Below are 54,798 nucleotides of genomic sequence, written 5' to 3' on the forward strand. Positions count from 1 at the left end.
CGACTTCGCCGCCCGAAAACGGCGTGACGAGGGCAGGCATGGAACCTTTGATCATGGCGCGCTCCTTTCCGGACACGGGGTTTGGCGCGCGATGCCGGGAATATTATTGGACGGCCTCCGTCCGCGCGCATAGGTTGGCGCTGTCTATCCTTCGACAGGGCGGGAAATGCAAGGGATGTTGCGCGTTTTCATGGTTTGCCTGGCGCTGATATGCGTCCTGCCGCAGGCGCGCGCGCAGGAGGCGTCAGCGCGCCCGCCGCGCCCGCTGGCAAGTGCGCTTGACGCGGCGGCGGCGGGGCGCTGGGATCGCGCGGCGCAGATCGCGGCGCGCGACGGCGCCGCGGCGGAGGCGATCATCGAATGGTATCGCCTGCGCGCCGGCGAGGGCGCCCCCGACGAGGTGCAGGCCTTTCTTGCGGCGCATCCCGATTGGCCGGGGCTCGATTACCTGCGCAAACGTTCCGAACCGGCCTTCGAGGACGCAAGCGACGCCGAGGTGATCGCGCTCCATGCCGGCGGGCAGCCGCAGACCGCGAAGGGGGTGCTGCGCTACGCCAGGGCGCTGACGAAGATCGGCCAGCGCGGCGAGGCCGAGGCGACCGTGGTGCTGGCCTGGCGCACGATGGACCTCTCGACGCAAGAGCACCTGGCGTTTCTCGAAGCCTATGGCCCGCTGCTTGGGGAGCATCACGTCGCGCGGCTGCGTATGACGCTCTGGCGGGGCTTGCGCGACAGCGCGCTGATGCTGCCGCTGGTCTCGCAGGAGGAGCGCGCCGTGGCCGAGCTGTGGCGCGCGATCGAGCGTGGCGAGAACGACATCGAGGAAGCGCTGGCCGCGCTTCCGCTTGCGCGGCGGACGGATGCGGGGATCGCTCATGCGCGGTTCAACAGGTTCCTGGAACAGAACCAGCCCGAGAAGGCGATGGCGCTCATGCGCACCCAGAGCCGCATCGAGGGAGGCTTGGGCGAGCCGCCGCGCTGGGCAAGCTGGCGGCGCAGCCTGGCGCGGCGGATGATGCGCGCGGGCGATTACGCGGCCGCCTACGACCTCGCCGCGCATCACCAGCTTGCCGAGGGGGCGGCCTTCGCCGATCTCGAATGGCTCTCGGGCTATATCGCGCTGCGCTTCCTCGATGAACCGGCGCTGGCGCTGGACCATTTTCAGCGGCTGCGCGCCGGCGTCGAATCGCCGATCTCCATGGGCCGGGCCGGCTACTGGATCGGTCGCGCGCAGGAGGCGCTGGGCGACGGCGAGGCGGCGCAGATCGCCTATGCGCAGGGCGCGCATCACCAGACCAGCTTTTATGGGCTGCTCGCCGCCGAAAAGGCGGGACTCGGGTTCGACGTGGGACTGGATCAGCCGGACCCGCCGCCCTGGCGGGATGCGGAATTCGCAAAATCGACGCTGGCGCAGGCGGGAATCCTCGCGCTTGCCTCGGGGCGGCTCAATCTGGCCGAACGGCTGTTCCTCGCGCTCGCGGACACGCTCGATGAAACGGGGCTGCGGCAGATGTCGAGGATGCTCGACGACCTTGCATCGCCGCATTTGCGGGTGATGCTGGGCAAGGCGGCCGCGCGGCGCGGGATCATACTGCCGCATGCATATTACGCGCTGCATCCACTGACGCAGATGAGCCTGCCGGTGCCCGCCGAAATGGCGCTCGCCATCGCGCGCCGCGAGAGCGAGTTCGATTTCAGCGTCACCAGCGGCGCGGGCGCGCAGGGGCTGATGCAGCTGATGTCGGGCACGGCGCGGGACGTGGCGCGCGACCTCGGGATCAAGCATGAGGCGGGCCGCGTGCAGGGCGACTGGGCCTATAACGCGCGGCTGGGCGCGACCTACCTTGCGCAACTCTCCGACCGGTTCGACGGCAACGTGGTGATGATCTCGGCCGGCTACAACGCCGGGCCGGGACGGCCTATCCGCTGGATGGCGGATTTCGGCGATCCGCGGGCGGGCGACATGGACGTGATCGACTGGATCGAGCACATCCCCTTCCGCGAAACCCGCAATTACGTCCAGCGCGTCGCCGAAAGCCTGCCGATCTACCGCGCGCTGCTGGGCGCGGATCCCCTGCCGATCCCGTTCAGCAAGGAGCTCATCGGCGCAACGATTCCGTCGACGCTCGACTCTGGCTGAGCGGCGCGCTCTTTCAACGTTCTTCGGATACTCTCGCCGAAGGGGTCCCGCCTCAGGCGGCCCTGCGCTCCCGCCAGAGGGTGAAGAGCCCAGCCGACACCACGATGACGACGCCCGCCGCGACGTTGGGGCGGATCGCCTCCTCGAAGATCAGCACGCCGAGCGCGCTGATGAAAACCAGTTGCAGGTAAGCAAAGGGCTGTACGGCGCTGGCTTCGGCGACCTCGTAGCACTTGATGAGCGTGAAATGCCCGCTCACCCCGGTCAGGCAGAGCATCCCCATCCAGAGCCAGTCGCGCGGCGCCATCGGCTCCCAGTGCCAGACGCCGACCAGCGTGATGCCGACCGCCCCCACCACGCCCGTCCAGAAGAAGCTGGTCGCGGCGCTGTCGGCGCGCGCGGCATAGCGGGTGAGCAGCCCGTAAAGCGCGAACAGCAGCGCGGCGATCAGCGGGATGACGGCAAGCGGCTGCAACGCGCCGACGCCGGGTTGCAGGATGATGAGCACCCCAATGAATCCGATTCCGATGGCCGACCAGCGCCGCCAGCCCACCCGCTCGCCCAGAACCGGACCCGACAGCGCGGCGACCAGCAGCGGAGAGCAGGCGAGAACCGCGTGGCTCTCGATCAGCCCGAGCTGCGTGAAACCATAGACGATGGTGCAGATCTGCATTACCAGCAGCAGCCCCCGCGCGCCCTGCACCAGCGGCTGGCGTGTGCGGGCGGTGGCGCGCAGGCCGCCCGGGCGGCGGCTGGCGAGGGTGATCACGAAGGCGGCGAAGAACCAGTAGCGGATCATGATGATCAGATAGACGTTGTATTCGCTCGCGAGATAACGCGATACCGCGTCCTGGATCGCGAAGATGACGGTGGCGAGCATCATGAGCGCGATGCCGAGGCGCTGGTTCTGCTCGGTCATGGCGCGCGCCGCGCCGTGGTCATGTGCCGCTTGCGCCCGTAACCCGGCGCGCGCGTCACCGCGAACCCCGCGTCGGCCAGCCCGCGGCGCACGAAACCGGCGGCGGTGTAGGTCGCCGCCGTGCCGCCCGGGGCGGTGTGCTCGAACACCGCGCGCATGAGTTCCGGCTGCCAGAGTTCCGGGTTGCGCGCGGGCGAGAATCCGTCGAGGAACCATGCGTCGGCCCGCCCGTCCCAGCGCGGCAGCGTGGCGCGCGCGTCGCCCTCGATCACCTCGAGCGTCGCGCCATGGCCCAGGCCGATCCGCCGCTCGCCCGCGCGCCAGCCCGCCAGTAGCGGCGGCGCGACATCGGCGAGTTCGGGATGCGCCGCCAGCGCCCGGGCCATGTCTTCCGCGCTCATCGGGTAGGCCTCGAACGAGGTGAGCCGCAGCCGCCCCGGCGCGCCTGCATCGCGCCACGCCAGCAGCGCGCAGAGCATGTTGAGCCCGGTGCCGAAGCCCAGTTCGGCCACGTGGAATCCGTCTCGGAGCCGCTCGGTAAAACCGTTGCCCGCGAGAAACACGTGCCGCGTCTCGGCCAGCCCGTTCTCGAGGCTGAAATAGGGATCATCGAACCGCCGGCTCACCGGGACGTCGCCCGCGCGCCAGTCGAGTTCGGCCTGCTGGCCCTGCATCGCTCATTCCTCTAAACCCGCGCCGGAAGCGTCCGGCAGGCGCGGGCGACCATGCAGAGGGAGACGGGGATTGGCAATGGCCGATGTGACGGTGCGCGGGGCGGGGATCTTTGGCCTTTCGGTTGCGTGGTCCTGCGCGCGGCGCGGGGCGCGGGTGCGGGTGATCGACCCCTGCGGCCCGGGGGCTGGCGCCTCGGGCGGGATCGTCGGCGCGCTGGCGCCGCATGTGCCCGAACAGTGGAACACGAAGAAGGCGTTTCAGCTCGACAGCCTGCTGATGGCCGAAACCTATTGGACCGAGATCCGCGCGATTGCCGGGCGCGATCCGGGCTACGCCCGGCTCGGGCGGTTGCAGCCGATCACCGACGATGCCGCCCTTGCGCTCGCCCGTGACCGGGCCGAGGGGGCGCGCGCGCTCTGGGGGGAGCGCGCGACCTGGGAGGTGGTCAAGGCCGCCGACAAGGGATGGACGCCCCAGAGCCCGACCGGCCTGCTGATCCGCGACACGCTCAGCGCGCGCATCCACCCGCGCCGCGCCTGCGCCGCGCTCGCTGCGGCGATCATGTCGCGCGGCGGCGAGGTGGTGACGGACGCTCCGGATGAGGGCCGTGTCGTCTGGGCGACCGGGGCGGCGGGGCTCGCGGCGCTGAGCGCGGCGCATACCCGCAGCGTCGGCGCGGGCGTCAAGGGGCAGGCGGCGCTCCTGGCCTTCGACGCCGACGTCTGCCCGCAGATCTTCGCCGGCGGGGTGCATGTCGTGCCCCACGCCGACGGCACCGTCGCCGTTGGCTCCACCTCGGAGCGCGACTTTGCCGACGCCACCGCGACCGATGCGCAGCTCGACGCCGTGATCGCCGCCGCGCGCGCCGCGGTGCCGGCGCTGGCCGACGCGCCGGTCGTGCAGCGCTGGGCCGGGCTGCGCCCGCGCAGCCGCAGCCGCGCGCCGATGCTGGGCGCGCATCCTCTGCACGACGGCCAGTTCATCGCCAATGGCGGGTTCAAGATCGGCTTTGGCATGGCGCCCAAGGCGGGCGAGGTCATGGCCGACCTGGTGCTCGACGGCGTCGACGCCATCCCCAAAGCCTTCCGCCCCGAGGCGTCCTTCTGACTTCCCCCGGGGGCGGGGATGGGGCAGAAGGGGGCATGACGCCGCATGACATGGTTCTCACCCCCACCGGCCTGCGTTTTCGCGGGCGGCGCTACCCCTGCACGATCGGGCGCGGGGGGATAAGCGCGACCAAGCGCGAGGGCGACATGGCGACGCCCACCGGCGCGCATCGCATCGTGCAGATGTTCTACCGCCCCGACCGCATGGCGCGCCCCGCCGACTGGGCCACGCAGCTGCGCCCCGGCGACCTGTGGTCGGACGCAAGCGAAGATGCGGCCTACAACACCCATGTCCGCGCGCCTTATGGCGCCAGCCACGAAGTGCTGCGCCGGGCCGATCCGCTTTACGATCTCATCCTCGTGACGGACTGGAACTGGCCGAATGCCGTGCCGGGGCGGGGGTCCTGCATCTTCATGCACCAGTGGCGCCGCCCCGGCCATCCGACCGAGGGCTGCGTCGCGCTCAGGCGCGATCACCTGCTCGGAATCGCGCGCCATGTCGCGCCCGGCGCCCGGTTGATCGTGACGCCTTCGCAATAGCGCGGAGAAAATTCGACGAATTTTCTTTACGCGGAATTGCCGTTGGAAAACGTGTGGCAATCGAAATGATTTGCGCGGTTAATATTATCCGACTAAAGAACGCGTTTATAACTGCATGAAGAACAAAAAAGGAAATTGAATGAGCCAGATCGACCTCAAAAAGATGACCACGCGCGAATTGACCACGTTGCGCGCAAAGGTGGATCGCGCGATCGCGTCTCGCGAAAAGCGCGAGCGCAAGGAGGCGCTGAAGACGCTCAAGGAAAAGGCCCGCGAAATGGGCTATTCCTTCAATGAACTGATCGATGGCAGCGAAAGCGGTGAGGGAAAACAGCAGCGGAGTTCCTCTAAACCGCGCAAACGGGCCGCGCCGAAATACCGCCACCCGGAAAACCCCGACCTGACCTGGAGCGGGCGGGGCCGTCAGCCCAACTGGCTCAAGGAAGCTGTCGCGAATGGCGTCCCGATGGAAAACTTCCTGATCGACAAATCCTGACCCGTCGCTTTCAGCCCGCGTCGCGCGCGCCGAAGATGGCGCTGCCGACGCGGACATGGGTCGCGCCCTGCGCGATGGCGCTCTCGAAGTCGCCGCTCATGCCCATCGACAGGCCGGGCAGGCCGTTGCGTTCCGCGATTTTCGCCAGCAACGCGAAGTGCAGGCTGGGTTCCTCCTCAACGGGGGGAATGCACATCAACCCGCGCAGCGGCAAATCCAGCGCCCGGCATTCCTCCACCAGCGCATCCGTCTTGGCGGGCGGGACGCCGGCCTTCTGATCCTCTTCGCCGGTGTTGACCTGAACGAAGATGTCGGGGCAATGCCCTTCCTCCTGCGCGATGCGCGCGATGGTGCGCGCCAGCTTGGGTCGGTCGACCGAATGGAACGCCTGGAAGAGACCCATCGCCTGGCGCACCTTGTTGCTTTGCAGCGGGCCGATCAGGTGCAGGTCCACCCCGTCGAAACGTTCGCGGAAATCCGGCCATTTGCCCGCCGCCTCCTGCACGCGGTTCTCGCCGAACGAGCGGTGCCCGTCCTCAAGCACCGCCTCGACGCGCGCATCGGGCTGGAGCTTGGACACGGCGATCAGCGTGACGGAATCCGGGTCGCGCCCGGCGGACTTGGCGGCGGCGCGGATGCGGGCTTTGATCTCCTCGAGGCTCATGGGGCTTTCTCCTGCCGGGGCTGTCAGCGTCAGAGGTAAACCAGCCACGCGCGGATGCAAACCGTCAAGCGGCATGAGGGCTAAACCGCTTGCTCCGCTGGCCCGGCTTGGATAGTAGGGAAGAGCAATCAATGTCGGACGGTGGTATGATCCTCTTTTCTGCAAAACGCGCAATCGCGATGCTGGCCTGCCTTGTGATGGTGGCGGCCTGCGGGGACGAGCCGCCGAAATTCGACCCCGACGCGATCAAGGTCGAAAGCGGCCCGAACAAGACCACCCCGGTCACCTCCGGCACCAGCCTGCTGGACGCCTTCCGCGGCAAGGAAGCGGGGGTCAAGGTCAACCGCTTCCTGTGGACCGCGGCGCTCGACGTGCTCGACTTCCTGCCGGTGCAGGCGGCGGACCCGTTCACCGGTGTGATCACCACCGGCTACGGCGTGCCGCCGGGCGGTGGGCGCGCCTACCGCGCGACGATCCTGATCAGCGATCCGGCGCTTGATGCGCGTTCGCTCAACGTGGCGCTGCAATCGCAGGGCGGGCGGCCGGTGGCCGCCGGCACGCAGCGCGCGGTCGAGGACGCGATCCTGTCGCGCGCGCGCCAGCTGCGCATCCAGGCGGGCCGGTACTAATCCCCCGTTGACGGCGCCTCGAGGTGATCGAAGGCCCATGTGTTGTAGTGCTGCTTGTTGCGGTAGTACCGTTCATCGCTGTCGTCGGTGGGCGTGTGATCCCAGCGCGGCTTGATCCCCTGTTCCGTCGCCTTGTTGATCAGCTGCCGCCGCTGCTGCGAGCGTAGCACGTCCCGGCTGAGCGCGGCGTTGTCCCAGCGTTGGCGCACTTCGTCGCCAAGCTCCTTCAGCGTTCCTGCATGGGCCGGGTCGCGTGCGAGGTTGGTCCGCTCCTCGGGGTCCGCCTCGAGGTCGAACAGCATCGGGGGGTCGCCTTCGGACATCACCAGCTTGAACCGGCCGCGCCGGATCATGAAGATCGGCGCGTTGATCCCCTCGCAAAGCAGCTCTCCCAGCATCGGGCGCTCACCGAAGCCCGCGCGCGGCAGCGCGAGGATGTCGGTCCCGTCAAGATCGTCGACCGGCGCCGGCGCATCCCCGGTCGCGCCGAGCGCCACCAGCGTTGGCAGCAGGTCGACCAGCGACACCAGCGCCGCGCTGCGACCCGGCTCTATCCGCCCCGCACCGTTCATGATGAACGGCAGCCGGGTCGAGCCGTCGAAGAACGTCTTCTTGAGCCACAGCCCACGCTCGCCCAGCATTTCGCCGTGATCGGTGGTGAAGACGATGACGGTGTTCCCGGCCTGCCCGCTCTGCGCCAGCGCGGCCATCAGGTCGCCGATCTTGTCGTCTATGAAGCTGACCGAGCCGCAATAGGCGCGGCGCGCGCGCTGGATCATCTCGTCGGTGATCTCGGCGTCGCGCAGCCCGTGCTGGAACAGGATGCGCAGCGAATGCGGGTCGTTGTCTGCGTCGTCGGGGCGCGCGGTGCGCGGCATCGGCACGCCATCCGGGTAGAGATCCCAGTGTTTCGGCTGGCAGAGATAGGGATCGTGCGGATGGGTGAACGACACCTGGAGAAAGAACGGGCGCGTATCCTGCGCGCGCGGCGCGTCATAAATGAATTGCACCGCGCGCGCGGCGACGTCCTCGTCATAGTCGATCTGCACGTTGCGCGCAGATGGCCCCGACACCGTCAGCATCCGCATGTCGGTCGCCCCGTGGAACCCGTCGGCAAGCCAGTCGGGCGTCCATGTGAAGTCGGACGGGTAGACGTCCGAGGTCAGCCGCCGCTCGAAGCCGTGAAGCTGGTCGGGGCCGATGAAATGCATCTTGCCCGACAGGCAGGTCTGATAGCCAAGCGCGCGCATGTAGTGTGCGTATGTCGGGATCGAGGCGGGAAATTCCGAAGCGTTGTCATAGGCCCCGATGCGCGACGCCAGCATCCCCGCCGCCATCGACGCGCGGCTGGGCGAACAGAGCGGATAGTTGCAATAAGCGTTCTCGAACACCAGCCCGCCTTCCGCCAGTCGGTCGAGATTGGGCGTCACGGCGATATCATTGCCATAGGCGTTCAGCACATCGGCGGTCAGCTGATCGCACTGGATGAAAAGGATGTTGGGTCGGGTCAAGGGCGCGCTCCTGTCGGGCAATCGCGGGCAGAATGCCCTGATTCGCGGCATAAGCGCGCAGGAAAACGCGGCGCGTCTTGACCCGCGCGGGATTATCGCGCCACCTGAGCGGACGATCGGGCGGGGACCAGCATGACAGACGACATCACCATACGACCGCTGGCGCTGGAGGATCGCGCCGAATGGGCGCGGATGTGGACCGCTTACCTCGCTTTTTACGACACCACGCTGCCCCAAGCAGTCTTTGACACCGCCTTCGCGCGGATGCTGAGCAGGGCGCCGGGCGAATACCAGGGGCTGATCGCGGAACTTGACGGCAGGCCCGTGGGCCTCGCGCATTTCCTGTTTCACCGGATCCTGTGGTCCGCGGAGGACACCTGCTATCTCATGGACCTTTTCGCCGTGCCGGAGGCGCGCGGCAGGGGCGTCGGGCGCGCGCTGATCGAAGCGGTGAACGCGGCGGCGAAATCGGCGGACATTCCCATTGTCTACTGGACCACGGAAGAGAACAATCAAACGGCGCGCAGGCTCTATGACACGCTCGCGACGCGCATTCCCTTCGTGATCTACGAAAAATACGACTGAGGGCTGCGCGTCAGACCACCAGCGGCAGGTCCATCACGTCCTCCACCCAGTCGAGCTGCCGGGGCAGGCAGATGCGGCGCAGGTCGAATTTCTGCTGCATGAGCGCTCGGGCGCCCCGCCCCAGCCGCGCACGCGCCTCCGCGTCGTCAAGCAGCGCGCAGACCTCGTCCACCAGGCCCTCGCGATCGAAAAAATCGACCATGCGCCCGGTTTCGTCGTGGGTGATGACCTCGCGCACCGGGGCGGTATCGCTGGCGACGATGGCCGCCTCGCAGGCCATCGCCTCGAGCAGCGACCAGCTAAGGACAAACGGATAGGTGAGATAGACATGCACGCGGCTCAGTTGCAGGACGCGGGTGAACTGGTCATGCGGGATGCGGCCGAGGAAATGCACGCGGGCCCAGCCTTCGGGCGCTATCTGATCGGCCACCTCGTCGCGGAAGATCTGCTTCCACGTCTTGCCCTTGGGCGGGGCGGCGCCATAGCTCACCTCGTCGCCGCCGATGATGATGACCCGCGCCTTGGGGCGTTCGCGCAACAGGCGGGTCAGGGCGCGCATGAAGACGTGATAGCCGCGATAGGGCTCCAGGTTGCGATTGACGAATGTGACGATCTCGTCCTCGCGGCTCAACTCGGGATGACCCTTGAGTTGCAGCCGCGCGTCCGGGTCGGGGCGCGAGAGATCGGTTTCGATCCCGTCATGGCTGAGCGTGATGCGCTCGCGGAAAGGGGCGGGAAAGGTGTCGGCCTGGAACCTCGTCGGGCTGATCCCGGCCTCGGCCAGCGGGAAATGCAGGTGGTTGTTGAGGTTCTTCAGCCTTATGCGCAGCGGTTGCAGCTCCGCGTCCTTCGCCGGGAATTCGGGATCGAAGTCGAGATGCGGATAGCCTGCCTCGTGGTAAAGCTCGCAATAGAGCGCCAGCCGCGCGCCGGGCCAGAGATCGCGCAGGAACATCGATTCGCCCCAGCCGGGATGCGCGAGGATGAGGTCGGGGGCGTATCCGTCGTCGCGCAGCCGCCGCGCGGCGCGAAAGCACGCCTCGGCGCGCGTGACCTTGGTGTCGAGGTCGATGAGCCAGGGATGCAATTGCTGCGCGCGCCGCGCGGGCAGGCTGTAGGGCAGCACGCGCACGCCCTTCCAGTCGAGCGCCTCCTTCACCCGCAGCGTGAGTGCGGTGCAGTCATGCCCCTTCGCCGCCAGTGCGGGGGCCAGGTGCTTGTATTGGCCGGGGAAATTCTGATGGATGAAGAGGATTTTCATGGGTCTGCCCGCGGTTTTTCGCATTCTTATAGGTGGCGCGCAGCGGTCTGCATAGCCGTAGGGTGGGGTTTCAGCCCACCACGCCGGGCGCCGCCGCAGGGTGGTGGGGTGAAACCCCACCCTACGCGGGGATGGCGAAACGCGCGTTAAAACCCGCGGCCCTCTGGACCCCGCCCCTTGCGCGCCCTATCACCGCTTCTGACGAAATCTGACCGAAAGGTGCGCCGCCCATGTCGCGCTACTCCCCCGCCGAAATCGAAGCCCGCTGGCAGGACGCCTGGGAACAGGCTTCGGTGTTCCGCGCCGTCCGTTCCGAGGACAAGCCGAAATACTACGTGCTCGAAATGTTCCCGTATCCCTCTGGGCGCATCCATATGGGGCACGTGCGCAACTACACGATGGGCGACGTGATCGCGCGCCACCGCATCGCGACGGGCCACAATGTGCTGCATCCGATGGGCTGGGACGCCTTCGGGATGCCCGCCGAGAACGCCGCGATGGCCAGCGGCGGCCACCCCAAGGACTGGACATACGGCAACATCAACGACATGCGCGCGCAGATGAAGCCGCTTGGCCTCAGCATCGACTGGTCGCGCGAATTCGCCACCTGTGACCCGGAATACTACGGGCAGCAGCAGGCGCTATTCCTCGACATGCTCGAGGCGGGGCTTGTCTATCGCAAGAACGCCGTGGTGAACTGGGACCCGGTCGACATGACCGTTCTGGCCAACGAACAGGTGATCGACGGCAAGGGCTGGCGTTCGGGCGCGGAGGTGGAGCGGCGCGAACTCACGCAGTGGTTCTTCCGCATCTCGGACATGGCGGGCGAATTGCTCGACGCGCTCGGCGACCTCGATGACTGGCCCGCCAAGGTGCGGCTGATGCAGGAGAACTGGATCGGCAAATCGCGCGGCCTTCAATTTTCCTTCTCGCTCATCGGCGGGCCAGAGGGCTTCGACCGGGTCGAGGTCTACACCACGCGCCCCGACACGCTCATGGGGGCAAGCTTCATCGGCATCTCGCCCGATCATCCGCTGGCCCGGCGGCTCGAGGAGGAAGACGACGCGCTCGCCACCTTCAACGCCGAATGCCGGCGCGGCGCGACCACCGCCGAGGCGCTGGAGACGGCCGAGAAGCGCGGGTATGACACGGGGTTGCGCGTGCGCCATCCCTTCGACACCGCATTGGAGCTCCCGGTCTATGTCGCCAACTTCATCCTGATGGATTACGGCACCGGAGCGATCTTCGGCGTGCCGGCGCATGACCAGCGCGATTTCGATTTCGCCACGAAATACGACCTTCCCATCATCACCACCTTCATGCCCTCCGAGGACGCGGAGGACGCCCTCGCGCAGGCCTTCGTGCCGCCCAAGACCGAGCGGGTCTTCTACAACCGCGGCTTCGCCGGTGAGGCATGGCAGACCGGGGACGCGGCCATCGACGCCGCCATCGCCTTCTGCGAAGCGCAAGGCGTGGGGCAGGGCGTCACCCGCTACCGCCTGCGCGACTGGGGGCTCAGCCGTCAACGCTACTGGGGCTGCCCGATCCCGGTGGTGCATTGCGACACATGCGGCGTGGTGCCCGAGGCCAAGGACAACCTGCCCGTCCGCCTGCCCGATGATGTGAGCTTCGATCAGCCCGGCAACCCGCTCGACCGGCACCCGACATGGCGGCGCACGACCTGCCCGGCCTGCGGCGGCGAGGCCCGGCGCGAGACGGATACGATGGACACATTCGTCGATTCGTCGTGGTATTTCGCGCGCTTCACCTCTCCGCGCGCGCAGACGCCCATCGACATGGCCGAGGCGGAATACTGGATGAACGTGGACCAGTATATCGGTGGGATCGAGCACGCGATCCTGCATCTGCTCTATTCCCGCTTCTTCGCCCGCGCGATGCACATCACCGGTCATCTGCCGGCAAGCGCGGTAGAGCCCTTCGACGCGCTCTTCACCCAGGGCATGGTCACGCACGAGATCTACCAGACCCGCGACGCGCGCGGCCGCCCGGTCTATCACCTGCCCGAGGATGTCAGCGACGGCAGGCTCGCCGATGGCAGCGAGGTCGAAGTGATCCCCTCGGCCAAGATGTCGAAATCCAAGAAGAACGTCGTCGACCCCACCACGATCATCTCGCAATACGGCGCCGATACCGCGCGCTGGTTCGTCCTCTCCGACAGCCCGCCCGAACGCGACGTCGAATGGACCGCCGCCGGCGCGGAGGCCGCGCATCGCCACCTCGCCCGCGTGCATCGCATCGTCTCGGACATCGCCGCCGACACTGCCGAAGACGCCTCGCCAGAGGCGGATGAGGCGCTGCTGCGCGAAATGCACAAGGCGATCCATGACGTGAGCGTGGGCGTCGAATCCTTCGGCTTCAACGCCGTCATCGCGCGGCTCTACGCCTTCACCGCGACGCTGTCGAAAAGCGGCGCGGGAACCGGGGCGAAACGGCAGGCGGCGCGGGCGCTGGCGCAGCTCATGGCGCCGATGACGCCGCATCTGGCCGAAGAACTCTGGCACATGCTGGGCGGCGACGGTCTCGTCGCGACCGCGCCCTGGCCCAAGGCCGACCCGTCGATGCTGGTCGATGACACGGTAACTTTGCCGGTGCAGATCAACGGCAAGCGGCGCGGCGAGATCACCGTCGCGCAGGACGCAGCCAAGGACGCGGTCGAGGAAACCGCGCTCGCGCTCGACGCGGTGCAAAGGGCGCTTGACGGGGCCGCGCCGAAGAAAGTCATCGTCGTGCCGGGGCGGATCGTGAATGTGGTCGTGTAAGCCGCGCAATAGGTGATAAGGTAGCCCGTGATGACCCTGACCCGCCGCTTTTTCTGCCTTGGATCGCTCGCCGCACTGGCGGGCTGCGGCTTTGCGCCGGTTTATGGCCCCGGGGGCGGCGGCGGCGCGTTGCAGAACGCGGTGCTGGCGGATGCGCCCGATACGCGCGACGGTTTCCTGCTCGTGCGCGAGATCGAGGACCGGCTGGGCCGCGCGAACCCGGCGAACTATGGCCTGTCCTACGCGATCGACGTGCGCCAGGAGGCGATAGCAATCGACCGCAGCGACGTGACGCAACGCTACAACATATTGGGCGAAGTGACCTATGCGCTGCGCGACCTCGCAAGCGGCGCGGTCGTGGCCTCCGGCAGGGTCAGGAACTTCACCGGCTACTCCGCCTCGGGCAGCACCGTCGCCACCCAGGCCGCCGAACGCGATGCGCGCGCGCGGCTGATGAAGATCCTGGCCGGCCAGATGATCACCCGCCTGGTCGTGGCCGCGCCGACGCCGTCCCAATGAAGCTCGCCCCCCGCGACGCGCCCGCCTATTTCGCGAAGCCCGACCCCGCGGCGGCGGGGCTTCTGATCTACGGCAACGACGCGATGCGCGTGGCCCTGCGCCGGCAAGAGGCGATCGCCGCCCTGATCGGCCCCGAAGGCGAAGAGGAGATGCGCGCCACGCGGATGAGCGCGGCAGAACTGCGCAAGGATCCCGCACGGCTCCTGGATGCGGTGAAGGCGCAGGGCTTTTTTCCCGGTCCCCGCGTGGCCTTTGTCGAGGACGCGACCGAGGCGCTGGCCGCGCCGATCCTCGCCGCGCTGGACGAGTGGCGCGAGGGCGACGCGCAGATCGTCGTGACCGCCGGCGCGCTCAAGCCCGCGTCGAAGCTGCGCAAGGCGTTCGAGGCGCACCCGAGCGCGCGCGCCGCCGCGATCTACGACGACCCGCCCTCGCGGGACGAGATCCAGACCATGCTCGCCAAGGCCGGGTTGCGCGATGTCGCCCCCGACGCGATGGCCGACCTTCTGACGCTCGCCCGCGCGCTCGATCCAGGCGATTTCCGCCAGACGCTCGAGAAACTCGCGCTCTACAAGCTCGACGACGGCGCGCCGCTCACGCCCGGCGACATCGCCCTCTGCGCTCCGGTCTCGACCGAGGCGGAGCTCGACGAGGTGCTGAACATCGTGGCCGAGGCGCGCTCGGACGAGATCGGACCGATCATGAAGCGCCTGCGCGCGCAGGGGATGCAGCCGGTCACGCTCTGCATCACCGCGACGCGGCATTTCCGCACGCTCTACACGGCCGCCGCCGATCCGGGCGGGCCGTCGCAGGGCATCGCGCGGATGCGCCCGCCGGTCTTCGGTTTGCGGCGCGACCGGATGATCCGACAGGCGCAGGACTGGGGCGCGGCGCGGCTCGAACAGGCGCTGGGCGTGCTGACCGACACCGATCTGCACCTGCGCTCGGCGGGGCAGAGCGCGCCGCAGATGGCGCTGGTCGAACGCGCGCTTATCCGGCTCGCCATGATCCGGGCGCGGGGCTGATCCGCTAGCCGCGCTCCGCCGCCGCGCGCCCGGCCCAGCGGCCCGTCGCAAGGCAAGCGGTGATTAGATAGCCGCCCGTCGGCGCCTCCCAGTCCAGCATTTCACCGGCGGCGAAGACGCCGGGCCGGTCCCGCAACATCAGTCCCGCGTCAAGCGCGTCCCAGCGCAGCCCCCCCGCGACCGAGATCGCCTCGTCCAGCGGCAGCGGCCCCGCGTGCCGCACCGGCAGCGCCTTCACGATCGGCGCGACGTCCGCAGGCAGGGGGCGGGCGAACTCCATCAGCAGCGCCTGTTTCGCCGCCGGCAGTTTCAGCGCCTTGCGCAGGTGATTGCCCATGCTGGCCTTGCCGCGCGGTCGGTCCAGCCGCGCGCGCACCTCGTCCAGCGGCACATCCGGCATGAGATCGACGCTCAGCGTCGCGCCCTCGCGAAGCGCGCGCGACACCTCGTAAACGCCGCCGCCCTCGATCCCGCGGGCCGAGATCACGAATTCCCCGCGCGATGTGGCCGCGCCCGCTTGCAGGCGCACACCCTTGACCGCGCGGCCCAGATGCGGCGCCATGTGCCCGGACCAGTCCACGCGGAACCCCATGTTTGCGGGTTGGAATGGCGCGGTCAGCTCCGGCAGATGCGCGGCCCAACCGCCGTCCGAGCCGAGCCGCGCCCAGCTCGCCCCGCCGCAGGCGAGCACGGTGACGGCAGGCGTCACGCGCTGCCGCCCCTCGGGCGTGTCAAAGCAAACCGCGTCGCCCTCCCACCCGGTCCAGCGCCAGCGGCGGCGCAAACTCACCCCCAGCGAGTCGAGCCGCGCCAGCCACGTCCGCAACAACGGCGAGGCCTTCATCGCGCGCGGAAAGACCCGCCCCGTCGAGCCGGCAAAGACCGGCTGACCCAACCCTTCGGCCCATTCCCGCACCGCGTCGGGGCCGAACGCGTGCAGCATGGGCGCGAGCGGCTCCGCCGCCGCGCCGTAGGCGGCGAGGAAGGACTCGATCGGTTCATCTTTCGTGAGGTTGAGGCCCGATTTGCCCGCCATCAGCAGCTTGCGCGCGGGTGAGGGCATGGCCTCGGCCACGGTGACGCGCATCCCCGCCTGCGCCAGCGTCTCGGCGGCCATCAGCCCCGCCGGTCCGGCCCCGATGACCAATGCGCCGCCTGTCTTCATGCTTCACCCTGTCGCCAATCCCGCCATCCTTATCCCTGTTGCCGAAGGCAAGGACCAGCGATTCCGGGACGGTGGCGGCGGAAGAAGGGCGACCGGGTGCGCCGAAAGCGCGTCTAGTGGCCGGCCCCCGGCGCGGTGATATGCAGCCCGGGCGCGGGATGTTCCAGGTCATGGGCGTCCTGGCCCTCGGCGGGAACGCCGGTCCACCGCAACTTTCCGGTCGCGCATTCCTGGACGACAGGAAAGTAAAGCGTCGTCCCCGCCGCGTGCATGTCGCTCAGCGTGCCGCGGAAGACAAAGCGATCGAAATAGGCATCAAGAAGCTCTCCGGTCCAGATCAGTTCCTTCACCCCTTCGGTCATCGGCGTGCCGTAATAGTCATGGCTGCTTTCATAGGGTCCGGTGATTATCTCGACCGACCAGCCCGGCTTTGGCGTCGGCTTGACCGCGATCACGCCCTCGGGGATCTGCACGCGCAGCTTCACCGTGGCTTCGCCGTCGCAGCCGTGACCGATGCCCAGCACGCCGACGAATGTCGAGTCCTGCGCGGCATGAGGTGTTTCGAAACTGACATGCGCAAGGGCTGCCGGGGCGGCGATTGCGAGGGCGGCGAGGCCGGTCATGAAGGCTTTCATCATTGTTCTCCATATATGTGTTTTAGTCGCATGCCCGAAGGTGAGGGAGCCGTTTGCGTGGTCATCCGTCATGCTGTTTACGCAGGCCGAGGAACTCGCGCCGCAGGGCCTCATCCTCGCGGAAGGCGCCGCGCATGACGGTGCTGGTCATCACGGGCTGTTCGTCCCGAACGCCGCGCCAATGCATGCAGAAGTGATCCGCCTCCATCACCACCGCCAACCCGTCGGGCCGGATGCGGCGCTCAAGCTCGTCCGCCAGCATGACGACGGCCTCTTCCTGGATCTGCGGACGGCTCATGATCCATTCGCAGAGACGCGCGTATTTCGACAGGCCGATCAGTTCGGTTTCCGCGCTGGGCAGAACGCCGATCCATACCCTGCCCATGATCGGGCACAGGTGATGTGAACAGGCGCTGCGCACGGTGATCGGGCCGACGATCATCATCTCGTCAAGCCGCGCCACGTTGGGAAATGACGTGACCGGGGGCGCCGCGCGGTAGCGCCCGCCAAAGACCTCGTCGATGAACATCTTCGCCACCCGGTGGGCGGTGTCGTGTGTGTTGTGATCGTTTTCGGCGTCGATCACGAGCGCGTGCAACACCTCTTGCATGCGCGCCCCGACCTCGGCGCGCAGCGCGTCGAGCTCTCCGTCCTCGATGGCGTCCGCGATGTTGTCATTGGCGTAGAAATTCCGTCCGGCATCGGTCAGCCGGCGCCGGATCCGATCCGAGACCTTCATGCCGATGACATCGTCCTCGACATTCGTCGCTTGCGACGAAACGGCGTTCAGCATGATCTCCACCCCGCTACGGTCGTGAGAGATTCCCCGGTCCTGGCGGCCAGCGGCCAGCGTGAAAGCGTCATGTCCTGTCCTTTCCCCTGAAACCCGGCGCCTCTTGCGCCGGTCCTGGCGATTGGATGCGATGCTGCGCAAAAGGTTCCCGCGCGTCGCCGGTCGGCTCACGTCAGTGATTAGGGACGCCAACGGGGCGAAGGCGCGCGGCCACCCATTAGCGCGGGAAAAGAGGGAGGAGCGTACGACAGCCCCGCAAAGGCGTGGCTATCCCGTTCCGCGCAATGCCTTGCGCGAACAGCGGTAAGCGAGCGTTGCTTCGACGCTGACGGCTCAGCCGCCGCGCACCGTGTCGATCATCAACTGAACGTTGGCCGGGTCCGCGTCGGGCGTGATGCCGTGCCCGAGGTTGAAGATATGGGGCCCCCCCGAGAACGACTCGACAATCGCGCGGGCTTCGCGCACCAGCGCCTTGCCGCCCGTGACCATATGGGATGAGGCGAGGTTGCCCTGCACGCAACCCTCCACCTGCACGTGCCGCGCCGCCCAGTCCGGCGCGACCGAGTTGTCGAGCGCGACGCAATCCGCGCCGGTGCGCTTGGCGAACCCGACATAGTTCTCGCCCGCCTCGCGCGGGAACGCGATGACTGGCGTGTCGGGATGCCGCGTCTTGAGCGCCGCGATGATCTGCCGCGTGGGCTCTACCGCGTAGCGTTCGAAATCCGCGCCCTTGAGAGAACCGGCCCAGCTGTCAAAAAGCTTGACCACCTCCGCGCCCGCCTCGATCTGCGCCGAAAGGTATTCGATCGTGGCCTCGGTCAGCCGCGCGATAAGCGCATCGAAGACCTCGGGCGCGCCGTCCTTCAGCGCATGCGCCGGCCCCTGGTCGGGCGTGCCACGCCCGGCGGTCATGTAGGTCGCCACCGTCCAGGGCGCGCCCGCAAAACCGATGAGCGTCACCTCGGGCGGGAGCGCGGTCGTCAGGTTGCGCAGCGTCTGGTAGATCGGCGCCAGCGTGTCGTGAACGTCGCCCGCGTCCCTGAGCTGCGCCATGTCCTGCGCATTGCGGATGGTCGACAGGCGCGGCCCCTCGCCGGTCACGAACCACAGGTCGGCCCCGAGCGCCTGCGGCACCAGCAGGATGTCGGCGAACAGGATCGCCGCGTCGAAGCCGAACCGTCGGATCGGTTGCAGCGTCACCTCGGTCGCAAGCTCGGGATTGTAGCACAGCGACAGGAAATCGCCCGCCTTGGCGCGGGTCGCGCGATACTCGGGCAGGTAGCGGCCCGCCTGGCGCATCATCCAGATCGGCGGCACGGGCAATGTCTCGCCCGCGAGGGCGCGCAGGATCGTCTTTTTCTCGGCCATGTCCGGGTCTCCTTCGCGGGCTACGTCCCCTTCCGGAGCCGGGATGTCAAGCCGGATGCTTGCCAGTCGCGCGCGCGCGCTCTAGACCCGGGCGCATGACGTTGAAACTGCCCACCCCCACGGCGCCGATGAAGCTTGGCACGCGCGGCTCGCCGCTGGCGCTCGCCCAGGCCTACGAGACGCGCGCGCGGCTGGCCGCCGCGTTCGACCTGCCGGGCGAGGCGTTCGAGATCGTGGTCATCAAGACCACCGGCGACCGCGTCATCGACCGCCCGCTGAAGGAGTTGGGCGGCAAGGGCCTCTTCACCCGCGAGATCGAACAGGCGCTGCTCGCCGGGCGGATCGATCTGGCCGTGCATTCGATGAAGGACATGCCGGTGTTGCAGCCGGAGGGCCTGCTGCTCGACACCTATCTGCCGCGCGAGGACCCGCGCGACGCCTTCGTCTCGGAGGTGGCCGCCGGGCTGGCGGAACTGCCGGACGGCGCGAAGGTCGGCACGTCCTCGCTACGGCGCAAGGCGCAGGTGCTGGTTGCCTATCCCGCGCTAGAGGTGGTGGAGTTCCGCGGCAACGTGCAGACCCGCCTGAAGAAGCTGAACGATGGCGTCGCCGCCTGTACCTTCCTCGCCGTGGCGGGGTTGAACCGGCTGGGCCGGGCGGATGTCATCGCCTCGGCCATCGCGCCCGAGGTGATGCTGCCCGCCGTCGCCCAGGGCGCGATCGGGATCGAACGGCGCGCGGATGACGACCGCGCCGCCGAGATGCTCGCGGCGATCCACGATCATGAGACCGGCCTGCGCATCGCCGCCGAGCGCGCCTTCCTGGCCGAGCTCGACGGCTCTTGCGAGACGCCGATCGCCGGGCTTGCCGATCTCGACGGCGGCACGCTGCGCCTGCGCGGCGAGGTGCTGCGCCCCGACGGGTCCGAGAGCCTCGCGGATGACCGCACCGCCCCGGTCGAGGATGGCGCGGAGCTGGGCCGCGCGATGGCGCGCGACCTGCTGACGCGGGCGGGGCCGGGCTTCTTCGACTGGCGGACCTGAGCGCCTGCCGCGCCGTCGAATGAGTATTTCCGGAACATTGAAAGCCGGAGTCGCGGGTTTCTCCCGGGTATGAATACCCAGGGGCCGGCGTCAGGGATCGGGCAGGACCTTGCCGGGGTTGAGAATACCGTTGGGATCAAGCGCCGTCTTGATCGCGCGCATCGCGGCCATCGCGGCGGGGTTCTTGTGGCGCGCCATGCTGTCGCGCTTGCGCAGGCCGATGCCGTGCTCCGCCGAAAAACTGCCGCCAAGGGCGATGGCGGCGTCCTCGACTTCGGTATGGATGGTTTCCATGAGGTCGGGATCGGGCCGGGTGGGGCAGCAGGTGAAATGCAGGTTGCCGTCGCCCAGATGCGCCACGGACACGTCGCGCGCGCCGGGGTCATGGCGGGCGATGATGGCGGCGATGCGGTCCAGCAGGGCCTGCATCCGGTCGAGCGGCACGGCGACGTCGTTGTCGATCACCGGATCGTTCAGCCGGGTTATCTCGGCAGAGGCTTCGCGCAGCGCCCACATCGCGTTGCGTTGAGCCTCGTTCTGGGCGACTACCGCATCGAGAAGCGCGCCCTCCTCGAAGAGCGCGCCAAGCGCCTCTTCGAGCTGCGCGGCGATCGGCGGTTGCCCGTCCTCGCCGGGGGTGGCGGCGCGCGGCTGCGTGGCGCCGACCTCGACCAGGACGTTCACGTCATACGCCGACTCAAAGGGCGTGCGCAGGCCCGGGATCTGGGCGACGCATGCCTCAACGAAGGCGCGCGGCATGTATTCGAACGCCTGCACCGCGCCGCCGGTTTCGCGCTGAAGCCGGTTCAGCAGGCCGAGCGCGTCGGAGACCGAGCGCACGGCGAGCATCGCCGTGGCGTTGGCGAGCGGCGCGGGGTGGAGCTTCAGCACCGCGGCGGTGATGACGCCAAGCGTGCCCTCGGCTCCGATCAGCAGGTGGCGCAGGTCGTAGCCCGAGTTGTCCTTGTGCAGCTGGCGCATCAGGTCCACCACCTCGCCGGTGGGCAGCACCGCCTCGATCCCGAGGCAGAGATCGCGCGTGTTTCCGTAGCGCAGCACGTTCGAGCCGCCCGCGTTCGTGGACAGCGCCCCGCCGATCAGCGCCGAGCCGCGCGCGCCGAAGAACAGCGGAAAGATCAGGTCATGTTCCGCCACCGCCTCGTGGATGTCGGCGATGATCGCGCCCGCCTCGACCACGGCGGTGCGCGCGGCGGGGTTGATCGCGCGGATCGCGTTCATCCGGCCCATCGACAGCAGGATCGCGCCATCGGCCTGCGTGCCGCCGGCAAGGCCGGTGTTTCCCGAAATCGGCACGACCGGCGTTCCGGTCTCGTTGGCGAGCCGCAGGATGGCGGCGACCTGGTCCGTGTCGGCGGGGCGGACCACGGCGAGCGGCGCGCCCTGCGGGCGGTCCGCCCAGTCGCAGACGTAGGAGCCCATGTCCGCGCCGGTGAGCACGTTCGCGGGGCCGGCGATGGCGGTGAGCGCGTCCAGCATTCCCATGTCTCAGAACGCCTTGAAGGTGAGCGTGGTTTCGGTGCGCTCGATCCCGTCGATGTCCAGCAGGTTCTCGTTGATGAACTTGCCCACGTCGGCCTCGGGCGGGACGTAGAGCTTCATCAGCAGGTCGAACGGCCCCGAGGTCGAATGCAGCTCGGAATGGATTTCGCGCAGGGCGATCTGCTCGGCGACCTTGTAGGACGTGCCGGGGCGGCACCGGATGCTGATGAAAACGCAGCGCATGGCGTGTCTCCTCGGGTGGTGGGCCTCGCGCGCATTAAGCAGCAAACCGGGCGCGATGGGAATGGGAATTTTCCCGGCGCGGGGGCGCTCAGGCCGTCATGTGCCGCGCCCGCGCGCCGCGCTCGATCGCCGCGGCGTGCAGCCGGTCGATGTTGAGCTCGTAGCGGATTTCCTCGAGCAGGCGCAGTTCGCTTTCGTCGAGCTTGCCGTCGGCTGCGGCGACGTCGCAGGCCAGCGCATAGGCCGTCTCGAAGAGATGGGCGGGCAGGTTGTCGCGGATCAGGCCGAACAGCGCGTCGAGCCCGTCTTCCTCGGCGAAGAGGTCGAACACCGTCTGCGCGGCGCGGTTCATGCGGTCCACGTCATAGGTCGCAAAGACCGGCAGGTTGTTCACAGCCGTTTCGATCTTGACCAGCTCGGCGGTGCGAATCTGTTCGTCCGAGGCCGAAACCGCGATCATCACCGCGACAAGGCAATCCTGCGCGCTGAGAGGATGCTGTATCTGGTCGGTCATTCCACGTACCCCGGTGATGTGATGTCGCCGCGGACATTATTGACTGCATCGCGCCCCGGCAATAGGTAGCGACCGACCCGGAGCGCGTTCCCGCCCGGCCGGGACAATCAGGAGAGCGATCAAATGTCCGATCTGCGCGACGCCGCAATGCAATCGAAAGCCTGGCCTTTTGAAGAAGCGCGCCGCGTTCTCAAACGTTATGAGAAGGCTCCGCCGCAGAAGGGGTATGTGCTCTTCGAGACGGGCTATGGCCCCTCGGGCCTGCCCCATATCGGCACCTTCGGCGAGGTGGCGCGCACCACGATGATCCGCCGCGCATTCGAGGTCATCAGCGACATCCCGACCAAGCTGATCTGCTTTTCCGACGACCTTGACGGGATGCGCAAGGTTCCGGGCAACGTGCCCGAGCCCGAGGCGCTGAAGGAGCATCTGCAAAAGCCGCTCACCTCGGTTCCCGACCCGTTCGGAAAGTTCCAGAGCTTTGGCGGGCACAACAACGCGATGCTGCGCCGCTTTCTCGACACGTTCGGGTTCGAGTACGAGTTCATCTCGGCGACCGAGTTCTACCGCTCGGGCCAGTTCGACGAGGTGCTGCTGCGCGCCGCCGAACGCTATGAGGACATCATGCAGGTGATGCTGAAATCCCTGCGCGAAGAGCGGCGGCAGACCTATTCGATCTTCCTGCCGATCCATCCCGAAACGGGGCGCGTGATGTATGTCCCGATCAAGCATGTGGACGCGGCCGAGGGCACGATCACCTTCGACGACGAGGACGGGCGCGAGATGACGCTGCCGGTCACCGGCGGCAACGTGAAGCTGCAGTGGAAGCCCGATTTCGGTGCGCGCTGGGCCGCGCTTGGCGTCGATTTCGAGATGTACGGGAAGGATCACAGCACCAACACGCCGATCTATGACCGAATTTGCGAGATCCTCGGGGGCAAGAAACCCGAGCATTTCACCTACGAGCTTTTCCTCGATGAACATCGCCAGAAGATCTCCAAATCCTCGGGCAACGGGATCAGCATCGACGAGTGGCTTACCTACGCCAGCACGGAATCGCTGTCCTACTTCATGTATCAGAAGCCCAAGACCGCCAAGCGCATGCATTTCGACGTGATCCCCAAGGCGGTGGACGAATACCATCAGCAGTTGCGCGCCTATCCCGGCCAGGCGCCGGCGCAGCAGGTCAACAACCCGGTGTTTCACATCCACGGCGGCGATGTGCCCGAAAGCCGCATGGTGGTGCCGTTCTCGATGCTGCTCAACCTCGCCTCGGTGGCGGGGGCGGGCGACAAGGATCAGCTCTGGGGCTTCATCCGCCGTTACGCGCCCGAGGCCAGCGCCGAGACGCATCCCGATCTCGACCAGGCGGTCGGTTTCGCGCTGCGCTATTTCGAGGATTTCGTGAAGCCCACCCGCGTGCGCCGCGACCCCACGGAGGCCGAGCGCGAGGCGCTCATCGCGCTGCGCGACGCGCTGGCGGCGCATGACGGCCCGCGCGACGACGAGACGCTTCAGCAGATCGTCTATGACGTGGGCCGCGACCGGTTCGACCCGCTCCGCGACTGGTTCCGCGCGCTTTACGAGGTGCTGCTCGGCGCGTCTCAGGGGCCGCGTTTCGGCGGGTTCATCGCCCTTTACGGGGTCGAGGAGACAGTGCAGTTGATCGATGACGCGCTGGCTGGCAAACTGGCCTGAACCGCGGCGCATTGCGCTGCATCAAGGCGGCGAAGACCGCCCCATGCCAGCCTTGAGGCAAAGGAGTCAGCGAATGAGATATCTGTCAGTCATGGCCGGGCTCGGCGCGGTTGCCGCGCTCGCGGCCTGCGTCCAGTCCGCGTCCATGCCCGAGGCGGACGAGGGGCGGATGCTCTATGCGCAGAACTGCGCCCAATGCCACGGTCCGCAGGGCAGGGGCGACGGCCCCTGGGCGCGCGGCATGTCGCCGCAGCCTTCGGACCTCACGCAACTGGCCGAGGGTGGTCAGTTCCCGAGGGCGCGGGTGCTGTCGACAATCGACGGCTATCACCGCGCGCAGCTGCCGGGGCAGAAGATGCCGGAATTCGGCGCGCTCCTGAACGGGCCAACTGTGCCGGTGGATGTCGGCGACGGTGCGATGACGCCGACGCCGCGCCCCCTTGCGGCCCTTCTGGCCTATCTAGAATCGATACAGGGCGCCTGACGCGGATCTCCCTAACCGGGGCGGCGCCAGGCGTCAGTTGATGATCTCGGATTCCTCGACGAACATGTTGGCCCAGGCGCGGTCGATCAGTTCGGGGGACATCTGGTAGGGAATCCCTTCGAACTGGCAGATCGAGATCATCTGGTCGATCAGGAACACCGGCTGATAGTTGGCGTAGACGTTGTCGATCTCGGGGTATTTCTTCTTCAGAAGGTGCACGAGCGACGCTTCGTCCAGCGGGAGGCCCTTCTTGCGCGCGACCATCGCGAAGATCTTCAGGAAATCCTTCTGGCAGGGGCCATCGATCTTGATCTTGTAGAAGATCCGGCGCAGCGCGGCCTGGTCGAAGATCTTGTTCGGGTGGAAGTTGGTCGAGAAGATCGCCAGCGTATCGAACGGCACCTCGAATTTCTCGCCCGATTGCAGCGCGAGAATGTCCTTGCTTTCCTCCAGCGGCACGATCCAGCGGTTGACGAGGTTCTGCGGCGGCTCCACCTGCCGGCCAAGGTCGTCGACGATGAAGATCCCGCCCGTCGCCTTGAGCTGCAAAGACGCCTGGTAGGTCCGCGCCGTGGGGTTGTAGACGAGATCCAGCATGTCGAGCGTCAATTCCCCGCCCGTGATCACGGTGGGCCGCTCGCAGCGCACGTAGCGCGTGTCGAACGACCGGCGCAGGCGCAGCGAATTGGGATCGCTCTTCTCGGATTCGGCGGCGGAGTGCACGATCGGGTCATAGACGGTGATCACCTGGCCCGCGTATTCAATCGCGTAGGGCACGTATATCTTGTCGCCCATCGCGTCGCGGATGCCGTTTGAGATGCTCGACTTGCCGTTGCCCGGCGGGCCGTACATCAGGATCGAGCGCCCCGCGCTCACCGCCGGCCCGAGGTGGTCGAGCAGGCTGTCCGGCAGCACGAGGTGGCCCATCGCGTCGGTCAGTTCCTGCCGGGTGATCTGGATGTTGCGGATCGACTGGCGCTTGACCTGTTCCGCATAGACGTTGAGCGGCACGGGCATCGCCCCGTAATATTCCGACTGGCTCAGCGCATCGAGCGCGCGCGCCTTGCCCAGATCGGTCAACTGGTAGCCCATCTCGTTGCCCGCCGTCGCGCTCATCGTGCCGGTGGCCTCGATCAGGCGCTGTTCGCGGGCCATGTCCACCAGTTCCTGCGTGACGGTGCGCGGCAGGCAAAGCGCCAGCGCGATGTCGGTCACGAGGTCGAGCGACTTGCGGAACATCGTCTTGATCAGGATGTCGCGCATCATCACGATCGGCAGGCGCATGTCCTCCATCGTGGTGGGCGGCGGGGGCGCCTGGACGCCGTGGGTGACTTGCATGTTCATGGATGCCGGGCCTTCGCTGCTACGTTCCTGCGCGCGAGACTGCCACGGAAAGGTGCGGAAATTATGGCGCGATGCGGGCGTCGCCGGGCCGCTTCAGGACCCGTAGAGCGCGCCCAGCGCAAGGTAGATCCCGAGCGTGCCGCCAAGGCAGAGACCCATGGGGAATTTCTTGCCGCGCGACCAGCTTTCCCATTCCGGGGCCAGCCGGCGCAGCGCGGTGTATTTCGCGATCCGGTGCGCCGTGAAGCCGGCCAGCAGATTGGCGGCGAGGATCACGCACAAAAGCCGCAGATCGCCGAGCGCGACATAGGGCGCGGCGGCGGCGGCGAACTTGGCGTCGCCCGCGCCGATCAGCCCGGCGGCGTTCATCACGATCCCGATCACCAGCACGATGACGAGATGCAAGAGCCGCCACGGATAGTCCGCAATGGGCAGCGCGACGAGCCCGACGACGACGAAGATCCCCGCCAGCGTCAGCACGGCGACGTTGGGAATCTTCATCACCCGCAGGTCGCTCCATGCGACCCAGAGGCACACCGGAAGGACGAAGGGCAGGAACCACATCGCGGAGATCGCGGATATATGCATCATGGACGCCGCCCTTCTTGCGACAGCTTCAGTTCGACACGCTGTCTTCCAGCGCGCTCAGGCTGCGCGCGGCGGCCTCGAAATGCTGGGGATGCGTGTCGATCGCGTCGCGCAAGAGCCCCTTGCCGGTGCTCGTGTCGCCCTGCTTGATCGCCGTAAGGCCAAGCGTGTAGAGCAGTTGCGCCCGCTCGGTCTGATCGACCGGCATCACCGGCAGCGAATAGTTGCGCTGCGCGCCGCGCGCGAGGACAAGGTTGTTCTTGGCGGTGAACAGCGACTGATCAAGGCGGATCGCGTCTGCGAACAGGCGTTCGGCGCCCGCGTAATCTCCGCGGGTCAGCTTGGAATAGCCCCAGTTGTTCATCACCCCGGCGGGGCGGGTGGTCAGCCCCACTGCGGTTTCATAGAAACTGTCGGACTTCTTCCATTCCTCGTTGCTGTCCGCGACCATCGCCTCGAGGCGGTAACGCTTGAACGATTCATGCGTCGGCGGCACGCTGTCGAGCACCTCCTCCGCGCGGTCCCATTCGTTGTTGCGGATGAGCGCGTCGGCGAAATCGACCCGGTCGTCGGCGGTGGCGTCCTTCATCTCGGAGACGCGCTTCCAGGCGGCGACCGCCTCGGTGTGGCGCTTGGCCCGGACCAGCGATTTGGCGAGCCCGCGTTGCAGGTCGATCCGGTCGGGATGTTCGCCGGTGCTGCGCTGGAAGTAGGTCACCGCCTCGTTCGGGTCGGATGAATTCAGCATCACGTCGTTGAGATTGCTCTCGTCCACGACGTTCACGTTCTGAAACTTGCGGTCGACACTCTCGGAGTCGCCCTGTTCGCATGCGGACAACGACGCGAACGCCGCTGCGCAAAGCGCAATAAGGATGGGGTGGCGCATTTTTGCGTCCTTTTACTGCCTCGGCCTCGTCATGATATCGTGCGGATCAGGTAGTCGCTGCTTCCGCGCCGTATCAATTTATAATCTTGTTCTTGTTGCTCACCATAACCGGATTCATCGAGTTTTGCGAGCGCCAACCGCAAATTATCGCGGATTGAGTCACTTTGGCCATTATCGAGCGCGTAGGCGCGGCGGAACATCTCGCTCGCCTCGCCGGTTTCGCCCCTTTCCATCAGCACCACGCCAAGGTTGTTCCACGCCTCCGGCGCGGCCTCGTCGGTCGCAATCGCGTCGCGCAGCAGCTTTTCGGCCTGTCCCAGCCGGCGCAGGCCAAGGTTGGCGCTGCCCAGCCCGGTGAGGATTTCCGCTGTCATTCCCTGCTCGAGCGCCGCGCGCGAAAATGCCTTGATCGCCATCTCGTATTCGCCCGCCCGGATCAGGCGATGGCCGACGATAGCGCCGTCGACCGCTTCGCCGCGCTGCGACAGGCCCGGCGCGTAGGGGCCGTCGGGCGCGGGTTCAGCGCACCCCGCCAGCACCGCCATCAAGAGTATTCCCGCGACCGCTCTCGTCATCAGGCCCCGTTTTTCCGCGACGGATCATTAGCCGCCCATCGCCGTCAGTTCCATGATACCCAAAACGGACGGTCCGACAAGGATGATCAGCAGCGGCGGCACGGTCAGCATCATCGTCGCCAGCGTCATCTTGGTTGGCAACTTGTTGGCCTTTTCCTCGGCGCGCATCACCCGCTTGTCGCGCATCTCGCTGGCGTAGACGCGCAGCGCGTCGGCGATCGAGGTGCCGAAGGTCTGGCTCTGCACCAGCACGGTCACGAAGCTGGAAATATCCTGCACGCCGCAGCGGTCGGCCATCTCGTTGAGCACCGACGCCTTGTCGCGGCCCGCCTTGATCTGCTGGCTGACGATCAGGTATTCGTCCGCAAGCGCCGGAAAGGACGGGCGGATCTCGTTGCTGACGCGGATGATCGACTGGTCGAGCGACTGCCCCGCCTCTATGCAGACCAGCATCATGTCGAGACTGTCGGGAAACCCGTCGGTGATTTCTTCCTGCCGGGTCTGCTGGCGCTTGGTCACCCAGTATTTCGGCAGCATGTATCCCACGCCGCCGGGGCCGAGGATATACATCAGGATCTGCGTCGCGCTGGTTTCGCCGCCCGATTTGAAAAGCACGTAGTAGACCACCCCGATCGCCAGGAACCCGATCCCGAGCGCGAACTGCGCGAAGTGGAAATAGCGCACCGCGTCGCGGTCGCGGTAACCCGCCTGCATGAGCTTGCGGCGCATCTCCGAGAACTGCTTTTCATCCTGCGGCTCGAGGAAGTTGGCGTATTTGTCCAGCTTGTCGTTGCGCGAGCCCGAGCGCAGTCGTTGCTGGGCCTGCGTGTTTTTGGGCGCCCGCTGGGCGCGCTTCAGCTTGTCCAGCGGGTCTTCGCGCTGGTTCATCATGAGCGCGACGGTGATCAACACGAGAAGCACGCCCAGCGTGCCCACGGCGATCACCGGCCCGAAGGGACCAAGCGCGCCGGTCAGCATTTCATTGACGAATGACATGGGATGTCCCCTAGACCTTGATGTTGACGAGCGCGCGCATGACGATGAGGTTCAGCACCAGAAAGGCCCCGACGACGAGACAGGCCGGAATGAACCACGGGTGGTCGAGCACCTTGTCGTAGTAATTCGGATCGATGAGCTGGATGCCGATCAGCGCGAGGATCGGAAAGCCGGACAGGAACTTGCCCGACCATTTCGCCTCGGCGGTGATCGCCTTCACCCGGCGGAACAGGCGGAAGCGCGCGCGGATCACCTTGGCCAGGCCGGCGAGGATCTCGGCGAGGTTGCCGCCCGATTGCTGCTGGATCGTGACCGCCACGGCGAGAAAGCGCAGATCCTGCATGTCCAGCCGCTCGGCCATGTCCTTGAGCGCCTCGCCCACGTCGCGGCCATAGGCCGCCTCGTCGGCGATGATGCCGAACTCGGTCGCCAGCGGGTCCGACACCTCGGAAGCGACGATCGAGATCGCGGAGGAGAACGGATGCCCCACCTTGAGCGAGCGCACCATCAGTTCGATCGCATCGGGCAGTTGCTCTTCGAGCAGCGCCATCCGCTTGGCCGCCTTCATCGAAATCCACATGAAGATCGCGCCGATCCCCATCGCGATGGACACCGCGACGCGCACGGGCATGGAGGTCGCCGTGCCGACGCTGAGCCCGACGAAGGCCAGGCAGCCGAGCAGAGCCATCAGCATGATCAACTGCTTGGGCGAAAAGGCGATGGCCGCCTTCTGCGCCTTGGTCGACAGGATCGAATAAAGCGGGATGCGCCGCGCCTTGAGATGCTGCTGCATCTCCTTGCGCAGCTTTTCCATCACCTCTTCGCGGTTCTGGCTCTTGTCCAGCATCTCCAGCCGGCGGTTCACGCGGCTGTTCAGGCTGATGCTCTTGCCGAAGACGGTGAGGTAGATCCCCTCGACGAGCGCGAGCACGCCAAAGAAGATGAGACCATAGATGATCGGTTCCGCGCTGAGGCTCATGGGATCACTCCGGTCTCACGGGTTCATAGATGCTCGCCGGCAGGTCGTAGCCCCACAGGCGGAAGCGTTCGGAATAGTTGGAGCGCACGCCGGTCGCGGTGAAATGGCCGATGATCTTGTTCTCGGGCGTGAGGCCGACGCGCTGGAAGCGAAAGATCTCCTGCATCGAGATCACCTCGCCCTCCATGCCCGTCACCTCGGTGATCGAGGTCATGCGGCGCGACCCGTCCTGAAGGCGGCTGGCCTGCACGATGAGGTTCACGGCGCTCGCGATCTGGCTGCGCACCGCCTTGAGCGGCATCTCGATGCCGGCCATCGCCACCATGTTTTCCAGCCGGCTGATCGCGTCGCGCGCGTTGTTGGCGTGGATCGTGGTCATGGAGCCGTCATGCCCGGTGTTCATCGCCTGGAGCATGTCGATCACCTCTTCGCCGCGGGTCTCGCCCACGATGATGCGGTCGGGCCGCATCCGAAGCGCGTTTTTCAGACAGTCGCGCGGGGAAACCTCGCCCTTGCCCTCGACGTTGGGAGGGCGGGACTCCATCCGGCCGACATGGATCTGCTGAAGTTGCAGTTCGGCCGTGTCCTCGATCGTGAGGATACGTTCCGCGTTGTCGATGAAGGATGACAGCGCGTTGAGCGTCGTCGTCTTGCCCGACCCCGTCCCGCCCGAGACGATCACGTTCAGCCGGCAGGCGACCGCGGCCTGGAGGTAGGCGGCCATTTCCTCGGAAAAGGCGCCGAAATTCACTAGGTCGTCGATGCCGAGCTTGTCCTTCTTGAATTTCCGGATCGACACCAGGCTGCCGTCCACCGCGACCGGCGGCACCATCGCGTTGAAGCGCGAGCCGTCCAGCAGGCGGGCGTCGACATAGGGGTTGGATTCGTCCACGCGCCGACCCACCGCGCTCACGATCTTGTCGATGATGCGCAAGAGGTGGCGTTCGTCCTTGAAGGTGATGTCGCTGAGCTCGAGCTTGCCCGCGCGCTCGATGAAAATCTGGTGCGGGCCGTTCACCAGGATGTCGTTGACGGTGTCGTCCTTCAGCAGGGTTTCAAGCGGCCCCAGGCCGCGCACCTCGTCATAGAGCTCCTGCGTGAGCGTGCTGCGCTCTTCGCGGTTGAGCACGATGCTGCGCTCCTCGAGCACCTCGGCGGTGATCGCGCTGATCTCGGCGCGCAGGTCGGCTTCGGACGCTGAATCGAGCGCGCCGAGGTTGAGGTTGTCCAGCAGCGCGCGGTGCAGATCGAGCTTGATCTCGCCGAGCCGCTCCTTGCGCCTGCGCTCCTTGTCCTGCGGTGCGGCGGTCGCCGGCGCGACGGGGGCGGGGCGGCGCAGGCTGGCCTTCGGGGCGGGGGCGTCCGCGCCCGCGGCGGACGCTTCGGCGGGGGCGGCTTTGTCCTTGGCGGACGCCTTCGCCGGGGTCGCCCCTGTCGGCTTCTTGTAACGCGAGAACATTCGACTTACCCTCTCTCAGATTTTCAGGCCGCCTCGGCGTCCGATTTGCCCAGCTCGTGCAGCTGCGCAGCCAACTTGGCGATTTCCTTGCGCAGCGGATTCTTGGGCGCCGAGGAGGCCAGCGGCAGGCCGTGATCGGCGCCCTGGCTGACGGCGCGCCCGCCATCCGGCAATTGCAGTTCAATGTTGATCTCGAGGCTCTCGGCCATCCGCTTGATCCGGCTCTTGCCGTTCAGGTCGGTGAATTTCGGTGCGCGGTTGATGCAGAAGCGCAGCCGCTCCAGCGGCAATTCCTCGGCCATCAGCGCGCGTTTCAGCCGAAGCGTGTTCTGCGCGGAACGCATGTCCATCTCGAGCGTGACGAAATAGATCTGCGCCGAGGTCAGCACCGTTTCCGTCCACTGCACCAGCGTCGTGGGCATGTCGACGATCACGTAGTCGAAATGCTTGCGCGCCTGTTCCAGAACCCGGTTCACGTCCTCGGGCGAAATCATGTCGAGCGGCAGAACCTCGGGCGGGGCGGTCAGCACCCAGAGCCGGTCCTCGTAGCTGACCAGCGCCTGCTTGAAGATGTCCTCGTCCATCGCCTCGGTGTCCGACCACATCTCGAAGACCGGCTCGCGGCGGGGCAGGTCGAGGAAGGTCGACACCGACCCGAATTGCAGGCCGAAGTCGAGGATGCAGACCCGCGGCGCGTCCTCCTTGGATACGGTCGCCAGTTCCCAGGCCAGGTTGACCGCAAGGGTCGTGGCCCCGGTCCCGCCGGCAAGCCCGTGCACCCCGAGAAGCACGCCGTCCTCGCCGTTGGCCGTGGGCGCCGTTACGCCCTGCGGCGCCGGCGCAGGGGCGCGCAGCCGCTCGATCGCGGCCTGAAGCTCGTTCTCCGGCAGCGGGTAGGGCACGAATTCATCTGCGCCGTCACGCAACAGCTGGTGCAGCGCGGCGGGCCCGACGTCATCGGCGATCAGGATCACCTTGATATCGCGCCCGTGAGCGAGGCCGATGATCTCGCCGATCATTGTCAGGCGGTCCTCGTCCTCATCGTCGAGCGCGATCGCCACGAATTCAAGCGACTCCGCCTCTGGCTGATTGAGATAGGCCATGGCCTCGGCAAAGCCGAGATCGCCCCAGGCTTCGCCCATGGCGGTTTCCATGTCCTCGATCAGCAGATCGAAGTTGCTGACGTCACGGCTGATCGTGCAGGCGACGATCGGGCTCGCATCTGGTTGCTTCATGGCGCTGCTCATTTCAGTTCGGTCCTATTTCATGTGCCACCTTTTACGGCGCCTCTTTATGTGGGGGGCTTGATGGGTGTCCTCGCCCGCCCCGGAGCGCCCGTCCCGGCGATTCGGATGACGCGCCGGGGCTTCTGCCCATGGGGGAATGTCGCGGAAAATATGGGCAACATTAGGGCCAAAAGATCGTAATTGTGCGTTGCGGCGAGACAAAGAAAAACCCGCCGAACGGGTCGGCGGGCTGAAGGTGTCCCGGCAAGCCGGGCAGGGAGATTCGCGTGTTTCTACTCGCTTGAACTCGCGGCGCTCGAAATCGTCCTGAGCTCCGAGGCCGGCGCGGCGCTGGCGATGTATTCGCGATAGACCACTTCGGCGTATTTGCCGTCCATGATGATGGGGTGCGATCCGACGAAACCCGACACCTCGGTCACGGTGCGCCGGTTGCGCCGCTCGCGGCCCTGCGTGACGATCAGCGGCTGGGTCTCGCCGAAGGACACCACCGCCTCGAGCCGCGAAGTGCTGATGCCCTGGCTGGCGAGGTAGGCGACCACGGCGCGCGCCCGCGCAAGGCCCAGGCGCTTGTTGTAGGCGTTCGACCCGACGGCGTCGGTGTGGCCATAAACCCTGAAGCGCACCTCGGGGAAGTGGCGGATCCAGGCCGCCTGTTCACGCAGGGTGTCGCGCGCGACCGCATCAAGCTGCGCGGAATTGAACGCGAAGTTCACCGTGCTGCGCACTTCGTTCGCGAACCGGTTGGACAGGTCATGGACATAGGCCCGTTCGCCGCTCATCACCTGGGTGTTGTTCATGTTGGCGTTGCCAAAGCTGCCGGTATCCACCAGCGACCCGGTTTCGGAGTAGGAGCGGTAGACCTCGCCGGGCGTCCCGGAGCATCCGGCGGCCGCGAGAACTGACAAGGCTGCAAGTAGTTTCTTCATCTGTCCTGTCTCTCTTCTCAATCCATCACGTAGCCGTAGGACCCGTTGAAGTCCTGTTTCGCGACTTCGCCCGCGGGGGTCGTGGTCCCGACCTCGCGGGCGACGCGCCCGTTGAGGAACAGGTCCGCCTCGCTTGGCAGCCGCACCCGGTCGGTCGGCAGCGCGAGCGCTTCGCCCCTGGTGGGCGTGACGAGATGCGCGGTCACGATGATGACCAGTTCGGTCTGCTCGCGCTCATAGTCAGCGCTGCGGAACAGCGCCCCGAGCACCGGCACGTCGCCCAGCCACGGCACCTGGCCGTTGGTGTCCTGGAAATCGTCCTGCAACAGACCCGCGATGGCAAAGCTGTCGCCGTCGCGCAGCGCGATCGTGGTCGACGCGTCGCGGCGCCGGAAGGCGGCGATGGTGAACGCCGCCGTGTCGATGCCGTTGGCGAGATCGAGCGAGGAAACCGCCGCGGCGATTTCGAGGTTGATCACCTCGTCGTCGAGCACGCGCGGCACGAAGTTGAGCTCCACGCCGAAGGGCTTGTATTCCACCGAGATGGTGTCGTTGTCCTGCGCCACCGGAACCGGGTATTCGCCGCCGGCCAGGAACTTGGCCTCCTGCCCGGAGAGGGCGGTCAGGTTCGGTTCGGCCAGGGTGCGCACAACACCTTTGCTTTCAAGGGCTTGCAGAAGGACGCCGATCTGTGCGGAGCCGACGTCAAGGCCAAAGAACGCGGCCCCGTTGTTCTGCGACCCGCTGCGGTTGGTGCCGGGCTGCACGCCGGTGACGTTGACGTTTGACGGCCCGGCGTTGTTGGTCGAAACCCCGACCCCGGCGCCCGCGCCCAGCCCGTCCACCAGAAGCGAGGTCGACAGGCTCTTGGTGACGGTGCGCTGCATCTCGGCGAAGCGGACCTTCAGCATCACCTGCTGCTTGCCCGAGACCGACATCAGGTTCGACACCCGCTCGGGCGCGTAGCGTTCCGCGAGGTCGAGCGCGCGCTGCATCCGCGGCGTGCTGCTGACCGTGCCCGAAAGAACGATGCCGTCATTGGCGGTGCGCACTTCGATCCGTTCGTTGGGAAGGATCTGACGCAGCCGTTCCTTGAACTCCGAGACATCCGCGCTAACGCTTACCTCGACGTTCGCGATGAGCCGCCCGTTTTCGTCCAGAAGCGTCAGCGTGGTGCGCCCGGGCGACTTGCCCAGCACGTATATGGTGCGGTCCGACAATGTGGAGAAATCCGCGATCGAGGGGTTGGCGATGCTCAGCTCCGCGAAAGGAACATCGCTTTCGACAACGACCGCGCGGTTCATCGAAACGGTGAGATCGCGCCCCATACCCTTGCGCACGACATGAAGATTTTCGGCGGCGGCCGGAGTCGGAGTCGTGCCGCCTATCGTGGCGAACCCCAACAGGGCCGCCAGCATAATACTCTTGTATTTCATGTGACCCTGCCTTTCGATCACGCCTCGGTTTTTTGGGTCTTTACGCCCTGAATTGGCCTTACTGTGCGGCACTTTTCGCAATTTATCAAGAATCAATGCCCTTAAGCGGATTTTTGCGAATATGTGGCGAAAATAGTTGCAGGAAAGAAACGCGGCGCAGGTGATTCGGCGGTGGCGTCCCGGGCGGCCAGAGGACGCGACCGCCGGTTGGTCGGGGGCCGCCCCGCGCCTGTCGGAAAGGGGAGAACGATCGTTCAACAAGCGATGCCCGTTCGCTTTTTTCCGGGACCGGCCTTCTTATCGAGGGCATAGGCGGGTAAGACTAGGGGCCAGGGGTGTCGGTCAATCGGGGAATCAACGATGCCCGCCCGCCGTCAGGCGATGTTCAGAATTAGGAAGTTGACATGCATTACTCAATGAAAGCCCTGTTCTCGGCCTGCGCCGTCGTCTTGTCGATGCAGCCCGTCCAGGCTGAGGATATTTCGATCGGCGGCGTCCCTCAGGACCCGAGCTACATCGCAGCCACAGATCAGCACCGCGCCATCCTTGATTGCCACCACGCACTGCGTGTGGGCGGCTGGCCGTTGATGCAGGCGACCTACGTGGCCTACCCTTGGGGCGGGGACACCGTGATGCGGGTTCTTCCGGACCGAACCGTCAGCCCGCGGGCGGCGGCCTGGATCAATTCCTGCGCCGACAGCAAGCTCGGGCGCGCGTCCGTCGCGCATGTCGCGCCGCGGAGGGTGCTGAACGCGCGCTGCCCCCGCGGTGCGGAGGTCATCCGCGGCGGCGCCGGCTACTGCATCGGATACTGATCCCGCCTACCGGACGCGACAGGGGGCGCCGACAATCCGGCGCCCCGCGATCCTTCCCGGTCCATTGACGCGTTCAGTTGGTGCAGGGGATCGGCGTCACGATCACCTCGGCCCCGCGGCGCGTGCGGATCGAGCAGACCTCTTCTTGCGGCGCTTCCACCGGGGCGGGCGCGGAGGCCAGGCCCAGCAGTTCCCTCTGGTCGATCTCGATGGATTGCGTGACCGTATCGTCCTGCGCTCCGACCAGGCTCAGGCTCAGCCGCCCGGTCGATTGCGCCTGCGCGAGCGCGGCGACCTGTTCGGGACGCGCGGCGACGGTGACCGTGCTGGCGATCTGCGCCTGCATGGCGTCGCTGCTGGCTGACTGGTCGATGGCGATCAGTTTCACGCCGGCCTCAATCAGCTTGGTCACGTCGCCGCTGCTGTCACCTTCGGTGCGCATGCCGGCGCGGCCGATATTGCCGGTCCAGTAGACGTCTACCCGGTCGCCCACGCGCAGGAAGCCGGACACGCCCGAGGTGCGGTCGACCTTGATGGCGAAGGCGCGCATGCCGCGCTCCAGCTTGTTGGTGATTCCTGCGTCCTTGCCGGCGTCGGTCACCTTGGCCTCGAGGATGGCCTCGTATTTCTCCATCGTGCGCAGCACCGTGCGCGGCTCGACATCGCCCTTGGGGAAAAGCTCTTTCTCGGTCTTGAAGACGCCCTCGGGCAGCGACGCCTTGGGGAACTTGATCAGCTTGACGTCGTCAGGCATCAGCCGCTGCCCGTATTCCAGCTGCTGCGTGGCGACGTAGACGTCGACCGTCTCGATGTTGGGCGCGCGCTGCTTGCGTTCATGCTCGAGCTGAGCCTGGTAGCTCTGGATGTAGGTCTTGGCCATGTAAACGGCGAATCCCGCCAGGCCGAGCCCTACGACAAGTACCAGTCCGAAAACGATGCGCATGGCCTATCCTTTCGATTTTGCGGTATTGTTTCGCGCCCGGGGACGCGGAACGGAATTGTCCGGGGGCCACCATCGCGCAGGAATGTGGCGAAAAATGGAAGACGGCGCGGTCGTTTGCGGGCGAACCGCGATATTATTCGCTGCCGTTGACGTCCGTGTTGGTCATTCCGCTCTCGATCTTGCCGGTCAGCACGCCGGTCGAGTCCTGGACCGTGGCGATGGTCCCGGCGGCAAGGCCGACCAGCGCGGCGGTCAGAACGACCCAGTCGACGGAAATGGCCCCGTCCTCGTCTTCGCGAAAGCGTTTGATGAATGTGGATTTGGGCATGTTGCACCTTGTATGCGATTTGTGAAGTCTCGCCCCTTGGTCGGGACGGGACGTTGGGCTGCCCCCGAGGCCGGCTCACGACCCCGTCGTCGGGGTCGAATTGGCTTTGTCTATGGCAAAGAGCCGCAAATCGATGACTTGCGGCTCTTTGTATTTCAGATATCGAAAGGCGTGAATTATTCGGCGCCGTTGACGTCTTGGCCGGTAACGCCGGTCTCGATCTTGGTGGCGAGAGCGTCGACGCCGTCGGACACGGTCGCCACGCCGGCAACGCCCAGGCCGACAACGGCTGCCGTCAGCACGACCCAGTCGACAGTCACTGCGCCGTCTTCGTCTTTCTTGAAGTTCTTGAAGAATTTAATCATGGTTTGGTCCCTCCAGAGGATCACTAGGTTTACTCAGGTTCACTACCGGTTTGCCTCTGGCCGCCTCTCTCTGTTGGCCTTCAGCGCCGCGGTATGGGCAGATATAGCCAGTTAATTCAGGCAGGAATTGGGCGCGATCCGAACGTTTTTGGCGCATCTTTAACTTTTTCTTAGAGATTATGGTATCGCTCTGATTCTAATGGTTAAAAAGCGTTAAGATTTTATTCTGGACGCGCTTTCTGCGTGAAATGCATCACGCTTGCCGGTTCAGTTGTTGCGGGTTCGTCGTCCAACGCTGGTAAAAGCGGGTGATCTTTGCCAATCTGTCGCCAATCGAAAAGAGGCTGAGCAGTCCGCGATGATCCGAGGGAACAAAATCCGCCTGCTGGCGGCGGCGCTTGCGGTGTGCGGCGCGGGCGCGCGGGCCGACGATCCGCCGCCGTTTCCGGATTTCACCTTCAAGATGGGCAAACCGCCCAAGCCGGGCGCGACCAAGCGGATCACCGTCCAGATCGAACCCGCCGCGCAGCCGGCCCCGAAACCGGACACGCCGGATGCGGTAACGCCCGCACCGCGCGTTTCGCGGTACGACTGGTTCTGGGAGGCGATCCCGACCGGCTATTCGGACGCGGGCGCGCTGCGCTTCGACTCGGCGCTGCTGAAACTGGCCAAGCCGCCCGACGGGGTGGCGGTGGCCTATCCCCGGCTTCAGCACCTGCAAGAGATCGCCAGCGCGCAGGGCCAGAACATCCTGACGGCCACGATCGGCACCGACGTGTCGCCCGCGCTCGTCCTCGCGGTGATCGCCGTGGAGTCCGGTGGTCGTGACGCCGCCGAGAGCGAGAAGGGCGCCCAGGGGCTGATGCAGCTCATCCCCGCCACCGCCGAACGTTTCGGCGTCGCCGACAGCCTCGCCGCGGATCAGAACATCAAGGGCGGCGTGGCCTATCTCGACTGGCTGCTCAAGGAGTTCAAGGGCGACCCGATCCTCGCGCTCGCCGCATACAACGCCGGAGAAAACGCGGTGAAGGCCAATGAAGGCGTGCCGCCATTCGCCGAAACCCGCGATTACGTGCCCAAGGTGCTGGCCGCCTATGACGTGGCCCGCGGCCTGTGCAAGACGCGCCCCGAGTTCATCTCGGACGGCTGCGCGCTCAATCTCGCGATGAAATAGGACGGACCCGCGCGGCCCGAGCCGCCGCTCTGCCATAAAACGCCGCGGCGCGCCCCGCTTTCACGGAACGCGCCAAGAAAATTCAAATTTTCTTGTCAAAAGTCTTGCAAGACTTTTGACGGCTCACACGATGGTGGCCTCGGTCGCGGCGCGAATATCGTCCTCGCTCACGCCTTCCGCGGTTTCGACGATCTTCAGCCCGCCCTCGACCACGTCGAGCACGCCGAGATTGGTTATGATCCGGTCCACCACGCCCGCGCCGGTCAGCGGCAGCGTGCATTCCCTGAGCAGCTTGCTCTCGCCGTGCTTGTTGGTGTGGTCCATCACCACGATCACCCGCGGCACGCCGGCCACGAGATCCATCGCGCCGCCCATGCCCTTGACGAGCTTGCCGGGGATCATCCAGTTGGCGAGGTCGCCGTTCTCGGCCACTTCCATCGCGCCGAGGATCGCCGCCGCGATCTTGCCGCCGCGGATCATGCCGAAGCTGGTGGCGGAATCGAAATAGGCGGTGCGGTTCAGTTCGGTGATGGTCTGCTTGCCCGCGTTGATGAGATCCGGGTCCTCCTCGCCCTCGTACGGGAAGGGGCCCATGCCCAGCATCCCGTTCTCGGATTGCAGGGTGATCTCCTTGTCGCCGGTATAGTTCGCCACCAGCGTCGGGATGCCGATCCCGAGGTTGACATACCAGCCGTCCTGAAGCTCTGCGGCCGCGCGTTCGGCCATCTGGTTACGGTCCCAGGGCATTATGCGTCCTCCCGCTTGCGAGTCGTGCGTTGTTCGATGCGTTTCTCGTGCTCCCCCTGCACGATCCGGTGCACGTAGATGCCGGGCAGGTGGATGAGATCGGGATCGAGGCTGCCGCGCGGCACGATTTCCTCCACCTCGGCCACGCAGACCTTGCCGCACATCGCCGCCGGCGGGTTGAAGTTGCGCGCGGTCTTGCGGAAGATGAGGTTGCCGGTGTCGTCGGCCTTCCACGCCTTCACGATCGAGAGGTCGGCGACCAGCCCGCGTTCCATGATGTAGGTCTCGCCGTCGAACTCCTTGTGCTCCTTGCCCTCGGCGATAACCGTGCCCACCCCGGTTTTGGTGTAGAAGCCCGGGATGCCGCAGCCGCCGGCGCGCATCCGCTCGGCGAGCGTGCCCTGCGGGTTGAACTCGAGCTCGAGCTCGCCCGAAAGATACTGGCGCATGAATTCGGCGTTCTCGCCCACATAGGACGAGATCATCTTCTTCACCTGGCGGGTCTGGAGCAGGATGCCGATGCCGAAATCGTCGACGCCGGCGTTGTTGCTGGCAAAGGTCAGGTCCTTGGTCCCGGCCTCCTTGATCGCTTGCAGCAGCAGTTCGGGAATGCCGCAGAGGCCGAAACCACCGGCCGCGATGAACATTCCGTCGAACAGCAGCCCGTCGAGCGCCTCTTGCGCCGATCCATAGACCTTCTTCATGAAAACCCCCACTGAAGTCGCGTTCAACTGGGGTATGCCGCCCCGCGCCGCCCAAAGTCAACGGGGCGGCGCAGGGAAGATCGCGTTACAGCGGATTCCGCCGGTGGCGTGATGTCACAGGACGCGAACCTGCGTGCCGATCGGCGTGATCGCGAACAGCTCTTCGATCATCGGGTTATAGAGCCCGAAACAGCCCGAGGACGACCGCCGCCCGATCTTGCGCGTGTCATGCGTGCCGTGGATCAGGTAGGCGGGCCATGTCAGGTACATCGCGTGCGTGCCAAGCGGGTTGTCCGGCCCCGGAGGCATGTAGTCGGGCAGGTCCGGGTTGGCCTTCTTCATGTTCTCGGTGGGCGTCCAGTCGGGGCCGACCCTCTTGCGCACGATCTTGGAATAGCCGCGCCGGGTCAGTTCGTCTGTCATCGGCACGGAGGTGGGATAGACCCGGTAATCGGTCCCGTCCGCGTTCCAGTGATGCAGCGAGCGCGAAACGGTGTCCTCGATGATCACGCCCTTGCCGAGTGAATCGAAATGGTCGCGCCAGTCGTGGGTGACGAAGCTCGACACGTTGCGCCGGACCGGCGCCAGCGGCTCGCGGGCAAGCGCCGGCGCGGCCAGGCCGGTGGCGATGCCGGCGGCCGCCCCGCCAAGGATTAGGGATCGACGGGAAATGGGGGAACGTTCCATATCTGCCTCTCTTCATTCGTGTTGGCGGCAACATGCCCCTTTGGCGCTCACGAAGGAAGGGCGCTGCGCTCACGAATGCGTTAGCGCCGCCGGGCGGGACGCAGGCATGCGCCTGTCGCATGACAGGGGTGGCGTCATTTTTTGGCGGCAGCCTTCTTTTTCGGCGCTGCCTTTTTCTTGGCCGGCGCCTTCTTGCGCCCCTTGCCCTTCTTCGCGGCCTTCTCGTCGATCAGCGCCACGGCCATGTCCATCGTCACGGCGTCGGGTTCGGTGTCCTTGGGAAGCGTCGCGTTGACCTTGTCCCACTTGACATAGGGGCCGTACCGCCCGTCCAGCACGTTCACCGGCCCGCCGTCGCGCGGATGCTCGCCGAGTTCCTTCAGCGGCTTGGCCGCCGCGCGTCCGCGCCCGCCGGGATTCGCGCGCTTCTCGGCCAGCAGCTCCACCGCGCGGTTCATGCCGATATGGAACACGTCATCGGGATCCTTGAGGTTGGCGTAGACGCCCTTGGCCTCGCCCTCGGCCTTGTGGTGCACGTAGGGGCCGAAGCGACCGAAATTGGTGGTGATAACGCCGCCGTCGGGATGTTCGCCCACCTCGCGCGGCAGGCTCAGCAGCGTCAGCGCCTTCTCGAGATCCATCGCGTCCGGCGTCCAGCCCTTGGGCAGCGACGCGCGTGGCGGCTTCTTCACCTCCTCCGTCACCTGCCCGCGCTGCACGTAGGGGCCGAAACGCCCCGTGCGCAGGCTGATCTCGTCGCCCGCATCCTCGCCCAGCACGCGGTCCTGCGCTTCGCCGGCGTCGCCGCCGATGGGACGGGTGTAGCGGCATTCGGGGTAGCGCCCGCAGCCGACGAAGCCGCCGGATTTCGACGTCTTGAGATGCAGCCGCCCCTCGCCGCAGAGCGGGCAGACGCGCGGATCGCCTCCATCCTCGCGCGGCGGGTAGAGGGTGGGCGCGAGCGCGTCGTCGAGCACGTCGAGCACCTCTTTTATGCGCAGCTCGGACGTTTCGGCGATGGCGGCCGAGAAATCGCGCCAGAACCCCGACAGCAGTTCCTTCCAGTCCTGCTGCCCGGCGCTGACATGGTCCAGCTCTTCCTCCAGATTGGCGGTGAACTCGTAGCCGACATACTGGCGAAAGAAGTTGAGCAGGAAGATCGTGACGATCCGGCCCTTGTCCTCGGGGATCAGGCGGTTGCCTTCCTTGCGGACATATTCGCGGTCCTGGATCGTGGTGACGATGCTGGCGTAGGTCGAGGGGCGCCCGATGCCGAGCTCCTCCATCTTCTTGACCAGCGTCGCCTCGGTATAGCGCGGCGGCGGCTGGGTGAAGGATTGCAGCGCCAGCACCGCCTCGTTCCCGGCCATGATGGCGGCGTCGTGGCGGGCCATGCCGCCGCTTGCGTCCTCGGTCACGGCGTCGGACTTGTCGGCCTTGGCGAACTGGTTGCGCAGGGACCCCTTGGCGAAGGCGGCGGGGTCGCCCTGCGATATTTGCGGCAGGCGACCGTCGTCGTCCTCGGCCGGCTCGTCGCGGCCCTCCTCGTAGACCCGCAGGAAGCCGTCGAACAGCACGACCTGTCCGGTGGCGCGCAGGCCGACCTGGCCGTCCTCGCTGCCGATCTCCACTGTCGTGCGCTCAAGCTTCGCCGCCTCCATCTGGCAGGCGAGCGTGCGTTTCCAGATCAGGTCATAAAGCCGCGCCTGGTCCTTGTCCGCGATTTTGAGCGCGGCGGCGTCGCGGGTCATGTCGGTGGGCCGGATGCATTCATGCGCTTCCTGCGCGTTCTTGGCCTTGTTCTTGTAGATGCGCGGAGACGGGGGCACGTATTCCTCGCCGTAGCGGTCCTTGATCGCGTCGCGCGCGGCCTGCACCGCCTCGGGGGCCATGTCGATGCCGTCGGTGCGCATGTAGGTGATGCGTCCCGCCTCGTAGAGCCGCTGCGCCGCGCTCATCGTCTGGCGCGCGCCCATGCCGAACTTGCGGCTGGCCTCTTGCTGAAGCGTGGAGGTCATGAAGGGAGGGGCGGGGTTGCGCGCGCCCGGCTTGGCCTCGACCGAGGTGACGGAAAGCGCGCGGGAGGTGACCGCCTGCACGGCAAGCTCCGCCTGCGTGGCGTTCCCGAGGTCGAACTTCTCGAGCTTCTTGCCCGCCAGCGTCGTCAGCCGCGCCTCGTATTCCTGCCCGCGCGGGGTGGAGAGAAGCGCCTTGACGGTCCAGTATTCGCGCGGATCGAACGCTTCGATCTCCATCTCGCGCTCGACGATGAGGCGCAGGCAGACCGATTGCACCCGTCCGGCCGATTTCGCGCCCGGCAGCTTGCGCCACAGCACCGGCGACAGGTTGAACCCGACGAGGTAGTCGAGCGCGCGGCGCGCGAGATAGGCCTCGACCAGCGGCGCGTCGACCTGCCGGGGATTGGCCATCGCCTCGGTCACGGCCGATTTGGTGATCGCGTTGAACACCACGCGGCTGACGGCCGTGTCCTTCCCGATCGCCTTGCGCTTGCGCAGCGCCTCCTCGAGATGCCAGGAAATCGCCTCGCCCTCGCGGTCGGGGTCGGTGGCGAGGATCAGCGCGTTGTCGTCCTTCAGAGCGTCGGCGATCGCCTTCACGTGTTTCTTGCTGTCGCTGCCGACCTCCCATTTCATGTCGAACCCGTTCTCGGGATCGACCGAGCCGTCCTTTGGCGGCAGGTCGCGGACATGCCCGTAGGACGCCAGAACCGTGTAGTCGGACCCCAGATACTTGTTGATTGTCTTGGCCTTGGCCGGGGATTCGACGACGACGACGGGCATGGATTTCCTTTCGACTCGGGGCAGGCGCCTCATGGCGGCGGACCATGTGGGGTCAAAAAGGGAATTGTCAATGCGGGCCATCGGCGCGACCCGCGTGCCGGCGCCGCGGCGTCAGAGGTCGCCGCGAGCCGCCGGTCGGGGCGTGGAGGGCTGCGTCGCGCCGGGGTCCGGTCGGTCAGCCGACCTTGGAGAGCAGGCCGCCCGGCTGGCGGCGAATCCGGCCCTCGATCTCGAGATCGACAAGGACCGGCGCGACGCGCTGGACCGGAGCGCCGACGTCGCGGATCAACTGGTCCTCGGCCAGCGGCGAGGGGCCGAGCCGGTCGAGGATGGTGCTGTGCAGATCGGCCGTCTCGCGCAGCGAGCGGCGGTCAGGCGGCGGCGCGTCCGGCGGCGTCGGCGGATTGGGCGCCGCCGGCGGCGCGGCGAGCGGCAGTTCCGGCGCGGCTTGCGCTGTCGCCATCGGCAGCGCCTCGATCACGTCCTCGGCGCTGCGCACCAGCCGCGCGCCGTCGCGGATGAGCATGTTGCACCCCGCCGCGCGCGCATCGAACGGGTGGCCCGGCACCGCCAGCACCTCGCGCCCCTGGTCAAGCGCATTGCGCGCGGTGATGAGCGAGCCTGACTTCGCCGCCGCCTCGACGACGACGACCGCCTGCGCGAGGCCGCTGATGATCCGGTTGCGGGCCGGGAAATGCCGCGCCTGGGGCGTCTGGCCCATCGGCTGCTCGGACAGGCGCAGCCCGGTTTGCACCATGTCTTCGGCGATGCGGGTGTTTTCGGCCGGGTAGAGCACATCGACCCCGCCCGCCAGCACGGCCACCGTGCCGGTCTTCAGCGTCGCGGCGTGCGCCGCCGCGTCGATGCCCCGCGCAAGGCCCGAGACCACGACATAGCCCTTCGCGCCCAGCTCCGCGGCCAGCGCGCGCGCCATCCGCGTGCCGAGCGAAGAGGCGTTGCGCGCGCCAACAAGCGCGATCATCGGGCGTGAAAGGACCGAGACATCGCCCACCGCCCAGAGCATCGGCGGCGCGTCCGCCAGGCCGCGCAGGGCGGCGGGGTAGTCGGGGTCGGTCATGAAGATCAGCCGCGCCCTTGCCGCGCGTCCGGCGGCCATTTCGGCGCGCGCGACGCCTTCGGGGCAGGCGCGGTAATCCTCCACCCCGGCGGCGCGCGCCACCTCGGGGAGGGCCGCCAGCGCGGCCTGCGCCGTGCCATGTTCGCCCAGCAGGCGATGAAAGGTCGCGATCCCGACGCGGCGGGAACGCAAGAGGCGAAGCCACGACACCCGATCATCTTCCGTGGTGGGTGGGAGTGGGGGGTGAGTGGAAGAGTAGGGTTGTTCGGACATCATGTCTCCGCCGTCTTGCAGAATCATGTGTAGCGCACGTCTGGTTAACATGGCGTAAACCACGGCGGAGCCTTACGCCCTTCAAATCAGATCCATGCAAACGCCCGTTGCAGGTAGGCCGCGCCGCCCGCGTCCCGCCAGCCGCCATGCGCGATGACCACGCGCTCGGGACGCCAGGCCAGCACCTTGTCGCGGGCGGCGCGCAGCCGGCTTCGGTGGACGACCGACAGCCGCACCTCCAGCGGCGCATGCCCCTTGCCCTCGATGATCTTCCAGCGGCGCGCGATCCAGCGTTTCCACCATGACCAGTGTTCTTGCAGAAATGCGTCCGGGAAGTTTTCCGACATGTCGGCGATTATTGCGGTGCGCGAGTCGCGGTGAAAGAAGACGATCTCACCGCAACCTGCCTCTCTCTCTCAGGCCGCCGATCCCCCGACCGTCAGCCCGCCGATCATCACCGTCGGCTGGCCGACGCCCACCGGCACCCACTGGCCCGCCTTGCCGCAATTGCCCATGCCGGGATCGAGCGCCATGTCGTCGCCGAGCGCGCGGATATGCCTGAGCGCCGTCGCCCCGTCGCCGATCAGCGTGGCGCCCTTGACCGGCTCGCTCACGCGGCCGTCCTTCACGCGGTAGGCCTCGGTGCAGGAAAAGACGAACTTGCCGTTGGTGATGTCGACCTGCCCGCCGCCGAAACCCACCGCGTAGATCCCGTCCTTCAGGTCGGCGACGATATCTTCGCGCGTGGCGTCCCCGCCCAGCATGTAGGTGTTGGTCATCCGAGGCATCGGCGCGTGCGCATAGCTTTGCCTCCGGCCGTTGCCGGTGGGCGCGACGCCCATCAGCCGCGCGTTCTGGCGGTCCTGCATGAACCCGACGAGCACGCCATCCTCGATCAGCACGTTGCGCGCGCTCGGCGTGCCTTCGTCGTCAAAGCTGATGGAGCCGCGCCGGTCGGGCAGCGTGCCGTCATCGAGCACCGTCACGCCGGGCGCCGCGATGCGCTCGCCCATCAGCCCGGCGAAGGCCGAGCTTCCCTTGCGGTTGAAATCCCCCTCGAGCCCGTGCCCCACCGCCTCGTGCAGCAGGATGCCGGGCCAGCCGGGGCCGAGCACCACGTCCATCACGCCCGCCGGCGCCGGCACGGCGCGCAGGTTGACGAGCGCGATGCGCAGGGCCTCGCGCGCCTTTTCCCGCCAGTCCTCGGGCGCGATCAGCCCGTCGAGGCCGACGCGCCCGCCGCCGCCCGCGGTTCCCTGCTCGCGGCGGCCGTCCTGCTCCACGATCACCGACACGTTCACGCGCGTCATCGGGCGCACGTCGCGCAGATGGACGCCCTCGGGGCGCAGGATCTCGACCTCCTGGAGCGAGGCCATGATCACCGCCGAAACCTGCACCACCCGTGGATCGAGGTCGCGCGCGAAGGCGTCGATCTCGCGCAGGGTCTCGATCTTGACAGGGAAACCGGCGCCGGCGATGGGATCCTGGTCGGTATAAAGCCGGCGGTTGGTCGGCGCCGGCCCCGCCGCGAGCGCGCCGCCGCCCGCGCCGACGGCCAGTCGCGCCGTGTCCACCGCGCGGGTCAGCGCGGCCTCGGATATCTCCGAGCTGTGGGCATATCCCGCCACCTCGCCGCGCACCGCGCGCAGGCCGAATCCCTCCGAGGCGTCATAGCTCGCCGTGCGCACGCGCCCGTCGTCAAAGACCAGCGCCTCGGAGCGGCTGCGCTCGAGGAAAAGCTCTCCGTCGTCGGCGCCGTCGGTCGCGGCCCGCAGCTGCGCAAGCGCGGCGTCGCGGTCCAGCGCGGTCTCGAACGGGCGAAAGGGCGTGTCTGTCATGCTGTTGTCCTGCTTTCCTAGCGGGCTGGATGGTTCGCCGTACCGTTGAAACACGACGCCATGCCGGAATACACGCCTTCTTGCGACCCTCGCGGGCGTTTTCGGCTCCAAGTTGCGCTTCAACTCGGTCCCGAAACGCTCTAAACGATGGATAGCGGGAAATGTGCCTGGATACCGCGATCGTATTTCTTGTCTGTCCTGACAGAATATGGTTTTAACTGGCGACGAAACAACGGGGGTCGGCCCATCCGCCGGACAGCCCCGCAAGAAAACAGCGTTAACTGTCTCAACCGACCAAGGTGCCCAATGCGATACATTCCGAACCTGCTGGCTGCGATGGCCGCACTGACAGCCGCGCCCGCCATGGCGCAGGACAAACTCGAGATCATCGGAAAACCGCATCAGGGCGGTGTCGGGTTCCAGGAGGCCGCGACGGAACTGGCGCGCGACCTGCATTGGCTCGACGGGCTGGTGCTCGTCATCATCACGGGCATCTCGCTGCTGGTCGTCGTGCTGCTTCTCTATGCGATCGCGCGTTTCAACCGCCGCGCCAACCCGACCCCGGCGCGGTTCACGCACAATTCGCCGATCGAGGTGGCGTGGACGCTGATTCCGGTGCTCATCCTCGTCTTCATCGGCGCGTTCTCGCTTCCGGTCCTGTTCAAGCAGCAGGAAATTCCCGAGGGCGACATCAACATCAAGGTGACCGGCTACCAGTGGTACTGGGGCTATGAATACACCGACCACGATTTCGGCTTCGACAGCTTCCTGATCGGCGAAGGCAAGGTTCTCACCGACGAAGTGATCGCCGAGCTCGAGGAGGCGGGGTATTCCAAGGACGAATTCCTGCTGGCGACGGATACCGCGGTCGTCGTTCCGGTGAACAAGGTCGTCGTGATGCGCGTGACCGGCGCCGACGTGATCCACAGCTGGACGATTCCCGCCTTTGGCGTGAAACAGGACGCGGTGCCCGGCCGGCTTGCCGAACTCTGGTTCAAGGCCGAGAAAGAGGGCGTCTATTTCGGCCAGTGTTCGGAGCTCTGCGGCAAGGACCACGCCTTCATGCCGATCACCGTCAAGGTGGTGAGCCAGGAAGCATACGACGAATGGCTGGAAGGCGCGATCGAGGAATATGCCGGCACGCCGCTGGACTTTGACGTCGCCGCCGCCAAATAAGGATCGGGAAGACCCGTCCCGCTACGTTTGCGTAAGGTGGGGTTCCACCCCACCGATCGGAGACTGAAATGACCGACACGAGCCTTCACGCCGCCAAGCCACGCGAGGACGACGCGGGATTCGGCGATTTCTTCGCGCTGCTGAAGCCGCGGGTGATGTCGCTGGTCGTGTTCACCGCGCTGGTCGGGCTTGTCGCCGCGCCGGGATCGCTGCACCCGATCGAGGCGTTCTGGGCGATCCTCTTCATCGCCGTCGGCGGGGGGGCGTCGGGCGCGCTCAACATGTGGTGGGACGCGGATATCGACCGGGTCATGAAACGCACCCGCAAGCGCCCGATCCCCGCCGGGCGCATCACCGCGGGCGAGGCCTACCGCTTCGGCATGGCGCTCGCGGGGATCTCGGTCGTGATGCTGGGGCTGGCGACGAACCTAGTCGCGGCGGGGCTGTTGGCGTTCACCATCTTCTTCTATGTCGTGATCTATTCGATCTGGCTCAAGCGCAGCACGCCGCAGAACATCGTGATCGGCGGCGCCGCCGGGGCGTTTCCGCCGATGATCGGCTGGGCTGCCGTGACCGGTGGCGTGTCGGTCGAATCGGTGCTGATGTTCGCGCTCATCTTCATGTGGACGCCGCCGCATTTCTGGGCGCTGGCGCTGTTCATGAAGTCCGACTACCACGAGGCGAAGGTGCCGATGCTCACGGTGACGCACGGGCGGCGCGCGACGCGGACGCATATCCTGGTCTATACCGCGCTGCTGGCGCCGCTGGCCGTCGGCATCGCCTTTACCGGTATCGGCGGGCCGGCCTACCTGGCCGTGGCGCTGGTGCTGAACGCGCTGTTCCTCAAGGGCGCCTGGGACATTTGGCGCCGCGACGAGGCGCGGGCCGAGGCCGATGGCTACGCCGTCGAGAAAAAGGTGTTCCGCCTGTCGCTGATCTATCTCTTCGCGCATTTCTGCGCGATCTGGCTGCAAACCGTCCTCAACGCGCAGGGCGTCTGGAGCTGGTGATGGGAAGCTTTCGTGAAACCCATGAGCTGCACAAGCGGCGCTTCAGCCGCAACCTCGGCCTTGGTCTCGTGCTCGCTGCGTTCGTGGCGCTGGTCTTCGGGCTGACCATCGCCAAGGTGAGCCACGAGGATTTCTCTGTGCCCGCGGATGCAAGGGGGACGGATTGATGGCGACGGATCGCAATACGCGCACGCTTGGCGTCCTTGTCGGCGTCGTGCTGCTTATGGGCGCGCTGGCCTGGGCGTCGGTGCCCTTCTACAACTGGTTCTGCCGCGTCACCGGTTTCGGCGGCATCACCGGCGTGGCCGACGCGGGCTCGGATCAGGTGCTGGACCAGATGATCACCGTCCGCTTCGACGCCAGCAAGGACCGCGGCATGCCGTGGGAGTTCAAGCCCGAAGTGCACGAGATGAAGCTGCGTATCGGCGAGACCGGCCTCGCCTTCTACGAGGCCTACAACCCCACCGACCGGCGCGTGGCGGGGCAGGCCGCCTATAACGTCACCCCCTACCAGGCCGGCGGCTTCTTCGAGAAGATCGAGTGCTTCTGCTTCACCGAACAGGTGCTGGAGCCGGGCGAGCGGGTGATGATGCCCGTGACCTTCTTCGTCGACCCCGGCATCGTGACCGATCGCGACGCCAAATACACGCACACGATCACGCTCAGCTACACATTTTACGAGATCGACCTGCCCGAAGAGCAGGCCGCACTTGCGCCGGACGGGCAAACGGGTAAAAACCTGAATTGAGCCTCAAAAGAGGGATGGGACATATGGCACACGAGAAGAACCACGACTATCACATTCTGAATCCCTCATGGTGGCCCTTCCTCGGGGCGGTGGCGGGTTTCGTCATGCTGTTCGGCGCGGTGCTGATGATCTCGCCGCAGGCCGAGACCAACCAGCCGTGGATGTTCCTCATCGGGCTTATGGGCGTGTTCTACGTGATGTTCGGCTGGTGGTCCGACACGGTGTCCGAGAACATCGCTGGCGATCACACCCCGGTGGTGCGGATCGGCCTGCGCTACGGCTTCATCCTGTTCATCACCTCCGAAGTGATGTTCTTCGCCGCCTGGTTCTGGAGCTTCTTCAAGCACGCGCTCTACCCCATGGGGCCGCTGTCGCCCATCCAGGACAGCGTCTGGCCCCCCGAGGGGATCGAGACCTTCGACCCCTGGCACCTGCCGCTGATCAACACGTTGATCCTGCTCTGCTCGGGCGCGGCTGCGACATGGGCGCACCATGCATTGGTGCACGAGAATAACCGCGAGGACATGAAATGGGGCCTCACGATCGCGGTGGTGCTGGGCCTGCTGTTCACGCTCTTCCAGGCCTATGAATACAGCCACGCGGCCTTCGGCTTCTCTGGCAACATCTACGGCGCCAACTTCTTCATGGCGACCGGGTTTCACGGGTTCCACGTGGTCATCGGCACCATCTTCCTGTTCGTCTGCCTGATGCGCACGATCCGCGGCCATTTCACTCCGGACAACCATATCGGGTTCGAAGCCGCGGCCTGGTACTGGCACTTCGTCGACGTGGTCTGGCTGTTCCTCTTCGCGGCGATCTACATCTGGGGCAGCTGAGGGTTTCGCGAAAGGTCCGCCTCCGGCGGGGATATTTTCGGCAAGAAGAAGATGCGGGGGGCGCGCGCTTTCCGCATTTTCCGTTGAAAGAGGGCGCAGATGCGGCAGCGGTTGCTGGTTCCATTGCTGTTCGGTGTGTTGGGAACCGGCATGCTGGTCGGGCTCGGCGTCTGGCAGGTTCAGCGCATGGTCTGGAAACATGGCGTCCTCGCCGAGATCGACGCGCGCATCCACGAGGCGCCCGCGGCGCTGCCCGAGGCGCCCGAACCCGCGACCGACAGGTACCGTGCGGTCAGCGCGACGGGCGTCCTCGGGGGGCCGGAAATCCACGTTCTCGTCTCCACCAAGGAGCTTGGCGCGGGCTACCGGGTGATACAGCCCTTCAACACCGACGGGCGGCGCATCATGGCGGACCGCGGCTTCATCGACCTTGCGGACAAGGACGCCGCGCGGCCGGGCGGGACGGTCACGCTCACCGGCAACCTGCATTGGCCCGACGAGGTCGATTCCTACACGCCCGACCCCGACGAGGAGCGCGGCATCTGGTTCGCGCGCGACGTGCCCGCGCTGGCGGCCAGGCTCGGGACCGATCCGGTGCTGCTGATCGTGCGCGATGCGGCGCCGAAAAGATCCGGCGATCCGATCCCGCTTCCACTGGACAGCGCGACGATTCCCGACGATCACCTCGAATATGCGATCACCTGGTTTTCGCTCGCCGTGGTCTGGGCGGGCATGACGCTCTACCTTGTCCGGCGCCGCATGCGCCCCGAGAAAGGCGACACGACATGAGATACGTATCCACGCGGGGCCAGGCCCCGGTTCTCGATTTCGAGGCGGCGATGCTGACCGGCCTTGCCCGTGACGGCGGGCTCTACCTGCCGGAACGCATCCCGCAGATGGCCCCGGCCGAGATCGCCGCGCTGGCGGGCCTACCCTATGAGGAGGCCGCGCTGCGCGTCATGCGTCCCTATATCGGCGACGCGTTCAGCGATGCGGAATTCGAGGCCATCATCGCGCGCGCCTATGCCGGGTTCAATCATGTCGCGCGCGCGCCGCTTGTTCAGTTGGGTCCGAACCATCACCTGCTCGAACTGTTCCACGGTCCCACGCTCGCGTTCAAGGACTTCGCGATGCAGCTCATCGGGCAGCTCTTCGAGGCCGCGCTGAGCCGCAGCGGCACGCGCGTCTGCATCGTCGGCGCCACCAGCGGCGACACCGGCTCGGCCGCGATCGAGGCGTTCCGCGGGCTCGACATGGTGGACGTGTTCATTCTCTACCCGCAGGGTCGGGTGAGCGAGGTGCAGCGCCGCCAGATGACCACTCCGTCGGAGGCGAACGTGCACGCCATTGCCGTGGAGGGGCATTTCGACGACTGCCAAGCGCGCGTGAAGGACATGTTCAACGATTTCGCCTTCCGCGACGCGGTGAACCTCGCAGGGGTGAACAGCATCAACTGGGCGCGGGTGCTGGCGCAGGTGGTCTATTACTTCACCTCCGCCGCGGCCCTGGGCGCCCCGCATCGCGAGGTGAGCTTTACCGTCCCCACCGGAAATTTCGGCGACGTATTCGCGGGATATATCGCGAAACGGATGGGTCTGCCCGTCAGCCGGCTGGTGGTGGCGACCAACCAGAACGACATCCTGCATCGCTGTCTCACGTCGGGGGAGTACCGTCCCGACGGGGTCGCGCCCTCGATCAGTCCGTCGATGGACATCCAGGTCAGCTCCAACTTCGAGCGCGCGCTGTTCGAGGCCTACGGGCGCGACGGGCGCGCTGTGGCGCAGCTGATGGACGAGCTGAAGTCGGGCGGTTTCTCGGTCAGCCAGGGCGCGCTTCAGGCGCTGCGCGAGGCGTTCGATTCGGGCCGCTGCGACGAGGACGAGACCCGCGCCGCGATCCGCCGCACCTGGGACACCACCGGCGAGCTGCTCTGCCCGCACGGCGCGGTGGGCGTCCACGTCGCCGAGACGCATCTCGTCCCCGAGGTTCCGATGATAACCCTCGCCACCGCGCACCCGGCCAAGTTCCCCGCCGCGGTCGAAGAGGCCAGCGGACAGCATCCCCCCTTGCCCTCGCACATGGCGGATCTGTATGACCGCAAGGAGCGCGTCACCGAGGCCGCGAACGACCTCGGCGTCATCCAGCAGATCATCAGGGAACGGATCGGCCAGTGACCGTCAACCTCATGACCCTGCCGAATGGATTTCGGATCGTTACCGAGCACATGCCGGGCCTGCAATCGGCGGCCATCGGCGTCTGGGTGCTGGCCGGCGCGCGCCACGAGACGTCCGAGCAGAACGGAATCGCGCATTTCCTAGAACACATGGCGTTCAAGGGCACCGAGACGCGCAGCGCGCTCCAGATCGCCGAGGCGATCGAGGACGTGGGCGGCTACATCAACGCCTACACCAGCCGCGAGGTCACGGCCTATTACGCGCGCGTGCTGAAGGACGACGTGCCGCTCGCGCTCGACGTGGTGGCGGATTTCCTGCGCCGCGCGCGCTTTGACGCGACCGAGATCGAGATCGAGCGCGGCGTGATCCTCTCGGAGATCGGCCAGGCGCTCGACACGCCCGACGACATCATCTTCGACTGGTTGCAGGAAAAGGCCTATCCCGATCACCCGCTGGGCCGTGCGATCCTGGGCGCGGAAGAGCGCGTGCGCGGTTTCGCGCGCGACGATCTGACGCGCTTCGTCGGGCAGCACTATCGCCCCGGCAACATGATCCTCGCCGCCGCGGGCGCCATCGACCACGACGCGCTTGCGCGCGCGGCCGAGCGGCTCTTCGGCGACATGGAGGCGGCCCCCGCCCCCGAAGCCCCCGCCGCCCGGTTCGAGGGCGGCGAAAGCCGGACGGTCCGCCCGCTCGAACAGGCGCATTTCGCGATGGCCTTCGAGAGCCCGGACTACGGCGATCCGCTCATCCACGCGGCGCAGATCTACGCGACCGCGCTGGGCGGCAGCATGTCGAGCCGGCTTTTCCAGGAGATCCGCGAGAAACGCGGGCTCTGCTACACGATCTTCACCCAGGCGGGCGCCTATGCCGACACCGGGATGATGACGCTTTACGCCGGCGCCTCCGCTGATCAGCTGGCGGGCCTGGCCGAGATCACCATCGACGAAATGAAGCGCGCCGCCGGCGACATGCGCCCGGACGAGATCGAGCGCGCTCGCGCCCAGATGAAGGCCGGGCTCCTGATGGGGCTGGAAAGCCCCAGCAACCGGGCCGAGCGGTTGGCGCGCATGCTCCAGATCTGGGGCCGGGTGCCGCCGCTCGAAGAGGTCGTGGACCGCATCGACGCGGTGACGCTTGGGGATGTGCGCGGCCTTGCCGAACGGATCGCGTCGCGCGCCCCCGCCGCACTTGCGCTTTACGGCCCGGTGGAGAACGCCCCCTCGCTCGAGGCGCTCCAGAAGAGGCGCGCCGCGTGATGCTCCTGCCGCGTCGGAAGTTCCGGATCGAGACCGAACGCCTGACGCTGCGCCCGCCTGTCCTGGGCGATTTCCGCATCTGGAGCACGCTGCGCCGGGGCAGCGCCGATTTCCTCATCCCGTGGGAGCCGATCTGGTCCGCCGATCATCTCGCCCGCAAGGGGTTCAGCAACCGCGTCTACTGGGCGCAGCGCGCATTGCGCGACGGCACCGCGCTGCCGCTGTTCCTGGTCCGGCGCGAGGACAAGGAAATGGTCGGCGCGATCACGCTCGACAACATCCGCCGCGGCCCCGCGCAGGCAGGCACGCTGGGCTACTGGGTTGGCGAGAGCTTTGCCCGGCAGGGCTACATGCGCGAGGCGATCGAGGCGGTGACGCATCACGCCTTCGAGCGCATGGACCTCAGCCGGATCGAGGCCGCCTGCCTGCCCGAGAACGCCGCCTCGCGCGCGCTGCTCGAGAAATCCGGCTTCAAATACGAGGGCGTCGCGCAGAGCTACTTGCAGATCAACGGCCGCTGGCGCACCCATGTGCTCTATGCCGCCCTGCGCGCTGACCGGCGCGGGCGCACCACGGCGGGCTAAGCCGGCCGGCGACGGAAAGGAACGACGATGACGGACCTCAACCCGGTAAGCGCGGCCTGTGTCGCGGATCTGCCGCAGGACGCGCTGCGCGAGGTGGCGCCGCGCTACCTCGAGGAACCGCGCGGGCGCTGGTTAGGGCAGGCCGGCGCGCTCGTCCTGCCGCGCACCGTTGAGGAGGTCGCGCAGACCATTCGCGCGGCGGCGGAGCACCGGGTCGGGGTCGTTCCCTACGGCGGCGGCACGGGCCTCGTCGGCGGGCAGGTCTGCCCGGACGGCCCCGCGCCCATCGTGCTCGGCCTCGAGCGGATGACCGCGACGCGCGCGATCTATCCCGAGGAAAACGTGATGGTGGTCGAGTCCGGCGCGATCCTGTCGGACATCCACGACGCCGCGCAGGAGGCGGATCGCCTGTTTCCGCTCAGCATCGCCGCCAAGGGTTCGGCGCGGATCGGCGGGTTGCTTTCGACCAACGCCGGCGGGGTCAACGTGCTGCGCTACGGCAACGCGCGCGATCTCTGCCTCGGGGTCG

Annotated in this window: 57 protein-coding genes (2 of these 57 running past the window's edge); 24 read left to right on the forward strand and 33 right to left on the reverse strand. The window is 66.7% G+C overall.

Annotation, left to right across the window (positions count from 1 at the left end):
* Positions 1-55, reverse strand: the beginning of a protein-coding gene (gene dapA, locus D6850_RS01830) for a 4-hydroxy-tetrahydrodipicolinate synthase (RefSeq protein ID WP_121163334.1). 821 nt of this gene lie to the left of the window's left edge; the window shows 55 of its 876 coding nt (coding positions 1-55); its start codon is at positions 53-55; its stop codon lies beyond the left edge, outside the window.
* Between the two features lie 120 nt (positions 56-175).
* On the opposite strand from dapA, the gene D6850_RS01835 reads away from it, so the two are divergent.
* On the forward strand, positions 176-2,140 hold the full coding sequence (locus D6850_RS01835; protein ID WP_245964067.1) for a lytic transglycosylase domain-containing protein: 1,965 nt from the start codon (positions 176-178) through the stop codon (positions 2,138-2,140).
* Positions 2,141-2,192: 52 nt separating this feature from the next.
* Here the strand turns inward: D6850_RS01835 and D6850_RS01840 are convergent, their stop codons facing one another.
* Positions 2,193-3,059: a DMT family transporter gene (locus D6850_RS01840; RefSeq protein WP_121163337.1), complete on the reverse strand. Its 867-nt coding sequence runs from the start codon at positions 3,057-3,059 to the stop codon at positions 2,193-2,195.
* On the reverse strand, positions 3,056-3,733 hold the full coding sequence (gene mnmC2 / locus D6850_RS01845) for a tRNA (5-methylaminomethyl-2-thiouridine)(34)-methyltransferase MnmC2 (RefSeq protein WP_121163339.1): 678 nt from the start codon (positions 3,731-3,733) through the stop codon (positions 3,056-3,058). The genes D6850_RS01840 and mnmC2 overlap by 4 nt, the downstream gene beginning before the upstream one ends.
* A gap of 76 nt (positions 3,734-3,809) precedes the next feature.
* Between mnmC2 and D6850_RS01850 the strand changes: the two genes are divergently transcribed.
* From D6850_RS01850 to D6850_RS01860, 3 genes are all read left to right on the forward strand, one after another.
* A complete protein-coding gene (locus tag D6850_RS01850; protein WP_121163341.1) occupies positions 3,810-4,841 on the forward strand; it encodes an NAD(P)/FAD-dependent oxidoreductase in 1,032 nt (343 codons plus the stop codon).
* Between the two features lie 35 nt (positions 4,842-4,876).
* Positions 4,877-5,380 (forward strand): L,D-transpeptidase family protein, encoded by a 504-nt coding sequence (locus D6850_RS01855; protein WP_121163342.1) that lies wholly within the window; start codon positions 4,877-4,879, stop codon positions 5,378-5,380.
* A 139-nt stretch (positions 5,381-5,519) separates the two neighbouring features.
* Positions 5,520-5,876: an H-NS histone family protein gene (locus D6850_RS01860; RefSeq protein WP_121163344.1), complete on the forward strand. Its 357-nt coding sequence runs from the start codon at positions 5,520-5,522 to the stop codon at positions 5,874-5,876.
* A 10-nt stretch (positions 5,877-5,886) separates the two neighbouring features.
* On the opposite strand, the gene D6850_RS01865 is transcribed toward D6850_RS01860, so the two are convergent.
* The gene (locus tag D6850_RS01865) at positions 5,887-6,540 is read right to left on the reverse strand and encodes a YggS family pyridoxal phosphate-dependent enzyme (RefSeq protein WP_121163345.1); all 654 of its coding nucleotides are present in this window, start codon (positions 6,538-6,540) and stop codon (positions 5,887-5,889) included.
* A 131-nt stretch (positions 6,541-6,671) separates the two neighbouring features.
* Here D6850_RS01865 and D6850_RS01870 point away from each other — a divergent pair, with 131 nt between their 5' ends.
* Positions 6,672-7,169: a DUF3576 domain-containing protein gene (locus tag D6850_RS01870; RefSeq protein ID WP_245964068.1), complete on the forward strand. Its 498-nt coding sequence runs from the start codon at positions 6,672-6,674 to the stop codon at positions 7,167-7,169.
* Here D6850_RS01870 and betC read toward each other — a convergent pair.
* Complete coding sequence (gene betC / locus D6850_RS01875; protein ID WP_206019186.1) at positions 7,166-8,680, reverse strand: choline-sulfatase; 1,515 nt, start codon at positions 8,678-8,680, stop codon at positions 7,166-7,168. The genes D6850_RS01870 and betC overlap by 4 nt on opposite strands.
* Positions 8,681-8,812: 132 nt before the next feature.
* Here betC and D6850_RS01880 point away from each other — a divergent pair, with 132 nt between their 5' ends.
* Positions 8,813-9,265 carry a GNAT family N-acetyltransferase gene (locus tag D6850_RS01880; RefSeq protein ID WP_121163350.1) on the forward strand — a complete coding sequence of 151 codons (453 nt, stop codon included), beginning with the start codon at positions 8,813-8,815 and terminating at the stop codon, positions 9,263-9,265.
* A 10-nt stretch (positions 9,266-9,275) separates the two neighbouring features.
* On the opposite strand, the gene D6850_RS01885 is transcribed toward D6850_RS01880, so the two are convergent.
* Positions 9,276-10,526 carry a glycosyltransferase gene (locus D6850_RS01885; RefSeq protein WP_121163352.1) on the reverse strand — a complete coding sequence of 417 codons (1,251 nt, stop codon included), beginning with the start codon at positions 10,524-10,526 and terminating at the stop codon, positions 9,276-9,278.
* A 230-nt stretch (positions 10,527-10,756) separates the two neighbouring features.
* Here D6850_RS01885 and leuS point away from each other — a divergent pair, with 230 nt between their 5' ends.
* From leuS to holA, 3 genes are read left to right on the forward strand one after another with little or no spacing between them, the layout of a single operon-like run.
* Positions 10,757-13,306 carry a leucine--tRNA ligase gene (gene leuS, locus D6850_RS01890; RefSeq protein WP_121163354.1) on the forward strand — a complete coding sequence of 850 codons (2,550 nt, stop codon included), beginning with the start codon at positions 10,757-10,759 and terminating at the stop codon, positions 13,304-13,306.
* Between the two features lie 30 nt (positions 13,307-13,336).
* Positions 13,337-13,825 (forward strand): LPS assembly lipoprotein LptE, encoded by a 489-nt coding sequence (gene lptE / locus D6850_RS01895; RefSeq protein ID WP_121163355.1) that lies wholly within the window; start codon positions 13,337-13,339, stop codon positions 13,823-13,825.
* Complete coding sequence (holA, locus tag D6850_RS01900) at positions 13,822-14,850, forward strand: DNA polymerase III subunit delta (RefSeq protein WP_121163357.1); 1,029 nt, start codon at positions 13,822-13,824, stop codon at positions 14,848-14,850. The genes lptE and holA overlap by 4 nt, the downstream gene beginning before the upstream one ends.
* A gap of 4 nt (positions 14,851-14,854) precedes the next feature.
* Here holA and D6850_RS01905 read toward each other — a convergent pair whose 3' ends face one another.
* The 4 genes from D6850_RS01905 to hemE all read right to left on the reverse strand — a co-directional run bounded on the left by D6850_RS01905 (position 14,855) and on the right by hemE (position 18,811).
* Complete coding sequence (locus D6850_RS01905; protein ID WP_121163358.1) at positions 14,855-16,015, reverse strand: TIGR03862 family flavoprotein; 1,161 nt, start codon at positions 16,013-16,015, stop codon at positions 14,855-14,857.
* A gap of 113 nt (positions 16,016-16,128) precedes the next feature.
* Positions 16,129-16,650 (reverse strand): YcnI family copper-binding membrane protein, encoded by a 522-nt coding sequence (locus D6850_RS01910; RefSeq protein ID WP_206019187.1) that lies wholly within the window; start codon positions 16,648-16,650, stop codon positions 16,129-16,131.
* A 61-nt stretch (positions 16,651-16,711) separates the two neighbouring features.
* On the reverse strand, positions 16,712-17,443 hold the full coding sequence (gene folE, locus D6850_RS01915) for a GTP cyclohydrolase I (protein ID WP_121163360.1): 732 nt from the start codon (positions 17,441-17,443) through the stop codon (positions 16,712-16,714).
* A gap of 333 nt (positions 17,444-17,776) precedes the next feature.
* On the reverse strand, positions 17,777-18,811 hold the full coding sequence (gene hemE / locus D6850_RS01920) for a uroporphyrinogen decarboxylase (protein WP_121163362.1): 1,035 nt from the start codon (positions 18,809-18,811) through the stop codon (positions 17,777-17,779).
* Between the two features lie 95 nt (positions 18,812-18,906).
* Here hemE and hemC point away from each other — a divergent pair, with 95 nt between their 5' ends.
* Positions 18,907-19,854 (forward strand): hydroxymethylbilane synthase, encoded by a 948-nt coding sequence (gene hemC, locus D6850_RS01925; protein ID WP_121163363.1) that lies wholly within the window; start codon positions 18,907-18,909, stop codon positions 19,852-19,854.
* A gap of 90 nt (positions 19,855-19,944) precedes the next feature.
* On the opposite strand, the gene D6850_RS01930 is transcribed toward hemC, so the two are convergent.
* From D6850_RS01930 to D6850_RS01940, 3 genes are all read right to left on the reverse strand, one after another.
* Complete coding sequence (locus tag D6850_RS01930) at positions 19,945-21,357, reverse strand: FAD-binding oxidoreductase (RefSeq protein ID WP_342769518.1); 1,413 nt, start codon at positions 21,355-21,357, stop codon at positions 19,945-19,947.
* 3 nt (positions 21,358-21,360) lie between these two features.
* A complete protein-coding gene (locus tag D6850_RS01935; RefSeq protein WP_121163366.1) occupies positions 21,361-21,597 on the reverse strand; it encodes an Lrp/AsnC family transcriptional regulator in 237 nt (78 codons plus the stop codon).
* A gap of 88 nt (positions 21,598-21,685) precedes the next feature.
* Complete coding sequence (locus tag D6850_RS01940; RefSeq protein WP_121163368.1) at positions 21,686-22,111, reverse strand: tellurite resistance TerB family protein; 426 nt, start codon at positions 22,109-22,111, stop codon at positions 21,686-21,688.
* A 123-nt stretch (positions 22,112-22,234) separates the two neighbouring features.
* Here D6850_RS01940 and D6850_RS01945 point away from each other — a divergent pair, with 123 nt between their 5' ends.
* The gene (locus D6850_RS01945) at positions 22,235-23,809 is read left to right on the forward strand and encodes a lysine--tRNA ligase (protein WP_121163369.1); all 1,575 of its coding nucleotides are present in this window, start codon (positions 22,235-22,237) and stop codon (positions 23,807-23,809) included.
* Between the two features lie 73 nt (positions 23,810-23,882).
* Positions 23,883-24,293 carry a c-type cytochrome gene (locus D6850_RS01950; protein ID WP_121163370.1) on the forward strand — a complete coding sequence of 137 codons (411 nt, stop codon included), beginning with the start codon at positions 23,883-23,885 and terminating at the stop codon, positions 24,291-24,293.
* Positions 24,294-24,326: 33 nt separating this feature from the next.
* Here D6850_RS01950 and D6850_RS01955 read toward each other — a convergent pair whose 3' ends face one another.
* From D6850_RS01955 to D6850_RS02000, 10 genes are all read right to left on the reverse strand, one after another.
* Positions 24,327-25,637 carry a P-loop NTPase family protein gene (locus tag D6850_RS01955; RefSeq protein WP_121163372.1) on the reverse strand — a complete coding sequence of 437 codons (1,311 nt, stop codon included), beginning with the start codon at positions 25,635-25,637 and terminating at the stop codon, positions 24,327-24,329.
* A gap of 93 nt (positions 25,638-25,730) precedes the next feature.
* Entirely contained in the window at positions 25,731-26,225 is a 495-nt protein-coding gene (locus D6850_RS01960; protein ID WP_121165019.1) for a prepilin peptidase, read from the reverse strand.
* A gap of 28 nt (positions 26,226-26,253) precedes the next feature.
* Positions 26,254-27,111: a tetratricopeptide repeat protein gene (locus D6850_RS01965; protein ID WP_121163374.1), complete on the reverse strand. Its 858-nt coding sequence runs from the start codon at positions 27,109-27,111 to the stop codon at positions 26,254-26,256.
* A gap of 29 nt (positions 27,112-27,140) precedes the next feature.
* Entirely contained in the window at positions 27,141-27,656 is a 516-nt protein-coding gene (locus tag D6850_RS01970) for a tetratricopeptide repeat protein (protein ID WP_245964069.1), read from the reverse strand.
* A gap of 57 nt (positions 27,657-27,713) precedes the next feature.
* Positions 27,714-28,682, reverse strand: a complete 969-nt coding sequence (locus tag D6850_RS01975; RefSeq protein WP_121163377.1) for a type II secretion system F family protein — start codon at positions 28,680-28,682, stop codon at positions 27,714-27,716.
* 10 nt (positions 28,683-28,692) lie between these two features.
* Positions 28,693-29,661, reverse strand: a complete 969-nt coding sequence (locus D6850_RS01980) for a type II secretion system F family protein (protein ID WP_121163378.1) — start codon at positions 29,659-29,661, stop codon at positions 28,693-28,695.
* A gap of 4 nt (positions 29,662-29,665) precedes the next feature.
* On the reverse strand, positions 29,666-31,120 hold the full coding sequence (locus D6850_RS01985; RefSeq protein ID WP_121163380.1) for a TadA family conjugal transfer-associated ATPase: 1,455 nt from the start codon (positions 31,118-31,120) through the stop codon (positions 29,666-29,668).
* 23 nt (positions 31,121-31,143) lie between these two features.
* Entirely contained in the window at positions 31,144-32,367 is a 1,224-nt protein-coding gene (locus D6850_RS01990; RefSeq protein WP_121163382.1) for a CpaE/TadZ family protein, read from the reverse strand.
* A 272-nt stretch (positions 32,368-32,639) separates the two neighbouring features.
* Positions 32,640-33,293, reverse strand: a complete 654-nt coding sequence (locus D6850_RS01995) for an OmpA family protein (RefSeq protein ID WP_121163383.1) — start codon at positions 33,291-33,293, stop codon at positions 32,640-32,642.
* Positions 33,294-33,310: 17 nt separating this feature from the next.
* Positions 33,311-34,729, reverse strand: coding sequence for a type II and III secretion system protein family protein (locus tag D6850_RS02000; RefSeq protein ID WP_121163384.1), 1,419 nt, complete (start codon positions 34,727-34,729; stop codon positions 33,311-33,313).
* 416 nt (positions 34,730-35,145) lie between these two features.
* Here D6850_RS02000 and D6850_RS19665 point away from each other — a divergent pair, with 416 nt between their 5' ends.
* Positions 35,146-35,544 (forward strand): hypothetical protein, encoded by a 399-nt coding sequence (locus D6850_RS19665; protein ID WP_245964070.1) that lies wholly within the window; start codon positions 35,146-35,148, stop codon positions 35,542-35,544.
* A gap of 73 nt (positions 35,545-35,617) precedes the next feature.
* Here the strand turns inward: D6850_RS19665 and cpaB are convergent, their stop codons facing one another.
* The 3 genes from cpaB to D6850_RS02020 all read right to left on the reverse strand — a co-directional run bounded on the left by cpaB (position 35,618) and on the right by D6850_RS02020 (position 37,180).
* Positions 35,618-36,487 carry a Flp pilus assembly protein CpaB gene (gene cpaB, locus D6850_RS02010; protein WP_121163386.1) on the reverse strand — a complete coding sequence of 290 codons (870 nt, stop codon included), beginning with the start codon at positions 36,485-36,487 and terminating at the stop codon, positions 35,618-35,620.
* A 133-nt stretch (positions 36,488-36,620) separates the two neighbouring features.
* A complete protein-coding gene (locus D6850_RS02015; protein WP_121163388.1) occupies positions 36,621-36,815 on the reverse strand; it encodes a Flp family type IVb pilin in 195 nt (64 codons plus the stop codon).
* A 176-nt stretch (positions 36,816-36,991) separates the two neighbouring features.
* The gene (locus D6850_RS02020; protein ID WP_121163389.1) at positions 36,992-37,180 is read right to left on the reverse strand and encodes a Flp family type IVb pilin; all 189 of its coding nucleotides are present in this window, start codon (positions 37,178-37,180) and stop codon (positions 36,992-36,994) included.
* A 358-nt stretch (positions 37,181-37,538) separates the two neighbouring features.
* Here D6850_RS02020 and D6850_RS02025 point away from each other — a divergent pair, with 358 nt between their 5' ends.
* Entirely contained in the window at positions 37,539-38,354 is an 816-nt protein-coding gene (locus D6850_RS02025; RefSeq protein ID WP_121163391.1) for a lytic transglycosylase domain-containing protein, read from the forward strand.
* Positions 38,355-38,477: 123 nt separating this feature from the next.
* Here D6850_RS02025 and D6850_RS02030 read toward each other — a convergent pair whose 3' ends face one another.
* The 7 genes from D6850_RS02030 to tldD all read right to left on the reverse strand — a co-directional run bounded on the left by D6850_RS02030 (position 38,478) and on the right by tldD (position 46,482).
* Positions 38,478-39,101, reverse strand: coding sequence for a 3-oxoacid CoA-transferase subunit B (locus tag D6850_RS02030; RefSeq protein WP_121163392.1), 624 nt, complete (start codon positions 39,099-39,101; stop codon positions 38,478-38,480).
* A complete protein-coding gene (locus D6850_RS02035) occupies positions 39,101-39,805 on the reverse strand; it encodes a CoA transferase subunit A (protein ID WP_121163394.1) in 705 nt (234 codons plus the stop codon). Before D6850_RS02035 ends, D6850_RS02030 begins: the two co-directional genes overlap by 1 nt.
* Before the next feature lie 114 nt (positions 39,806-39,919).
* The gene (locus tag D6850_RS02040) at positions 39,920-40,492 is read right to left on the reverse strand and encodes a L,D-transpeptidase (protein ID WP_121163396.1); all 573 of its coding nucleotides are present in this window, start codon (positions 40,490-40,492) and stop codon (positions 39,920-39,922) included.
* A gap of 134 nt (positions 40,493-40,626) precedes the next feature.
* Positions 40,627-43,293, reverse strand: a complete 2,667-nt coding sequence (gene topA / locus D6850_RS02045) for a type I DNA topoisomerase (protein ID WP_121163397.1) — start codon at positions 43,291-43,293, stop codon at positions 40,627-40,629.
* Positions 43,294-43,468: 175 nt separating this feature from the next.
* Entirely contained in the window at positions 43,469-44,644 is a 1,176-nt protein-coding gene (dprA, locus tag D6850_RS02050; protein WP_121163398.1) for a DNA-processing protein DprA, read from the reverse strand.
* A gap of 86 nt (positions 44,645-44,730) precedes the next feature.
* Positions 44,731-44,991 carry a hypothetical protein gene (locus D6850_RS02055; protein WP_121163399.1) on the reverse strand — a complete coding sequence of 87 codons (261 nt, stop codon included), beginning with the start codon at positions 44,989-44,991 and terminating at the stop codon, positions 44,731-44,733.
* 69 nt (positions 44,992-45,060) lie between these two features.
* On the reverse strand, positions 45,061-46,482 hold the full coding sequence (gene tldD, locus D6850_RS02060; protein WP_121163400.1) for a metalloprotease TldD: 1,422 nt from the start codon (positions 46,480-46,482) through the stop codon (positions 45,061-45,063).
* A 306-nt stretch (positions 46,483-46,788) separates the two neighbouring features.
* Here tldD and coxB point away from each other — a divergent pair, with 306 nt between their 5' ends.
* From coxB to D6850_RS02105, 10 genes are all read left to right on the forward strand, one after another.
* On the forward strand, positions 46,789-47,658 hold the full coding sequence (gene coxB, locus D6850_RS02065; RefSeq protein ID WP_121163401.1) for a cytochrome c oxidase subunit II: 870 nt from the start codon (positions 46,789-46,791) through the stop codon (positions 47,656-47,658).
* Between the two features lie 68 nt (positions 47,659-47,726).
* Positions 47,727-48,668 (forward strand): heme o synthase, encoded by a 942-nt coding sequence (gene cyoE / locus D6850_RS02070; protein ID WP_121163402.1) that lies wholly within the window; start codon positions 47,727-47,729, stop codon positions 48,666-48,668.
* Positions 48,668-48,835 (forward strand): hypothetical protein, encoded by a 168-nt coding sequence (locus D6850_RS19385; protein ID WP_166433966.1) that lies wholly within the window; start codon positions 48,668-48,670, stop codon positions 48,833-48,835. The genes cyoE and D6850_RS19385 overlap by 1 nt, the downstream gene beginning before the upstream one ends.
* A complete protein-coding gene (locus tag D6850_RS02075; RefSeq protein ID WP_121163403.1) occupies positions 48,835-49,416 on the forward strand; it encodes a cytochrome c oxidase assembly protein in 582 nt (193 codons plus the stop codon). The genes D6850_RS19385 and D6850_RS02075 overlap by 1 nt, the downstream gene beginning before the upstream one ends.
* Positions 49,417-49,439: 23 nt before the next feature.
* On the forward strand, positions 49,440-50,252 hold the full coding sequence (locus tag D6850_RS02080) for a cytochrome c oxidase subunit 3 (RefSeq protein WP_121163404.1): 813 nt from the start codon (positions 49,440-49,442) through the stop codon (positions 50,250-50,252).
* Positions 50,253-50,351: 99 nt separating this feature from the next.
* On the forward strand, positions 50,352-51,041 hold the full coding sequence (locus tag D6850_RS02085) for an SURF1 family protein (protein ID WP_121163405.1): 690 nt from the start codon (positions 50,352-50,354) through the stop codon (positions 51,039-51,041).
* Positions 51,038-52,426, forward strand: a complete 1,389-nt coding sequence (thrC, locus tag D6850_RS02090) for a threonine synthase (RefSeq protein ID WP_121163406.1) — start codon at positions 51,038-51,040, stop codon at positions 52,424-52,426. Before D6850_RS02085 ends, thrC begins: the two co-directional genes overlap by 4 nt.
* Entirely contained in the window at positions 52,423-53,685 is a 1,263-nt protein-coding gene (locus tag D6850_RS02095; RefSeq protein ID WP_121163407.1) for a M16 family metallopeptidase, read from the forward strand. The genes thrC and D6850_RS02095 overlap by 4 nt, the downstream gene beginning before the upstream one ends.
* Positions 53,685-54,269: a GNAT family N-acetyltransferase gene (locus D6850_RS02100; protein WP_206019188.1), complete on the forward strand. Its 585-nt coding sequence runs from the start codon at positions 53,685-53,687 to the stop codon at positions 54,267-54,269. The genes D6850_RS02095 and D6850_RS02100 overlap by 1 nt, the downstream gene beginning before the upstream one ends.
* 27 nt (positions 54,270-54,296) lie before the next feature.
* Positions 54,297-54,798 carry the start of an FAD-binding oxidoreductase gene (locus D6850_RS02105; protein ID WP_121163409.1) on the forward strand. The gene runs 905 nt beyond the window's last position, so the window shows 502 of its 1,407 coding nt (coding positions 1-502); its start codon is at positions 54,297-54,299; the stop codon falls past the right edge of the window.

It is taken from the genome of Roseovarius spongiae (genome assembly GCF_003651245.1).
GTDB lineage: Bacteria > Pseudomonadota > Alphaproteobacteria > Rhodobacterales > Rhodobacteraceae > Roseovarius > Roseovarius spongiae.

What these genes read in the sequence shown, in the direction of transcription:
- D6850_RS01945 (WP_121163369.1), top strand. Translation starts at nt 22,235, where the DNA reads ATGTCCGATCTGCGCGACGCCGCAATGCAATCGAAAGCCTGGCCTTTT.
- D6850_RS01950 (WP_121163370.1), top strand. Translation starts at nt 23,883, where the DNA reads ATGAGATATCTGTCAGTCATGGCCGGGCTCGGCGCGGTTGCCGCGCTC.
- D6850_RS01940 (WP_121163368.1), bottom strand. Translation starts at nt 22,111, where the DNA reads ATGACCGACCAGATACAGCATCCTCTCAGCGCGCAGGATTGCCTTGTC.
- D6850_RS02000 (WP_121163384.1), bottom strand. Translation starts at nt 34,729, where the DNA reads ATGAAATACAAGAGTATTATGCTGGCGGCCCTGTTGGGGTTCGCCACG.
- cyoE (WP_121163402.1), top strand. Translation starts at nt 47,727, where the DNA reads ATGACCGACACGAGCCTTCACGCCGCCAAGCCACGCGAGGACGACGCG.
- dprA (WP_121163398.1), bottom strand. Translation starts at nt 44,644, where the DNA reads ATGTCCGAACAACCCTACTCTTCCACTCACCCCCCACTCCCACCCACC.
- D6850_RS01835 (WP_245964067.1), top strand. Translation starts at nt 176, where the DNA reads ATGTTGCGCGTTTTCATGGTTTGCCTGGCGCTGATATGCGTCCTGCCG.
- topA (WP_121163397.1), bottom strand. Translation starts at nt 43,293, where the DNA reads ATGCCCGTCGTCGTCGTCGAATCCCCGGCCAAGGCCAAGACAATCAAC.
- thrC (WP_121163406.1), top strand. Translation starts at nt 51,038, where the DNA reads ATGAGATACGTATCCACGCGGGGCCAGGCCCCGGTTCTCGATTTCGAG.
- D6850_RS01990 (WP_121163382.1), bottom strand. Translation starts at nt 32,367, where the DNA reads ATGAGCAGCGCCATGAAGCAACCAGATGCGAGCCCGATCGTCGCCTGC.
- D6850_RS01935 (WP_121163366.1), bottom strand. Translation starts at nt 21,597, where the DNA reads ATGCGCTGCGTTTTCATCAGCATCCGGTGCCGCCCCGGCACGTCCTAC.
- lptE (WP_121163355.1), top strand. Translation starts at nt 13,337, where the DNA reads ATGACCCTGACCCGCCGCTTTTTCTGCCTTGGATCGCTCGCCGCACTG.
- hemE (WP_121163362.1), bottom strand. Translation starts at nt 18,811, where the DNA reads ATGGCCGAGAAAAAGACGATCCTGCGCGCCCTCGCGGGCGAGACATTG.
- D6850_RS02040 (WP_121163396.1), bottom strand. Translation starts at nt 40,492, where the DNA reads ATGGAACGTTCCCCCATTTCCCGTCGATCCCTAATCCTTGGCGGGGCG.
- leuS (WP_121163354.1), top strand. Translation starts at nt 10,757, where the DNA reads ATGTCGCGCTACTCCCCCGCCGAAATCGAAGCCCGCTGGCAGGACGCC.
- D6850_RS01975 (WP_121163377.1), bottom strand. Translation starts at nt 28,682, where the DNA reads ATGTCATTCGTCAATGAAATGCTGACCGGCGCGCTTGGTCCCTTCGGG.
- D6850_RS01840 (WP_121163337.1), bottom strand. Translation starts at nt 3,059, where the DNA reads ATGACCGAGCAGAACCAGCGCCTCGGCATCGCGCTCATGATGCTCGCC.
- D6850_RS01850 (WP_121163341.1), top strand. Translation starts at nt 3,810, where the DNA reads ATGGCCGATGTGACGGTGCGCGGGGCGGGGATCTTTGGCCTTTCGGTT.
- D6850_RS02020 (WP_121163389.1), bottom strand. Translation starts at nt 37,180, where the DNA reads ATGATTAAATTCTTCAAGAACTTCAAGAAAGACGAAGACGGCGCAGTG.
- D6850_RS01910 (WP_206019187.1), bottom strand. Translation starts at nt 16,650, where the DNA reads ATGAAAGCCTTCATGACCGGCCTCGCCGCCCTCGCAATCGCCGCCCCG.
- D6850_RS01930 (WP_342769518.1), bottom strand. Translation starts at nt 21,357, where the DNA reads ATGGGAATGCTGGACGCGCTCACCGCCATCGCCGGCCCCGCGAACGTG.
- folE (WP_121163360.1), bottom strand. Translation starts at nt 17,443, where the DNA reads ATGCTGAACGCCGTTTCGTCGCAAGCGACGAATGTCGAGGACGATGTC.
- D6850_RS02030 (WP_121163392.1), bottom strand. Translation starts at nt 39,101, where the DNA reads ATGCCCTGGGACCGTAACCAGATGGCCGAACGCGCGGCCGCAGAGCTT.
- D6850_RS01980 (WP_121163378.1), bottom strand. Translation starts at nt 29,661, where the DNA reads ATGAGCCTCAGCGCGGAACCGATCATCTATGGTCTCATCTTCTTTGGC.
- D6850_RS02085 (WP_121163405.1), top strand. Translation starts at nt 50,352, where the DNA reads ATGCGGCAGCGGTTGCTGGTTCCATTGCTGTTCGGTGTGTTGGGAACC.
- D6850_RS01905 (WP_121163358.1), bottom strand. Translation starts at nt 16,015, where the DNA reads ATGAAGACAGGCGGCGCATTGGTCATCGGGGCCGGACCGGCGGGGCTG.
- D6850_RS02080 (WP_121163404.1), top strand. Translation starts at nt 49,440, where the DNA reads ATGGCACACGAGAAGAACCACGACTATCACATTCTGAATCCCTCATGG.
- holA (WP_121163357.1), top strand. Translation starts at nt 13,822, where the DNA reads ATGAAGCTCGCCCCCCGCGACGCGCCCGCCTATTTCGCGAAGCCCGAC.
- D6850_RS01995 (WP_121163383.1), bottom strand. Translation starts at nt 33,293, where the DNA reads ATGAAGAAACTACTTGCAGCCTTGTCAGTTCTCGCGGCCGCCGGATGC.
- coxB (WP_121163401.1), top strand. Translation starts at nt 46,789, where the DNA reads ATGCGATACATTCCGAACCTGCTGGCTGCGATGGCCGCACTGACAGCC.
- hemC (WP_121163363.1), top strand. Translation starts at nt 18,907, where the DNA reads ATGACGTTGAAACTGCCCACCCCCACGGCGCCGATGAAGCTTGGCACG.
- D6850_RS02025 (WP_121163391.1), top strand. Translation starts at nt 37,539, where the DNA reads ATGATCCGAGGGAACAAAATCCGCCTGCTGGCGGCGGCGCTTGCGGTG.
- D6850_RS01960 (WP_121165019.1), bottom strand. Translation starts at nt 26,225, where the DNA reads ATGCATATATCCGCGATCTCCGCGATGTGGTTCCTGCCCTTCGTCCTT.
- D6850_RS01880 (WP_121163350.1), top strand. Translation starts at nt 8,813, where the DNA reads ATGACAGACGACATCACCATACGACCGCTGGCGCTGGAGGATCGCGCC.
- D6850_RS01985 (WP_121163380.1), bottom strand. Translation starts at nt 31,120, where the DNA reads ATGTTCTCGCGTTACAAGAAGCCGACAGGGGCGACCCCGGCGAAGGCG.
- D6850_RS02100 (WP_206019188.1), top strand. Translation starts at nt 53,685, where the DNA reads ATGCTCCTGCCGCGTCGGAAGTTCCGGATCGAGACCGAACGCCTGACG.
- D6850_RS19665 (WP_245964070.1), top strand. Translation starts at nt 35,146, where the DNA reads ATGAAAGCCCTGTTCTCGGCCTGCGCCGTCGTCTTGTCGATGCAGCCC.
- D6850_RS02055 (WP_121163399.1), bottom strand. Translation starts at nt 44,991, where the DNA reads ATGTCGGAAAACTTCCCGGACGCATTTCTGCAAGAACACTGGTCATGG.
- cpaB (WP_121163386.1), bottom strand. Translation starts at nt 36,487, where the DNA reads ATGCGCATCGTTTTCGGACTGGTACTTGTCGTAGGGCTCGGCCTGGCG.
- D6850_RS02075 (WP_121163403.1), top strand. Translation starts at nt 48,835, where the DNA reads ATGGCGACGGATCGCAATACGCGCACGCTTGGCGTCCTTGTCGGCGTC.
- D6850_RS19385 (WP_166433966.1), top strand. Translation starts at nt 48,668, where the DNA reads ATGGGAAGCTTTCGTGAAACCCATGAGCTGCACAAGCGGCGCTTCAGC.
- mnmC2 (WP_121163339.1), bottom strand. Translation starts at nt 3,733, where the DNA reads ATGCAGGGCCAGCAGGCCGAACTCGACTGGCGCGCGGGCGACGTCCCG.
- D6850_RS02035 (WP_121163394.1), bottom strand. Translation starts at nt 39,805, where the DNA reads ATGAAGAAGGTCTATGGATCGGCGCAAGAGGCGCTCGACGGGCTGCTG.
- D6850_RS02015 (WP_121163388.1), bottom strand. Translation starts at nt 36,815, where the DNA reads ATGCCCAAATCCACATTCATCAAACGCTTTCGCGAAGACGAGGACGGG.
- D6850_RS01865 (WP_121163345.1), bottom strand. Translation starts at nt 6,540, where the DNA reads ATGAGCCTCGAGGAGATCAAAGCCCGCATCCGCGCCGCCGCCAAGTCC.
- D6850_RS01860 (WP_121163344.1), top strand. Translation starts at nt 5,520, where the DNA reads ATGAGCCAGATCGACCTCAAAAAGATGACCACGCGCGAATTGACCACG.
- D6850_RS01855 (WP_121163342.1), top strand. Translation starts at nt 4,877, where the DNA reads ATGACGCCGCATGACATGGTTCTCACCCCCACCGGCCTGCGTTTTCGC.
- D6850_RS01870 (WP_245964068.1), top strand. Translation starts at nt 6,672, where the DNA reads ATGTCGGACGGTGGTATGATCCTCTTTTCTGCAAAACGCGCAATCGCG.
- tldD (WP_121163400.1), bottom strand. Translation starts at nt 46,482, where the DNA reads ATGACAGACACGCCCTTTCGCCCGTTCGAGACCGCGCTGGACCGCGAC.
- D6850_RS01970 (WP_245964069.1), bottom strand. Translation starts at nt 27,656, where the DNA reads ATGGCGGTGCTGGCGGGGTGCGCTGAACCCGCGCCCGACGGCCCCTAC.
- D6850_RS01885 (WP_121163352.1), bottom strand. Translation starts at nt 10,526, where the DNA reads ATGAAAATCCTCTTCATCCATCAGAATTTCCCCGGCCAATACAAGCAC.
- D6850_RS01965 (WP_121163374.1), bottom strand. Translation starts at nt 27,111, where the DNA reads ATGCGCCACCCCATCCTTATTGCGCTTTGCGCAGCGGCGTTCGCGTCG.
- D6850_RS01955 (WP_121163372.1), bottom strand. Translation starts at nt 25,637, where the DNA reads ATGAACATGCAAGTCACCCACGGCGTCCAGGCGCCCCCGCCGCCCACC.